Source organism: Phaeodactylibacter luteus (assembly GCF_007993045.1).
Taxonomy (GTDB): Bacteria; Bacteroidota; Bacteroidia; order Chitinophagales; family Saprospiraceae; genus Phaeodactylibacter; species Phaeodactylibacter luteus.
Window position 1 is genome coordinate 1 of sequence record NZ_VOOR01000030.1, and the last position, 57,671, is coordinate 57,671.

The 57,671-nt window shown below is 54.7% G+C and carries 42 protein-coding genes (1 of these 42 running past the window's edge); 23 read left to right on the top strand and 19 right to left on the bottom strand.

Going from position 1 to position 57,671, the window contains the following annotated elements; translation table 11 throughout:
• Positions 1-211, bottom strand: a 211-nt coding sequence (locus tag FRY97_RS14010; protein ID WP_147168178.1) for a hypothetical protein, incomplete at its 3' end; no start/stop codon positions are given.
• Positions 212-382: 171 nt separating this feature from the next.
• Positions 383-640, bottom strand: coding sequence for an HTH domain-containing protein (locus FRY97_RS14015; RefSeq protein ID WP_147168179.1), 258 nt, complete (start codon positions 638-640; stop codon positions 383-385).
• A gap of 828 nt (positions 641-1,468) precedes the next feature.
• On the opposite strand from FRY97_RS14015, the gene thrS reads away from it, so the two are divergent.
• Together thrS and FRY97_RS14025 are read left to right on the top strand one after the other, a co-directional pair.
• Complete coding sequence (thrS, locus tag FRY97_RS14020; protein WP_147168180.1) at positions 1,469-3,394, top strand: threonine--tRNA ligase; 1,926 nt, start codon at positions 1,469-1,471, stop codon at positions 3,392-3,394.
• 347 nt (positions 3,395-3,741) lie between these two features.
• Positions 3,742-4,077, top strand: a complete 336-nt coding sequence (locus tag FRY97_RS14025; protein ID WP_147168181.1) for a T9SS type A sorting domain-containing protein — start codon at positions 3,742-3,744, stop codon at positions 4,075-4,077.
• Between the two features lie 93 nt (positions 4,078-4,170).
• Here FRY97_RS14025 and FRY97_RS14030 read toward each other — a convergent pair whose 3' ends face one another.
• Complete coding sequence (locus FRY97_RS14030) at positions 4,171-5,106, bottom strand: LpxD N-terminal domain-containing protein (protein WP_147168182.1); 936 nt, start codon at positions 5,104-5,106, stop codon at positions 4,171-4,173.
• Between the two features lie 179 nt (positions 5,107-5,285).
• Between FRY97_RS14030 and FRY97_RS14035 the strand changes: the two genes are divergently transcribed.
• Entirely contained in the window at positions 5,286-5,504 is a 219-nt protein-coding gene (locus FRY97_RS14035) for a cold-shock protein (protein ID WP_147168183.1), read from the top strand.
• Positions 5,505-5,687: 183 nt separating this feature from the next.
• On the opposite strand, the gene FRY97_RS14040 is transcribed toward FRY97_RS14035, so the two are convergent.
• From FRY97_RS14040 to serA, 3 genes are all read right to left on the bottom strand, one after another.
• Entirely contained in the window at positions 5,688-6,380 is a 693-nt protein-coding gene (locus FRY97_RS14040; protein WP_147168184.1) for an ABC transporter ATP-binding protein, read from the bottom strand.
• On the bottom strand, positions 6,380-7,846 hold the full coding sequence (locus FRY97_RS14045; protein ID WP_147168185.1) for a DUF5687 family protein: 1,467 nt from the start codon (positions 7,844-7,846) through the stop codon (positions 6,380-6,382). Before FRY97_RS14045 ends, FRY97_RS14040 begins: the two co-directional genes overlap by 1 nt.
• Before the next feature lie 102 nt (positions 7,847-7,948).
• A complete protein-coding gene (gene serA / locus FRY97_RS23330; protein WP_147168186.1) occupies positions 7,949-9,841 on the bottom strand; it encodes a phosphoglycerate dehydrogenase in 1,893 nt (630 codons plus the stop codon).
• 233 nt (positions 9,842-10,074) lie between these two features.
• Between serA and FRY97_RS14055 the strand changes: the two genes are divergently transcribed.
• The 8 genes from FRY97_RS14055 to FRY97_RS14090 all read left to right on the top strand — a co-directional run bounded on the left by FRY97_RS14055 (position 10,075) and on the right by FRY97_RS14090 (position 20,370).
• Positions 10,075-10,794, top strand: coding sequence for a DUF2202 domain-containing protein (locus FRY97_RS14055; protein ID WP_211356876.1), 720 nt, complete (start codon positions 10,075-10,077; stop codon positions 10,792-10,794).
• Between the two features lie 76 nt (positions 10,795-10,870).
• The gene (locus FRY97_RS14060; RefSeq protein WP_147168187.1) at positions 10,871-11,524 is read left to right on the top strand and encodes an RNA polymerase sigma factor; all 654 of its coding nucleotides are present in this window, start codon (positions 10,871-10,873) and stop codon (positions 11,522-11,524) included.
• 4 nt (positions 11,525-11,528) lie between these two features.
• The gene (locus FRY97_RS14065) at positions 11,529-12,251 is read left to right on the top strand and encodes a hypothetical protein (protein ID WP_147168188.1); all 723 of its coding nucleotides are present in this window, start codon (positions 11,529-11,531) and stop codon (positions 12,249-12,251) included.
• A gap of 109 nt (positions 12,252-12,360) precedes the next feature.
• Positions 12,361-16,521, top strand: coding sequence for a DEAD/DEAH box helicase (locus FRY97_RS14070; protein ID WP_147168189.1), 4,161 nt, complete (start codon positions 12,361-12,363; stop codon positions 16,519-16,521).
• Positions 16,522-16,607: 86 nt separating this feature from the next.
• Complete coding sequence (locus FRY97_RS14075; protein ID WP_147168190.1) at positions 16,608-17,915, top strand: aminopeptidase P N-terminal domain-containing protein; 1,308 nt, start codon at positions 16,608-16,610, stop codon at positions 17,913-17,915.
• An 18-nt stretch (positions 17,916-17,933) separates the two neighbouring features.
• Entirely contained in the window at positions 17,934-18,572 is a 639-nt protein-coding gene (locus FRY97_RS14080) for a LysE family translocator (protein WP_147168191.1), read from the top strand.
• A 359-nt stretch (positions 18,573-18,931) separates the two neighbouring features.
• On the top strand, positions 18,932-19,390 hold the full coding sequence (locus tag FRY97_RS14085; RefSeq protein WP_147168192.1) for a CBS domain-containing protein: 459 nt from the start codon (positions 18,932-18,934) through the stop codon (positions 19,388-19,390).
• Positions 19,391-19,545: 155 nt separating this feature from the next.
• Complete coding sequence (locus FRY97_RS14090) at positions 19,546-20,370, top strand: universal stress protein (RefSeq protein WP_170254650.1); 825 nt, start codon at positions 19,546-19,548, stop codon at positions 20,368-20,370.
• Positions 20,371-20,687: 317 nt separating this feature from the next.
• Here FRY97_RS14090 and FRY97_RS14095 read toward each other — a convergent pair whose 3' ends face one another.
• Together FRY97_RS14095 and FRY97_RS14100 are read right to left on the bottom strand one after the other, a co-directional pair.
• Entirely contained in the window at positions 20,688-21,842 is a 1,155-nt protein-coding gene (locus FRY97_RS14095; protein ID WP_147168194.1) for a helix-hairpin-helix domain-containing protein, read from the bottom strand.
• Complete coding sequence (locus tag FRY97_RS14100; protein WP_170254651.1) at positions 21,839-23,977, bottom strand: ComEC/Rec2 family competence protein; 2,139 nt, start codon at positions 23,975-23,977, stop codon at positions 21,839-21,841. Before FRY97_RS14100 ends, FRY97_RS14095 begins: the two co-directional genes overlap by 4 nt.
• Before the next feature lie 151 nt (positions 23,978-24,128).
• Between FRY97_RS14100 and FRY97_RS14105 the strand changes: the two genes are divergently transcribed.
• A complete protein-coding gene (locus tag FRY97_RS14105; RefSeq protein ID WP_170254652.1) occupies positions 24,129-24,968 on the top strand; it encodes a zinc-dependent peptidase in 840 nt (279 codons plus the stop codon).
• Here the strand turns inward: FRY97_RS14105 and FRY97_RS14110 are convergent.
• The 5 genes from FRY97_RS14110 to FRY97_RS14130 form a co-directional block, all read right to left on the bottom strand.
• Positions 24,965-26,038, bottom strand: coding sequence for a Crp/Fnr family transcriptional regulator (locus FRY97_RS14110; protein WP_147168197.1), 1,074 nt, complete (start codon positions 26,036-26,038; stop codon positions 24,965-24,967). The two genes, FRY97_RS14105 and FRY97_RS14110, sit on opposite strands and share 4 nt — an antisense overlap.
• A gap of 84 nt (positions 26,039-26,122) precedes the next feature.
• Positions 26,123-26,830 (bottom strand): hypothetical protein, encoded by a 708-nt coding sequence (locus FRY97_RS14115; RefSeq protein WP_147168198.1) that lies wholly within the window; start codon positions 26,828-26,830, stop codon positions 26,123-26,125.
• Positions 26,827-28,356 (bottom strand): COG3014 family protein, encoded by a 1,530-nt coding sequence (locus FRY97_RS14120; RefSeq protein WP_147168199.1) that lies wholly within the window; start codon positions 28,354-28,356, stop codon positions 26,827-26,829. The genes FRY97_RS14115 and FRY97_RS14120 overlap by 4 nt, the downstream gene beginning before the upstream one ends.
• Before the next feature lie 306 nt (positions 28,357-28,662).
• The gene (locus FRY97_RS14125; protein ID WP_147168200.1) at positions 28,663-29,244 is read right to left on the bottom strand and encodes a penicillin-binding protein activator LpoB; all 582 of its coding nucleotides are present in this window, start codon (positions 29,242-29,244) and stop codon (positions 28,663-28,665) included.
• Positions 29,245-29,426: 182 nt separating this feature from the next.
• Positions 29,427-29,738, bottom strand: a complete 312-nt coding sequence (locus FRY97_RS14130) for a hypothetical protein (RefSeq protein ID WP_147168201.1) — start codon at positions 29,736-29,738, stop codon at positions 29,427-29,429.
• A gap of 154 nt (positions 29,739-29,892) precedes the next feature.
• Between FRY97_RS14130 and FRY97_RS14135 the strand changes: the two genes are divergently transcribed.
• The 6 genes from FRY97_RS14135 to FRY97_RS14160 all read left to right on the top strand — a co-directional run bounded on the left by FRY97_RS14135 (position 29,893) and on the right by FRY97_RS14160 (position 38,282).
• Positions 29,893-31,119: a class I SAM-dependent rRNA methyltransferase gene (locus FRY97_RS14135; protein WP_147168202.1), complete on the top strand. Its 1,227-nt coding sequence runs from the start codon at positions 29,893-29,895 to the stop codon at positions 31,117-31,119.
• A 76-nt stretch (positions 31,120-31,195) separates the two neighbouring features.
• Positions 31,196-32,776 (top strand): amidase, encoded by a 1,581-nt coding sequence (locus tag FRY97_RS14140; RefSeq protein WP_147168203.1) that lies wholly within the window; start codon positions 31,196-31,198, stop codon positions 32,774-32,776.
• 120 nt (positions 32,777-32,896) lie between these two features.
• Positions 32,897-34,669, top strand: a complete 1,773-nt coding sequence (locus FRY97_RS14145; protein WP_147168204.1) for a M14 family zinc carboxypeptidase — start codon at positions 32,897-32,899, stop codon at positions 34,667-34,669.
• On the top strand, positions 34,669-36,117 hold the full coding sequence (locus FRY97_RS14150; protein ID WP_147168205.1) for a sodium:solute symporter family protein: 1,449 nt from the start codon (positions 34,669-34,671) through the stop codon (positions 36,115-36,117). The genes FRY97_RS14145 and FRY97_RS14150 overlap by 1 nt, the downstream gene beginning before the upstream one ends.
• 3 nt (positions 36,118-36,120) lie before the next feature.
• Positions 36,121-37,131 carry a DUF3089 domain-containing protein gene (locus FRY97_RS14155; RefSeq protein WP_147168206.1) on the top strand — a complete coding sequence of 337 codons (1,011 nt, stop codon included), beginning with the start codon at positions 36,121-36,123 and terminating at the stop codon, positions 37,129-37,131.
• Positions 37,132-37,610: 479 nt separating this feature from the next.
• Positions 37,611-38,282, top strand: coding sequence for a response regulator transcription factor (locus tag FRY97_RS14160; RefSeq protein WP_147168207.1), 672 nt, complete (start codon positions 37,611-37,613; stop codon positions 38,280-38,282).
• A gap of 311 nt (positions 38,283-38,593) precedes the next feature.
• On the opposite strand, the gene FRY97_RS14165 is transcribed toward FRY97_RS14160, so the two are convergent.
• The 3 genes from FRY97_RS14165 to FRY97_RS14175 form a co-directional block, all read right to left on the bottom strand.
• Complete coding sequence (locus FRY97_RS14165) at positions 38,594-41,830, bottom strand: sensor histidine kinase (RefSeq protein WP_147168208.1); 3,237 nt, start codon at positions 41,828-41,830, stop codon at positions 38,594-38,596.
• A 38-nt stretch (positions 41,831-41,868) separates the two neighbouring features.
• Complete coding sequence (locus tag FRY97_RS14170; RefSeq protein ID WP_147168209.1) at positions 41,869-42,420, bottom strand: DedA family protein; 552 nt, start codon at positions 42,418-42,420, stop codon at positions 41,869-41,871.
• A gap of 99 nt (positions 42,421-42,519) precedes the next feature.
• On the bottom strand, positions 42,520-42,729 hold the full coding sequence (locus tag FRY97_RS14175; protein ID WP_147168210.1) for a heavy-metal-associated domain-containing protein: 210 nt from the start codon (positions 42,727-42,729) through the stop codon (positions 42,520-42,522).
• 142 nt (positions 42,730-42,871) lie between these two features.
• Between FRY97_RS14175 and FRY97_RS14180 the strand changes: the two genes are divergently transcribed.
• The 3 genes from FRY97_RS14180 to FRY97_RS14190 all read left to right on the top strand — a co-directional run bounded on the left by FRY97_RS14180 (position 42,872) and on the right by FRY97_RS14190 (position 45,441).
• Positions 42,872-43,714: a tetratricopeptide repeat protein gene (locus FRY97_RS14180; protein WP_147168211.1), complete on the top strand. Its 843-nt coding sequence runs from the start codon at positions 42,872-42,874 to the stop codon at positions 43,712-43,714.
• A 233-nt stretch (positions 43,715-43,947) separates the two neighbouring features.
• Positions 43,948-44,607 (top strand): hypothetical protein, encoded by a 660-nt coding sequence (locus FRY97_RS14185; RefSeq protein ID WP_147168212.1) that lies wholly within the window; start codon positions 43,948-43,950, stop codon positions 44,605-44,607.
• A 57-nt stretch (positions 44,608-44,664) separates the two neighbouring features.
• A complete protein-coding gene (locus tag FRY97_RS14190) occupies positions 44,665-45,441 on the top strand; it encodes a hypothetical protein (protein ID WP_147168213.1) in 777 nt (258 codons plus the stop codon).
• A 296-nt stretch (positions 45,442-45,737) separates the two neighbouring features.
• On the opposite strand, the gene FRY97_RS14200 is transcribed toward FRY97_RS14190, so the two are convergent.
• On the bottom strand, positions 45,738-46,874 hold the full coding sequence (locus tag FRY97_RS14200) for a VWA domain-containing protein (RefSeq protein WP_147168215.1): 1,137 nt from the start codon (positions 46,872-46,874) through the stop codon (positions 45,738-45,740).
• Between the two features lie 177 nt (positions 46,875-47,051).
• Between FRY97_RS14200 and FRY97_RS14205 the strand changes: the two genes are divergently transcribed.
• Positions 47,052-47,939 carry a bile acid:sodium symporter family protein gene (locus FRY97_RS14205; RefSeq protein ID WP_147168216.1) on the top strand — a complete coding sequence of 296 codons (888 nt, stop codon included), beginning with the start codon at positions 47,052-47,054 and terminating at the stop codon, positions 47,937-47,939.
• Positions 47,940-48,300: 361 nt separating this feature from the next.
• Here the strand turns inward: FRY97_RS14205 and FRY97_RS14210 are convergent, their stop codons facing one another.
• A complete protein-coding gene (locus FRY97_RS14210; protein WP_170254653.1) occupies positions 48,301-48,675 on the bottom strand; it encodes an Hpt domain-containing protein in 375 nt (124 codons plus the stop codon).
• A 465-nt stretch (positions 48,676-49,140) separates the two neighbouring features.
• Entirely contained in the window at positions 49,141-50,496 is a 1,356-nt protein-coding gene (locus tag FRY97_RS14215) for a sigma-54-dependent transcriptional regulator (RefSeq protein WP_147168218.1), read from the bottom strand.
• A 412-nt stretch (positions 50,497-50,908) separates the two neighbouring features.
• On the opposite strand from FRY97_RS14215, the gene FRY97_RS14220 reads away from it, so the two are divergent.
• Positions 50,909-57,671: the 5' portion of a T9SS type A sorting domain-containing protein gene (locus FRY97_RS14220; protein ID WP_147168219.1), read on the top strand. Its footprint extends 59 nt past the window's final position; 6,763 of the gene's 6,822 nt are visible here — the first part of the coding sequence; its start codon is at positions 50,909-50,911; its stop codon lies off the right edge, out of view.

Genomic DNA, 57,671 nt, shown 5'->3' on the forward strand with positions numbered 1-57,671 from the left:
GATTGATTTGCTCAAACATATTCATAAAATGAAAAACCGGGCCAATATGCCAACGTTTGTAGATAAAGGTCATTTGCCCATCGACATTTATCGCTGCAAACCCCTCTGCGTCTGACAGGCCGCTGCCAAGATCAATTGCAAATTTTTCTTGTGCCTGTATAGCTGAGGCTCCATATAGCAGCAGTATCCAAAAGAATAAGTGCTTAATCATGTTTCTTCATTTGAAAAGTGAGCCCACCGCCTGTATCGTGGGTAAAATCAGGAGCATTGGCTATAGACGTGCTCTATAATCGTATAAATTTAAACTGCCTTTGTGCAAAAATTTTGCACTCTGCCGTTTTTACATCATTTTTTTTGAATTTTTTAACAAAAGCCTACTAAATCACTCCTCTGACCCCGCTTCACCCGGATAAAGCAGCCCGTGCAGGTCTCCCGGCAATGGCGTTTCATAATAATAGGAGCGGCGTTGGTCACAGTAGCTGACCTTTGCCCCCAGTTCTCTCAGCGTTTTCAGGTAGTTGTAGATGGTACGGCGGCTGCAGCCAAAGCGGGCGGCGAGCTGATCGGAGCAGCCTGTGGCTTTGCGCTGGATCAGGCGATCAAGGCGGTCTAAGTGTTGAAGTTGAGCGATGAGTTTCATATTAGGGGTTTTAGGTAGTGCTGCGGAATGTACTTGGGGCTGTACTTTTGCAGCCACAAAAGCTAACTGCGGAGCTGCCGCAACGAACAGCGCCTGATGGAAGCCTGAACGGTTGATCCAAGGCTGCACAGGCCAACAGGACAGCAGCCGCCATCTTATTGAACATTGCTCAATTTAGGGCATTTTCACCTCCCAGACAAGGCCACGAGCCCTGCCCTGATTTGGCCAGTGGATGGATCTGTAAATTTTGACAGTTAAAGGCTACGAACCAGAGAAGGCTTAAGCGTGGAAATACGCTCTTAATCCGGTCTAGTCGCACTAGGGCTCCGGTGGGCACCAACCGTAATGCCGCAAACTTCAGTGCCATGATGATGCCGGCCTAGCGCTGCGGAGGGGTATAAGAGCTTCTTGGGGTTTTACCCTTTGGGCTGCTCTTGCCAAATTTTGTCCTGCTCTTCGTTGTTCTTCGGTCACGTAGCTAAGGCTATGTTCCCTCAGAACGCCTCGATCAGGGCAAAATTTGGCTACGTTCGCTCCAAAAGCAAAATCCCAAAAAGCTCTAAGCCCGTTAGGGCCGAGCGGGCAGCGAGCCCCGGAGCATAGCGGCACCTGCCGTTGGGCAGGGGCAGGCCCCATCTTGAGGCGAGGGCATCACTGCGCATATTTAGGGTATACCACAGCTCGAGGCGCATTTGTTCAGATTCGGGCTGCCTGCCTGCCTAAACCTCGGCAAAAAGGATTAATTTTGCGGTCTTTCCAGGAGAACCCTGGGCACAGGAACCAAATTTATTGCCCAATCGTAGGGAGCAATAGCAAAACCTTTCAACCATGATCAACATCACTTTCCCAGATGGGAACGTACGGCAGTACGAAGCAGGCGTGACCGCTATGGACATTGCTAAATCCATAAGCCACGGGCTGGCCAAAAAAGTCCTCTCCGCCAAAGTCAACGGCGATGTGTGGGACGCTACCCGCCCTATCTCCTCAGACGCTACGGTACAGCTGCTCACCTGGGACGACAAAGACGGGAAAGCTACTTTTTGGCACTCCTCTGCCCACCTTATGGCGGAAGCCCTCGAAGCCCTCTACCCCGGAGTGAAATTTGGCACAGGCCCTGCAACAGACGGCGGCTTCTACTATGATGTCGACCCCGGGCAGCATACCATCTCTAGTGACGACTTCCCCAAAATTGAGCAGAAGATGCTAGAGCTGGCCCGCCATAAAAATACTTTTGACCGCAAAGACATCTCTTTAGACGAGGCCGTCCGCTTTTTTGAGGAAAAAGGCGATGAATACAAACTCGAGCTCCTCGAAAAGCGCAGGGCAGAGCAGGCGGACATCACCCTCTATCAGCAGGGCGGCTTCATCGACCTGTGCCGTGGGCCCCACGTGCCTGATACCAGCTACATCAAGGCCATCAAAATCACTAAAGTGGCAGGGGCATACTGGCAGGGGGACGAAAACCGGCAGCAGATGACCCGGGTGTACGGCATCACTTTCCCCAAGCAGAAGGAACTGGCCGAGTACGAAAAAATGATGGAGGAAGCCCGGCAGCGCGACCACCGCAAGCTCGGTGCTGAGCTGGAGCTCTTCATGTTCTCTGACCGCGTGGGCCAGGGCTTGCCGATGTGGCTGCCCAAGGGCAACCAACTGCGCGACCGGCTGATGAACTTCCTGCGTGTGGAACAGGAAAAACGCGGCTATCAGCTCGTCACTACCCCACATATCGGCAAGAAGGACCTCTATATCACTTCTGGCCACTGGGCCAAATACGGGGAGGACAGTTTCCACCCCATCACTACGCCAAAGGAAGGGGAGGAGTTCTTGCTCAAGCCTATGAACTGCCCGCACCACTGTGAGATATATGGCCACCGGCCTCACTCTTACAAAGAGCTGCCTCTGCGCATTGCCGAGTTCGGTACCGTATATCGGTATGAACAGAGCGGGGAGCTGCATGGCCTGTCTAGGGTCCGGGGCTTTACTCAAGACGACGCCCACATCTTCTGCATGCCGGAACAGCTCAAGGAGGAGTTCCTCAGTGTGCTTGACCTCACCAAAACGGTCCTTGCGCGCATGGGGTTTGAAAACTTCACCGCTCAGATCTCTCTGCGCGACCCGGACAACCCGGACAAGTACATCGGCTCCGATGAAAATTGGCGCAATGCAGAACAGGCCATCATTGAGGCTACAAAAGAAGCAGGCCTGACTACAGTGACCGAGCTCGGGGAAGCAGCCTTCTACGGGCCCAAACTCGACTTTATGGTCAAAGATGCACTTGGCCGTTCTTGGCAGCTGGGCACTATTCAGGTAGACTACAACTTGCCCGAGCGCTTTGGGCTGGAGTATATCGGGGCCGACAATCAGCCGCACCGCCCTGTCATGATCCACCGTGCGCCTTTCGGCTCTATGGAGCGCTTCATCAGCATCCTCATTGAGCATACCGGAGGCAAGTTCCCGCTATGGCTGGCACCGGAGCAGTTCGCTATCCTTCCTATCTCTGACCGCTTCAACGATTATGCTAAAGGGGTTCAGCAGCAGCTCGCAGAGCTCGATATCCGAGGTTTTGTGGATGAGCGTGGAGAAAAAGTAGGCCGGAAAATCCGCGACGCTGAAGTCCGTAAAGTGCCGTTTATGCTGATCGTGGGCGAGCAGGAGATGGAGGGGCAGCAGGTCGCTGTGCGCAAACAAGGAGAGGGCGACCTCGGCGCTATGTCTGTACCTGAATTTGCCAGCTTCTTCAAAGCGCAACTGTAATAAGGGCTGCGGACAGAATAAAGCCGGGCACTGCCCCAATGGGTGCGCTGCCCGGCTTTTTGCAGCCGTTCCTACATTATCCAGGATATATCCGCCTGTGGCCGAACCCTTTAGGCGCCGTCTGAGTTCTTATAAATGGATGTGTTTGCCGCCATCTCTGCCAAAGTTTCAGCCCGGGTTTGGCACGCCTTTTGCTCTCAACACATAGTAAAAATTAACATACTACTTGTGTTTCCGGTAGATTCCCCTTGTTTTAAGGAGGACATTGAAAACCTGATTGCCCATTTATTCGTAAACCCCATACTAGCCAGCCAAACAGCCGGCACTACATTGCAGAATCCCAATATATGAAGCACATTATACTCCTGTTATCCCTTCTCATCTGCAGCCTCAGCGTGCTCCCGGCTCAAACGAGCTTCCGGGGCAGCCCGCCAGCCACTGCAGCAAAAGTAGACCTCAAAGTCTACCCCAACCCTGCAATAGATTACATCAGCGTAAGCGATAACGAAGCCGTCCGTCAGGTTGTTGTCTTCAGCCTTGTCGGCCAGCCCGTAAAATCCTTCAAGCCTTCTTTCAAGGAAGAGAAATTTTACGTGGGCGACTTGCCTAAGGGGATGTACCTCGTACAATTGAAAAACCAGAACGGCAAAGTCATTACCACACAACGCCTGCACAAACAGTGATCAACCTTCTAGCCGGCGGCTCAAAAAGGCGCAGCGGCTTTGCTGCTGCGCCTTTTTGAGCTACCGCTAAAGCTTATTCACCACCCGCGCCTCCTACTTCTCATAATAATTGGCATAAAACTCTGGCAAATGCCGCAACGCTGCCAGCTCACGGTAAGCCGTGCGGGCCTCCTTGGCCGGATAGCCAAAATAAACCTTCCCTCCTTCCAAGCTCTTAGACACGCCCGACTTGGCCAAGACCACCGCTTTCGCCCCTATCGTCAGGTTCTGTGCAATGCCCACCTGCCCATAAAGCACCACCTCATCTTCTACCACCGTGTTCCCGCCTATACCGACCTGAGCGGCAAACAGGCAGTTTTGGCCAATGGCCACATCGTGCCCGATGTGCACCTGACAATCGAGCTTAGTGCCCGCACCGATCACGGTATCTCCAGATACCCCCTTATTGATGGTACAGGCAGCTCCTACCCGCACCCGGTCTTCCAAGATCACCCGGCCGCCAGAACGCCAAGGCTGATAGCCCTCCGCTGTGCGCTTGAAGTAAAAAGCATCCGAGCCAATAACGCTCCCAGACTGCACTTCCACCCCTTCACCTATCAGCGTGTGCTCCGCTATCGTTACATTAGACTGTATGTAAGCCCCTGCGCCTATCTTTACATAATGCCCAATGATGACATTGGGCTCTAAAATAGCGGTAGGGTGCACCTCAGCAGTAGGGCTTATGGCCACTGACTGTGGTGCAAAAGGGCGGTGCTGCAGTACAATCTGATTGTAAGCCTCGAAAGGGTCTTCGCACAAGATCAGCGCTTTGCCCGGTGGGCAGGCCGCACGCTCATTGAGCAGTATGATGCTCGCTGCGGAGCCTAGCGCCTTGCCAAAGTACTTTTTGACATCCACAAAGGTGATGTCCCCAGGCTGTACTTGATGGATTTCATTGATGCCAGTGGCTTCCAGTCCTGTGCCCCCAAGCACAGTCCCGCCAATTTGCCGGGCAAGGTCTTCCACAGGGATTGGGCTTTCAAATTTCATAGCCGGTATTGTGATGGTGTATGCCGCAAAAATACCAATCTTAAGCAAGCGGCCAGGGGAAATAACACGATTTTTCCAACCCTCTTCCTCCCACCGCTGTTCTAACCCCTGAAAACAAGCCCTGCCCCAACACCACAATGGGGGAGCTGCAGTCCGTCTAAACCCAAAACCTGCCTCCTATGCCCAAGGGGATTGTACAGTTTTATATGCCCGAAAAGGGCTACGGCTACATCCGGGTGCCTGCTACCCGAGAGGAATTCTACGTGCACCGGCGCTACCTGCAACAGCCCATCGAAAAAGGGATGGCCGTCACCTTTGAGGTCCGCTCCGGCAAGCAAGGGCTGTACGCCGCCGAAGTCAAGGCCGCAGGGCCGCCCCGATACCACGAAAAAGCTTAGGGCCTAATGCCCAGCAAGATGGGGGCCTGCCCCTGCCGCAAGGACGGGGCTCGCCCAACGGCAGGTGCCGCTATGCTCCGGGGCTCGCTGCCCGCTCGGCCCTACCGGGCTTGCCACCCCTGCGCAGCGCTAGGCCGGCACCTCTTTTGCCCAATGGCAGCCGGCTCTCGCAGTACAGCCAACCTACTGTGCAAAATAAGCCTCCAGCTCTTGTAGTGCCCGCTCCGGCGCATCTTTGATGTCGCGCACCACCTGCCCCCTCTCCAAGAGCACAATTCGCTCACAGACCTCCGTAACGTGAGCGAGGTCGTGGCTTGAGATCAGTACGGTAAGGCCGGCTGGCAAGTTGCGGATCAACTGCTTCAGGCGGATCTGAGAGCTCGGGTCCAAGTTCGCAAAAGGCTCGTCCAAAATGAGCACCTCGGGCCGGCCCAACAAGGCTGCAGCTATGCCCACCTTTTTCTTATTGCCCTTAGACATATTGCGGATGTACTTCCCGCTGTCCAGGATTTCCCCGTTAAAGAACTCAGCGAATGGCGCCAGAAAAGCCGATACATCAGAAGCATTCATCCCATAAAGCTCCCCTACAAAATGGAAGTACTCCTCGGGCGTCAGGTGCCCGATCAGGAAGCTGTCGTCAATGAAAGCCCCAGTATATGCTTTCCAAGCGTCGTGCCCAGCCACAGCCTCGCCTTTGGAGCGGACCTCGCCCGTATCTGCCCGGATCAGATCGAGCAGCAGGCTGAACAAGGTCGTCTTCCCCGCCCCGTTGTTGCCTACCAGCCCAAATCGCTCCCCGGCCGGGATGTCCAAATGCTCCAGCTGTAAAACCACCTGCTGCCCATAACGCTTGCTCAGGTTCTCGATTTGTATCATCAGGTATCTTGTTTAAAATGATCTGCTAAAATATATTTCCGGCTCGCCAGCTGCTGCGCTATACGCGCCATTAAAGGCGGCTGCAGCAGTATGCCTGCCAGCCCCAGCGCCCCGAGCACTGCTAGGCCCCAGCCCCAGCCCAATACCCACTGCAGCAGCAAATGAAGGACAACCGGCAGGAAAAAGGCAGGCAGGACCAGCAGGAACTGCGAAGCCCCTACCCCTTCCCAATTCATAAACGCCCCTTTCTCCGGGTCTACTGCCCGGGTATTGTACGTGCTCAGGTAGAGGATGATATAAGCTGTTAGCCCTAAGTTGACTAAAAAAGCCACGAGCACCAGAGGCAGCATCCGCCAGTCTACCAGCCCATACAGCAGGCACAATGCAAAAGTGACCGTATTGAACAGGACAAACAGGTAGTACTTGCCCTGTAGGTAGGCTTGCCAGGAAACCTTGCGCGACATCAGCAGGCCGAAGAAACTGCTCTCCCAGGCAATCAGGAACTGCCCATAAGTAGCCATAGGGAAACAGGTGGCCATGAGGATGAACAAGAAGGCCATGCTCATGCTCCCCTTGTCCAAGTACTCTACCGCAAAAAATGGGTAGAACAAAATCGCGATAGACATGAGGAGCATCGTCCGTGGCCGCCGGTTGCGCAGGATGTTCATCAGCTCCATTTCCAGGAACTGCCCTGCCGGGCCGAGCCGGCGCAGGGCAGCAATGCCCGTACTGCTTTCCACCCGCTCCCGCCTGGCCTCTACCGTATCGAGGTAAGCATTCTTGCGTAATGCGGAGTACGTAAGCCCATAAGACAAAGCGAGAAGCCCTACTGTGCCCAACAGTGCTGCCGGCTGCTCTGCCAAGAGAGAGAAGTAGGCTTCAAAATAGCCCGAAACCGGCAGCACCTCTTTAAAATCCAGCCAGGCGAGGCTAGCCAGCAGCAGCAGCCCCACCAAAATGTACAACGGGCTGATGCTGAACTGCCGCTTCAGGTAGAAGGCCAGATAGTTGTTGGACAGTGCGAGCATCATCACCCCGGCTGACCATGCCAAAGCCGGCCCAGCACCGGGCAAAGTTTTGTACGCAAAGGGCAGCACAAAAACCAGGGGGAAGAGGTTGAACACATTGAGCGCAGACCGCCCCAGCAGGTAGTGGAACAGGCGGCTGCGGGGCAGCGGCAACAATAAATAAGGTTTAATGTCTAGCACGGGGAAGCTCTGCATCAGGAAGCGCATGAGCAGACCGCCCGCCCAAGAGTAGAACAAAAGGCGGTTGAGCAGCCGGAAGGGGTCTTCATCCGGCATAGCTTCCGCCAAAATCACATCTAGGAAATACCCTAGGGCGAGGAAGTTCAGCAGCAAATAGAGGGCAAACAGCCCTAGTATGATGTTGATCGCCAGCCCTCGCTCCCAAAACGGAGACCGCAGCTGTGCCTTCCACCCCTGTAACCATAAAGACCGTATCATAAGCAGTTCCATTAATTTTTGACCTGCTTAAGATACGGCCTTTGCCTATTCTAAGTGTATGCACTCGATACAGCGCCCTGGTTTTTCGACTGAGCCCCGGGCCTAATACAACACCCGGAACCAAATGGTAGGCTCGATCAGCTTGAGCTCCTCGAGCAGCTCATCGTCATACGCCCGGTCTACATCTGTGATGACATAACCAATCTGCTCGTTGGTCTTCAGGTACTGACTGACGATGTTGATGTTGTGCTTGGCCAAAATCTGATTGATGCCCGCCAGCACATTCGGCACATTGCTGTGGATGTGGAGCAGGCGGTGGGCGCTCTGCACCGGCGGCAGCTGTACGTTCGGGAAGTTGACACTGCCCGTGGTGCTTCCGGTGTTGATATACTGTATGATCTTCCGTGGCACAAACTCGCCGATGTTCTCCTGAGCCTCTGCTGTAGAACCGCCGATGTGAGGGGTCAGGATGGTGTTGGGCAGCCCCATTAGGGCAGACTCGAAGGGCTCGTTGTTGCTCTTGGGCTCTTTGGGGAATACGTCCACCGCACAACCTTTCAGCTTTCCGGAAAGGATGGCTTCGCGCAGGGCGTCCACATCTACGACTTTGCCCCGGGCGAGGTTGATGAATATCGCCCCGTCCTTCATCATCGCAAATTCACGTGCACCGAAGATGCCGTTGTTCTCCGGCCGGCCGTCCATGTGCATAGAGAGGATATCCACCGTGCCCAACAGCTCCTCCAAGGTCTCGCATTTGGTAGCATTGCCAAGGGCCAGCTTGTCCTCAAGGTCATAGTAGTACACATCCAGCCCTACGGCCTCGGCCAGCACAGAGAGCTGCGAGCCAATGTTGCCATAGCCCATGATGCCCAGCTTTTTGCCCCTCACTTCATGTGCGCCAGTGGCCGACTTTTCCCACTTGCCATTGTGCATAGCCCGGGCTTTATCCGGCAAGTTGCGCACCAGCATGATGATTTCAGCAATGGCCAGCTCTACCACCGAGCGCGTATTGCTGTAAGGCGCGTTGAAAACGGCTACTCCATGCCGGCTGCACGCTTCCAGGTCAATTTGGTTGGTGCCAATACAAAAGGCCCCGATATTGATCAGGCGCTTGGCGCTCTGAATGACTTTTTCGGTCACCTTTGTCTTCGAGCGGATGCCTAATATGTTGACGTCAACAATTTTTTCGCACAGCTCTTCTTCAGTCAAGGCAGTGGTCAGGTACTCAACCTGATAGCCTTCCTTCTCGAAGATGTCGACCGCCTGCGGGTGTACACCCTCCAGCAAAAGCACTTTGATGCGGTTTTTCGGATAAGATAGAGATCTGCTCATTTTCAATTCGTATAAGATTTCATCGAGATTGGGGGCGATATGGTCGGCTTCCGCCTTCACTTTTTCGCGCTCAACATTCTCTGTGAAAAGGTAAAACTTGTTAGCATAGCCCGCTTTGCGGATTTCAAGGTCATTGGCGCCATCGCCGATCACGTACACGTCGCCTTTCAGGTCCAGCTGCTTGATGACTTCCGATTTGCCCCCACTGCGGGAGAGGGGGTTGTCCCGGTTGAAGCCACAGACATAGCCCTCCTCATCGTACAGGAACTCATTGGCAATGACGCGCTCGGGGTCCAGCCCATAGTGGGCCACCACAGGGCGGATAAAATCTGTGAAGCCATTGGAAACGATGTAGGTCGCTGCGCTTAGGGATGCGAAATACTCCTGATTGCGCAGAAAGGAACGGGAGATCTGCCCCTTCAGCACCTCGCCAAGCTTTTGGATATCATCGCGGTGGGCGCGCAGCAGCTCCAGGCGCTGTTCTAGGGAAGCCCGGAAATCGAGCGTGCCATCCATGCCCAAATCGGTAATCTCCTGAATGCGCCTCAAGACCTGCTCCCGGCTGCTATCGCCTTCCAGCACAATCTCTGCCAGCACGTCCAAGGCTTCCACCCGGGTAAATGTGCTGTCAAAATCAATGATAAGATTCAGCGTATTGCTCATGCGCACAAAGCTAATACCTGTGAGGCAGGGTTTACGTTACCGGGCTCACCAAACCGGGTTAAATTTTTATTAAGTCTACGATTTGTAAGGCCCTGCTAACTTTTTTTGAAAAAATAGCCGCCAAAATGAAAGAATACCCGCCCGGCTGCGTAGCACAGAGCAAAAGTATCCAATTTCATGGCGGCGGCAACGCCCCGCCTCAACAGAAGCCCCGGCTTCCCAAAACAACAACCATGAAAGCGCGAATCTCACAATGGGCTTTTTTAGCAGCCCTCCTTATCCCCGCCAGTTTGTTATTTACACAGTGCAGCACAGACCCCTCTGGCAGCGATATGTCAGACATCAATATCACTGCTAGCGGCACATCTTGTAGCAACCTGAACAGCACCCCTGTTACAGTGCCCCTGACGGAAGACGAGGCTGATGCTCTGATCTTTATGCGGGAAGAAGAAAAACTGGCCCGCGACATTTACCTCGCCTTGTCCGACAAGTGGGGCGTGCCTATATTTGCCAACATCGCTGCTTCCGAACAGCGCCATATGGATGCTGTCGGCTGCATGATCAGCCGCTACCAATTGGTGGACCCCATTACAGATGACACCCCCGGCATCTTCAATAACGAAGTGCTTGCAGCCCTTTACCCTGCCCTGCTCAGCCAAGGGCTCGAAAGTTATGAACAGGCGCTTCAGGTAGGCGCTACTATTGAAGACCTTGACATCAACGACTTGAACAAAGAATTAGCATCCGCACAGCATACGGAAGTCATTGCTACCTTTGAAAACCTGGCCCGCGGCTCTCGCAACCACTTGCGGTCTTTTGTCGGCGAACTGGAAAAGCTCGGGGCCAATTATACGCCACAGTATATCAGCTCAGAAGAGTTTGAGGCCATTATCAGCAGCCCAATGGAAACAGGCACGGCTGGAGGCAAAGGGCAAGGACATGGCCATGGTTAAACCTGTTTGCGGTTCAATAGCGAGGCTGCTACTTTAGGTTCAGCCTCGCTATATCCCTTATCTTTACAAAAACAGCATGCGCCAAACAGCAGGGCTGCCCTACTTTGCATCCTGCAAGCGCTCAATATGCCTGGCCAATAGTATGGTGGTACCGGAAAAAATATGCGCTCCCCTTACCGATCAGCAGATCATCTGCAAGGCACGAGAAGAAGCCGACTTCTTCTCGTGCTTGTTTTCCCGTTATGAGGGAGCGCTGTTGCGGTACATTCACCGCCTGACAGCTGTGGAGCACGCTCAAGCAGAAGATATACTACAGGAAGCCTTCATACAAATCTGGCGCAACATCAACGCCTATGATGAAGAGATGAAGTTCAGCAGTTGGGCCTACCGCATTGTGCACAACAAGGCGATCTCCAGCTGGCGGAAAAGCCGCTCGTTTGGAAAGAATAAACAACTCCCCCTGGCAGCGCTCCAAGAAAGTACGGCCTTTTTGCAAGAAGAGCTACAGGTCTCCGCCCCAAACACTGAAACGGAACAAGCACTGCAGATGGCACTGGCCGAGCTATCGGAAAAATACCGATCCGTTATCACGCTGTACTACCTTGAAGAGAAAAACTACCAAGAAATATCTGATATCCTCCGCCTACCGGAAGGCACTGTCGCTACCCGGCTGAACCGGGCCCGGCAAAAGCTCCGCTTGGCACTGCAAGCCAGCCGGCACAACACATAGCATCATGAGCAAAAATGCCCAACAACTAATGCAAACCCTACAGGAACGCGCAATAACTCCAAGGCCGGCCTGGCAGTTCAGGCTGTTACGTACATTTAAGTGGGCCATCTTCTCTCTTATCGTGCTGGGCGGGGGGCTTTCCTTCGCCGTCATCCTGTTTGCCGTACAGCAAACGGGGTTTGAGCTTTTGGAACATGCTCAGCATAGCACATTGGAGCTCACCCTTGCCATACTGCCTTTCACTTGGCTCCTTTTCCTTGCCCTATCGCTCACCCTGGGCATGTACAACCTTAGGTACACAGATAGAGGGTATAAATTTGGCCTGCCGCAGCTAGCATTCTACAATTGTGCGCTGAGCTTAGTGCTCGGCACCTTCTTTTTCTTGTTTGGCGGGGGGAAGCGCTTGGAAAATGCGTTTGCTGTGCATGTTTCCCTTTATGAAAGCATAGAAGAGCAGAAAACGCAGTTGTGGAGTATGCCAGAAGCCGGCTACCTAGGTGGCACCATAGAGCAGGCCACACCAGATACCATTTGGCTGTCTGGCTTCGATGGCCAGCGCTGGGTAGTGCCCTGCCAAGGGGCGGATGTAGCCGAACGGGCACAAAAATCTCCTGGGGAGAAGATAAAAATCATAGGCCAACAGGCCGGGCAACAGCTGTTCCAAGCAACTGCTATACGCCCTTGGGGCCAAGCCGGCAGCCGCCCTAGCCCCAAGCTGAGGGAATAATGCCCCCTGGCTTCCACTTTTTTAATTACGATTCTTCAACACCCGATCCTTTTTTACTCGCCCTGCAGGTGTTATTTTTGCAAAATTCGACACACCACAACACCAAACTGTGCCTGCACCATCCTACCAAGAACGCCAAGAAGCCATATCAGATATCCCGCACGATGCCTATTGGGTCATAGGCACCTTAGCGGTCTATGGCTACCCGCTCTCCAGCTACACCGTAGAGAAGGTGCTCACGCAGCTCAATATCCGCTGTGAAAGCCCCACTGGCTTTACCTACATCCACATACGCGAGCAGCTCCTGTGGCTACAGCGCAATGCCTTCATCGCATTTTACAATACCGAGCCTGTCGTCCGCATAGAATGGCGGGAAGCCATTGCCCGCCACTTTGTCACTCAGCTCGGCCCCAACCACAAACGCTTCTTCCGGGCGCTGAACAAGCACCTGCCCAACTTCCTGCTCAAGCGCTCTTATCTCAGCTACTCCTCTAGCAGCCAAGAGCTAGAACGCCGCATCCAACAAATGCGGCTGGCTTTTTTTGAAGGGAAGTACGCTGCTTTTCAAGAGCAAAAAGATGACCTGATCAGCGCAGCCTATTACTCCAACGAATTGTCCATACAGGTAGAAGAAGCCCTGCTCAGTTTGTTCTTCCCCTTCGACGAGGCTTTCCTCGAGCGCTGCCCCTTGGAAATCCGCGCAGAAGCCATTGGGCATTACCTCCAGCAGCCTCACCTTTGGGGCCACAGCTTGGCCCGCCCCTTGGGCAGGTTTTACCGAAAAACTTACCTGCAGCTCCCTACGGGGCTCTCCCTCGACGACGAAGCGTACGCTCAGCTCCTCATTTGGCAGGGCACCCCTTCTGATGAGCTGTCCCAAAGCTTCAACCTCGAAGGGAAGCTTACTTGGCAAGGGCTGCATGCTATCCGTATGCTCCAATACGGTGAATGGGCCGCAGCAGTTGAGGCCTTCCTTGCCCTAAACCGTAGGACGACGAATGATGGCTTTTCCCACATCACCGGCATCTTTGCCTGGCTCTGCCTGCTCCATACTGGCGAAACAGATGCCCTGCCGGCCCCTGAACACATAGAGCGGCTGGCAGAAGGGGGCCGCTACAAGGGGGCCGCCTACGCTATGGCACAGCTGTGCCGTTTCTTAGTACAGGGCGAAACGCAGCCGGTGCCGGATGACCTGCCCTTGTCTTACTATGCAGATTCCTCACCCCTCGACCTGCTGTTCATCCTTTGGGCGGCTTATTGGACAGACGCCCCCAGCCCGCTTGAGCCCGGACAGCTGGAGCGCCTCAATAAACGCCTCGTGCACTGGGAGCAGACCGGCCTGCCTTGGATAGCAGGGGAAATGGCCAACTTGCTCTACCATGTTGCCCCTGAACACCCCAACCGGGAGGCATGGGCACTACAGGCTGAAACCTTGGCCAGCAAGTACGGTTTCCGCTACCTCCTTGGGCTATTCCAAAAACAGCCCCAATGGCGGAAAGTGCTGCAAACATTGGAAAGTATCGCCCAAGATAGCTTGCCGGGCGCCCCAAAACCCGTCGGCAGTACCCGCCTCGTCTGGTTCGTCAACTTTGAAGAGGAACACCTTCAGCCCAAAGAGCAGAAGCGCAGCAAAAGGGGAGGATGGTCTGCCGGCCGAAAGGTAGACTTGGCCGATATCGAACAAGAACGGGTGGACAGCCTTACCTCCGCCGATAAGAAAGTGCTTCAGGCTGTTGATGCGGAGTACTTCCGGTCTTACTACTATTCCTTCACGCCCAGCCTCCACTTTGCCCATGCCTTGTACCTCTTGGCCGGCCACCCTTATGTCTTCTTGGATATGAAGGGCGATATCCCTATCGAACTGGTACGCAGTACACCAGAGCTGCTGATCACCGAAGAGCCCGAAGGGCTGAAGGTCATCTTCCGGCCCTCCCACGCACAAGGGGAATATGTCTATGAAAAAGAAACGCCCACGCGCTACCGCGTTTACAACCTGAGCGATGCAGAGGTCAAAGCTGCCCGCTCAGTCGGCAAGGGCGCAATCCTCCCCCCCGACGCCCGTCCTCGCCTCGAGGCGATCACTCAAGTGCTCAAGCAGAGCCTGCACGTACAATCTCCAGCCGACCTGCTCAATGAGGAGCTGCCCCTTAGGCAGGGAGACCCTACGCCCTGCCTCCATCTCCTGCCTTTCGGAGAAGGGTACAAGCTGGAATTTTATGTCAAGCCTTTGGCTGGCGAGCCCCATTATTTCAAGCCCGGAGAAGGGGCCGGCACACGTACCTTGCTCACGCAGTCGGGCAAAGTGGCCTGCCAACGTGCCCTTGAAGAGGAGGCCGCTCAAGCCCAGGCCGTTATCATGGCTTGCCCTTCGCTGGCCGCCCACCCTGCCGAACACTACGAGTGGCAGATTGAAGATGTAGAGGCTTGCCTGCATATTCTGCTGGAGCTCCACCCCCTGAGGCAGGAAGGGCTCATTACCTTAGAGCACCCCAAAGGCGAAAAAGTACGGCTGGCCGGCATCTCAGGTATGAGCCAACTGACGATGCGCATTGAAAAAGAACGCGATTGGTTTGCTGTAGATGGCAGCCTGCAGGTACATGAATCTGAAGTCATGGCTTTCCAACAGCTGCTGCAGCACGTGCGGCAGAGCGACTCTCCGTTCGTAGCCCTGAAAAACGGTGACTTTGTAGCCCTGACCGAAGCCTTCCGGGACCGCTTGCGCGAAATGGACGCCATGCTCAATCAGCGTGGAAAAAAACTAGAGCTCAATCCTTTGGCTGGGCTAAGGCTGGACGAGATTGCCGGAGAAATGGCTGAGCTTGATGCTGACCGCAGCTGGGCAGAAGCCATGCAGCGCATCCAACAAGCACAACGGATACGGCCCAGAGTGCCTTCCCAATTTGATGCCAAGCTGCGCAGCTACCAAAAAGACGGTTTCCGCTGGATGATGAGGCTGGCGGAATGGGGCGTAGGCGGCTGCCTGGCCGATGACATGGGCCTGGGCAAAACCGTGCAGGCCCTGGCTATGCTGACGGCCCGCCGGGAAGAAGGCCCTGCCCTCGTCATCGCTCCAGCCTCTGTGACGCGCAACTGGGTGAGGGAAACCAACAAGTTTGCTCCTACCCTGACCCCCTACCTCCTCGGTAGCAGCAAAGAAGCACCTCTGATACAAAGCGTGGGGCCCGGAGACCTCCTCATGGTCAGCTACGGGCTGCTGCCTTTTGTGGAGGCAGAACTCCTGGATAAAACCTTCGGGACGATTGTACTGGACGAGGCACAGGCTATCAAAAATGCTTCCACCAAGCGGTCTCAGATCACCATGGAGCTGCAAGGCAAATTCCGGCTGGCCACGACCGGCACACCGATAGAGAACCACCTCGGCGAACTGTGGAACCTGTTCCGCTTCCTGAACCCGGGCCTGTTGGGTTCCCAAAAACAGTTCAACGAAAAATATGCCAACCCGATTGGGCGGGGGGATGAAGCAAGGCGGGAGCAATTGCGCCGCCTGATACAGCCTTTCATCCTGAGGCGCCGTAAAAAAGAAGTGCTTACCGAACTGCCTGCCAAAACAGAAGTTGTGCTCAACGTCAGCCTCTCAGAAGCAGAGATGGCCTTTTATGAAGCCCTGCGCCGCAATGCCCTCGATGCGATTGCCGCCGCAGACGATCAGTCGAAGCGCTTTGCTGTGCTCGCACAACTGACCAAGCTCCGGCAGGCAGCATGCCACCCCCGGCTGGCAGAAGCGGACAGCAGGCTGGGCAGCTCTAAACTAGAGCTCGTAGGCGACACCATACTCGAGCTCTTGGAAAACGGCCATAAGGCGCTTATTTTTAGCCAGTTTGTCAAACACCTCCGCATTGTGGAGCAGTGGGTGAAAAACCAGGGCATCTCCTATCAGTACCTCGATGGGCAAACACCTGGCAAAAAGCGGGAAGCGGCCGTACAGGCTTTCCAAAACGGAGAGGGCGATGTTTTCCTCATCAGCCTAAAAGCAGGCGGCACGGGGCTCAACCTCACCGAAGCAGACTATGTGCTCCACCTCGACCCCTGGTGGAACCCCGCCGTAGAAGATCAGGCCAGCGACCGCGCACACCGGATTGGGCAGCAGCGCCCTGTCACCGTCTACCGGTTTGTGAGCGAAGCGACCATAGAAGAAAAAATTGTACAACTGCACGCAGAAAAACGGGAGCTAGCCGATCAGCTGCTCTCTGGCACGGACGTGAGCGCCAAGCTATCTGTCAATGAAATGCTTGAGCTGCTCAAGGCCTGATGCATGGATTTATTCCAAACTGAGGGGAATGTTTCCTACCTCAGGCATTTTTTTGCAACTTGGCGTTAGACCTTACCACATGAACTATGAAATACGAAGCCATCAACCCCGAGCTTTTTCAATACAACCGGCAGCGCTTTATGCGCAAGATGCAACCGGAATCTATCGCCATCTTCCAGTCCAATGACCTTATGCCACGTAGCGGGGACACTTTTTTCCCTTTCCGGCAAAACAGCAGCCTTTTCTACCTCAGCGGGCTAGACCAAGAAGAAACTGTTGTCGTGCTTTTTCCGGATTGCATCAAGGAGGGGTTCCAGGAAGTGGCTTTCATCCGGCGTACAGACGAGGCGACTGCTATATGGGAGGGCGAGAAACTGACCCGGGAAAAAGCTAAGGAGATATCTGGGATAGACCGGGTTTATTGGCTAGATGAAATGGGCCCGATACTGCATGAGCTGATCCTCTTGTCCAAGCGCATTTACCTCAACCTCAATGAGCACGACCGCTTCCAAAGCGAGGTGCCCAGCCGCGACCTGCGCATGGCTCGTCAGCTGCAGGAGCGCTACCCCTTGCACAAGTACCACCGGGCACAGCCTATCTTGCGTAAGCTCGCCATGATAAAATCCCCAGCTGAGGTAGGGCTGATCCAACAATCTGTAGATATCACGGGCAAAGCTTTTGAACGGGTGCTCCGTTTTGTGAAGCCAGGGGTGATGGAGTATGAAGTGGAAGCCGAAATCATTTATGAGTTCACCCGCAATGGCGCCAACGGCCATGCCTATGAGCCTATCGTAGCCAGTGGGAAAAATACTTGTGTGCTCCACTATGTACAGAACAATCAGCCTTGCAAAGCCGGCGACCTGCTCTTGCTGGATTTCGGCGCGGAGTATGCCAACTATGCAGCCGACCTTAGCCGCACCATCCCCGTAAGCGGGCAGTTTTCTGAGCGGCAGCTAAAGGTTTACAATGCCGTTTTGCGGTGTATGCGCGGCGCTGTACAGCTCCTCCTGCCCGGCACCACGCTTGAAGAATACCACCGGGAAGTGGGCCGCATGGTTGAACAGGAGCTGCTGGGGCTGGGGCTCTTGGACAAAACAGACCTTAAAAACCAAAACAGCCGTTACCCGGCCTACAAGCGTTTCTTCATGCATGGCACTTCCCATCACCTGGGCATGGATGTGCACGACCTCTCCAACCGCTACGACCCCATTCAGGCGGGCATGGTGTTTACCTGCGAGCCTGGTATTTATATCCGGGAAGAAAACCTGGGCATCCGGCTGGAGAACAATATCCTTGTCACTGACAACGGGCCGGTAGACCTCACCGCAGGCATCCCCGTAGAAGCGGAGGCGATAGAAGAGCTCATGCAGCCCGGTGTCTTGAGCCGTACCTGACCTTAACCCGCCCTAATCATGAACTTAATACTGGAAGGGGTAAAGGTGGGGATGATACTGTGCTTCCTCATTGGGCCCATATTTTTTGCCATCGTGCAAGCCGGCGTGGAAGAAGGTTTCCGCGCAGGTGCTATGCTTGGGCTAGGCATTTGGGTTAGCGATTTCCTCTTTATCCTTTCTGTATACCTCGGCCTGGCTTATATCAGCCAAGTGGTCTCGGGCCCCAACTTCACCCTCTACCTCGGCATAGGCGGCAGCATAACGCTTGCCGCATTCGGTGCAGGCGCTCTGCTCACTGCGCCTAGGACAGGAGCGCTGCCGGAATGGTCCCGGCAGACCCTGCGGACCTCCTCCTACCACAGCTTGTGGCTCAAAGGCTTCCTCATCAATACCGTCAACCCTTTCACCTTCTTTTTCTGGATTGGCGTGGCCAGCTCTATGGTCGTGGAAGAAGGGCTGGCACCCCTAGATGCCCGCTTCTTCTTCGGCGGGGTACTGGGCACCATCATCGTTACCGATGTATTGAAAATCGTGCTCGCCAAGCGCATCCGCCAATGGCTGCGGCCAGTGCATTTGCTGTGGCTGCGCCGCATTTCAGGCGGCGCGCTCATCTTATTTGCCATCGTCTTGCTGGGGCGTACCTTATGGTCGCTTTGACCAAGCGCCAAAATGCAGCAGGCCTTAGCGCTATGATGGCAACGGCCTAGCGCTGCGAAGGGGTTTAAGCCCGATAGGGCCGAGCGGACAGCGAGCCCCGAAGCATAGCGGCACCTGCCGTTAGGCAGGGGCAGGCCCCATGCCAATGCACCAAACGTAGCTTCCGCTAGAATGGGCGTTACAAGCCTGTAAATGGGAAGGTTGGGCTGGCCCTCGCCTCAAGCCGGCTTTTGACAAAAATCAGCCGCTGCTACTGACGATAATCACCTCAAGGCCCTTCAGGCTGCTGCAACTTTGGAATACCAAAAAGGCTTAAAGATCAGAGCCTTGTCGCATTAATCACGCCAAAATTCTAAATTATGAACATCCTGGATCCGGTCAAAAGCATCATGACAACCAACCTCCTAACCGTTACCACAGGCGATAAGCTGACTGCGGTCAAGGAAATCTTTGACAACCACCGCGTGCACCACATCCCTGTGGTCCGCTACAAGGAGCTGGTCGGCATCATCAGCAAAACCGATTTCCTGCATTTCCTGCGCGGCTTCAACCGCAACGCAGAAGATGAATTTGTCAATGAAGCCCGCATGAGAGCCTATAAGGTAGAGGATATCATGACAAAAGGCATTGCCAAACTGGCACCGGAAGACCGGATCAATGTCGCGCTTGAGATTTTCCTGGAAAACCGCTTCCACGCCATCCCTGTCGTCAATGCCGCAGGAGAGCTGGAAGGCTTACTGACTACCTTCGACATCATCAAAACGCTGGCCCAGACGCCGGTTTCACCTGAGGATATCCTAGAGAGCCGTAAGCATTAAAGACCTTCTTCAATATGTGCTCCCGGGGCAGTGGGCCAGTGCCGGTTGAACTGCCCGGCCAATTGTGCCCTGCTGCCCCGGTATTCTTTTTAACCAGGCAACGGCACCCTTGCTTCCCGATGAGGCGGTGCCATTCCTGCAAGAAAGCCCCAATCATGAAAAAGATACTCGTCCCCACCGACTTCTCTGAGGTAGCTGCCAATGCCTACCGCTTTGCACAGGTCTTGAGCGAGCGCGTAGGGGCTCACACCGAACTCCTACACGCTTACCATCCTTCATTTGACTACGCCAACCCCTACTTGGATGTACCGGCCGTAGAGTTTGAACAAATCAAACAAGAACTCCTGCAGCAGTTTGCAGAAGCCTATACCGATGCACAAGGGGGAGTGGCTGTGCTGCCCAAGACCCGGCTCAACATTGGGTTTGCCGCAGAGGAGATTGTCCGGCTTTCAGAAGGCTATGACCTGATCGTCATGGGCACTACTGGCCAGGGCAACCTGCTAGAACGGGCCTTCGGCAGTGTCTCTACCCATGTAGCGCGTTTTGCCAAATGCCCGGTGCTCCTCGTGCCTCGGCAGTGCAAATGCCAGAGCATAGAACAGGTTGTTTTTGCCAGCAGCCACCCGGAAGCGGACGCTGCCCTGCTTGAGCCCGTGCTTGATATCGCAGGGGGCGATGTGAAAGATGTACACTTTGTGCATGTGGAAAAACAAGCCCACCTGCCTTACCACATCGGAGAGGCCATGCATGAAAAAGCCTCCTACGCGGGCCACCCGAACTTGGGCATACACGCTATCGAAATTGAGTGCCCCGATGTACAGGAGGGGGTCATCCAATACGCCGACGAGGCCGGCGCGGATATGATTGTCACGGGTACCGTGCAGCGCAGCTTTTTAGACCGCCTTTTCCACAAGAGCGTGACCCGCCAAATGGCGTTCCACACGGAAGTGCCCTTGTTGGTCATGAAGCTCGATGCTTGAGCCAATATCATACATCGTGCGCTAGCTCATGTATAAGGCCTAAAGGGGCGCCAGCCAGATTGCCGTTTTTTTTTGGAGGGGCCTGCCCCTGCCCGATGGCAGGTGCCGCTATGCTACGGGGCTCGCTGTCCGCTCGGCCCTAACGGGCTCTTAAACCCCTTCGCAGCGCTAGGCCGATGCCAGCCTAAAGCCCGGATAGCATAAATGCCTGCCTGAAGTGAAGGCTGGGCGGAGCTACTGCCAGAAACTGTAGCGGATCACTGCACCGCGATTGCGGGCTTTTCACAGGTATTTAGTGCACTTCAGGCTGATGAGGGCTACCGTTTCTCGAAGTCCCAGTAAGGGGCCATCTTCTGCTTCGTTTCTAGCGGCAGTGCCAATATTTTCTCCACATCCTCTCCCGACTGGAAAGGGCCGTGCTGACTGCGGTAAGCCACGATAGCATTGGCTTCCTTCCAGCCTAGGTAGGGGTGTCGCTGTAGAGCTGCTGCATCGGCTGTATTGATACTGACCTTCCGGTAAATGGCAGAATGCTTTAGCAAAGGGCGGATTTGTTCAAATGTGGAATCTGGCAGCCCGTAGGTTTCTTTTATTTGAGCTATGCTGGAAAAACCACCTAGTTTTTCCCGGAAACCGCAAATCCGGCGGGCGTAGGCAGGGCCTATCCCTGGCAGGGCTTGCCAAGCTTCCGGCCCGTCCTTGTTGATGTCTACGCCCATTGGGGCCGCATCGGGCTGTGCCTTAGCGCTTTTGGCAGCACCCCCTTCGCCCTCTGAAGGCCTTGGCGCAATACGCACCCAAGGCAATAGCCGCTCCTTGTCCTCAGCTTCTAGCCCGTACAATTTCCCCAAATCTTCTGGAGAACGGAATTGGCCGCCTTTGCTGCGGTAGTTGACCAGCGTTTTAACCGCCCTCGGTGGCAGGCCCAGCAGATTGAGGCTGTCTTCTGGCAGCGTATTGGGATCGAATGGGAAAAGGGCCGGCTCAGGGCTTGTGGCGGCAATCTGCTCCGGCACTTTGCCTCGGGCAGGCGGCGTATGAATTGAGATATAAGGCTGGAGGCGCAGATAATCCTCTTCCGATAAGGTATACAGCTTTTTCAGCTCCTCGGCATGGCCAAATGGGCCGACTTTTTCCCTGTAATTGATAAGGGTATAAGCAGTGCGCCTTGGCAAGCCCAAGAGCAATAGGCTATCCAAAGGCAGGGTATTGGGGTCGAAGTAAAATAATTTGGCAGAAGGGGGCCGGCCAACTTCCGCTTCAATTTGGGGCGGCGCCTCAGCGTCCTGCAGGTTTTGCCGGAAGGCGTTGACTTCATCCTGAAACTGCCTAAGGCTTTCCGCCGAGCTCCGGCTGCTATTCTGGAAGGCAGAGGGGGCCAATAGCACAACGATGACCACCCCGGCAAGCAGCCCGGCGCCTACCCGTTCGGTTTTTGAAAAGTAGAGGGATTCGGTTAGCCATTTTTTCATATCTCGGGGGTATTGAAGTGGGCTTCGACAAGCAGCTCAGGCTGCCAGGTTATGGTAGCAGCCCCGCTCTCGGAGGTGTACAAAAAAGGGACCTGGGCTTTTTTTGCAGCCGCTGCCCATTCCCGGGCAGCCCAAGGCGGGTTGCTGCCATCAGCTATGATATAGCGGGGCTTGCACTGATTGATCAATTCCCTTAGGTCTACTTTAGGGTTATGGCTGAGCAGGACCAGGTCTGTGGCAGGCATTGGCCCCGCCTGGCTGGAAGGAAGCGTTTCGGGGGAACAGAGCAGCAGGCGCAGCCCGTTGAAGAACCAGAAACCGTCTTGGCCCCAGACGAAAGGGGGAACGTCGGCCCCTTGGGCAGGCAGAAAGCTTCCCATAGGCTCAGCCGACCGGGCCAGCCGGTGCCCTTCCACAGCAAACCCCAGTTTAGATAGCTCGAGCTGGCTATCATAAATAGGCCAGGCTTCTGCCCCCCTGAAGTAATCCATGGCGCTATGCCTGTATATCTGATAGACCACTAGCGCTTCCTGCCCGGACGCCTCATACAACCGGTGCGCGCGTAGCGCGGAGGCCAGGAGCAGCGCCACGAGCGCAGCCATCGCCCAATGTGCTCGGCGCGAACGGGCGGCGGCAATACCCAACAGCAGGGCCAGGTAGAGCAGGGCAGCCCCGGCTGCACTCAAATGTATACCTCCCATAAGGCCGCCGGGCAGGCCCTGAACGAGGAAAACGCCTGAATTGGCCAGCCAGATCAGCCCGTAGAGCATTTTGCCAACCCCTGTGCCCAGCAAGGGGATGCTCTGCACCAGCAGCAACAGCAGGCCGCCCCCGAGGATAAAGCCAGCGGCTATGACGACGATGATGCCAGATAAGATAAAGTATACAGGAAACTGATGGAAGTAGTATAAACTCAGGGGGAGTGTGCCCAGCTGTGCCGCCAGGGCAACGGCCGTAAGCTGCCAAAGGTAGTCGCCAGCCCTATTTTTGATCAACCACAGCCGGTATATCCGGGGCTGGAAATACACGATGCCGAGCACTGCCAGATAAGAAAGTTGGAACCCTACCTGGCTGATGAGATTAGGGTTGGCGCAGAGCAGTACAAAAGCAGAGGCTGCCAGTGTGTTGTATACACTTGAAGACCTGCGGGAGGCCTGCCCAACGGCTAGGAAGCTGAACATAGTCGCTGCCCTTAGGACAGACGGAGACGCGCCTGTAATCAAGGCAAAAGCCCAAATGCCGGCTATCACCAGCCCAGTCCGGGTTATTTCCCACTTGCGCCCGCTGAGGGGTATGCGTTTGAGCAGAAAAAAGAGCAGTAACTGTACAAGCCCGACATGCAAGCCGGAAACCGCTAGTACATGCATGGCACCGGTATCAGCATATGCATTTTTGACTTCATCGGTCAGTGCGGCTTTATGCCCCAGGATGAGTGCAGCGCCTACCGCCATTTCGTTGGGGGTAGGCAAGTGGTGCCGAAGCGTGGAAAGGGCCATATCCTGCCATTGGGCAGTGAGGGTAAGCAAGGTTTTCTGGTGGCCGAGCCACAGCCATTGCCCCTCCCCGATGAAGGCCTGATGGTAAATGCCTTGCCCCTCAAGGTAAGCCCGGTAGTCAAACTGATCGGGGTTGGCAGGCGGATTGGGCCGCCGGAGCTCGGTTTGGAAAAGCAGGAGGTCGCCAGGCCGGAGGCCTCGCGAGGCCGCATCGATATCGAGGTAAGCAAGGATGCCGCCCTCAGCTTGGCGGAGCAAGGTATCGGTTTGGGGTTGCACCCCTTGACATTGAAGCTGTAGGCGGAGCTTGCGGCCGGTATCTTCAATCCGCTGAATGCGCCCGACGACCGTGGCAGATTGGGCAGCGGAGCCATAATGCAACAAGTGGCTGGGCTGGTACTTGGGCTGCTGGGCTATCGCCAGAAGGAAGCCCAAGGCAGAGAAGGAAGCTATGACAGCAACCCCTGGCCAGATACGCTGATGGAACGGGGTTTTGCGGGTATTCATCCAAGCGAGGGCCGCAAGGCTTAGCGCCCCGGCTCCGGCAACCGCATACACGTTGATATCCCAACGGCTAAGGCCGATGCCGGCTAGCAGTGCCAGTAATAGGCGGAGCATAGGTATTTCTCGCCAATTCATAGGGTTCGGGGTGTGTAATACTTGCGGGGCAGCCCCTAATGTTGACCTTAAATTAACCATTTTCAGGAAAACCTGGAAGCGTAATGTAACCGATTTGCGCTACAGGGCATTATTAAAGCGTTATTTTAGCTTCACAAATGATGTTTTCAATATGCCTGCTCGTATCCTTGCTGCCCCATTTATCATCGGCGCCCTGTTGTTTTTGTTCCTTACCTGGGAAGTAGATGGGAGGTACAGCTGGTGGATCATCCCTTGGGTAATTGCGCTGGCCGTGGTGTTCACCCTGAGCCCACAGATCAATTGGTGGTGGTATCAGCGTTACCCGCCAGATCTAAACACCGGCTTGCGGAAGATGCTGGAGCGCTTTTCGCCTTATTACCAGCGGTTGAGCAAGGAAGAGCAGCTGCGCTTCCGACAGCGCATGGCTTTGTACCAAGAGGCCAATGACTTTATGGGGAAGGGCATAGAGGACGTGCCTGCCGATCTGAAAGCGGTGGCTGCGGCTTGTGCGGTACAGCTTACATTCGGCAAGGAAGACTTCTTGTTGAGCCCTTTTGAGCACATCATCTTTTTCCCTCAGCCTTTCCCTTCTCCTCAATATCCAGAAAATTACCATGCTTCAGAGATTTATGAGGAAGACGGCGCAGTGCTTTTTTCTGCAGAACAATTGATGAAAGGTTTTCTGGAGCCCGGAGCCTACTACAATATTGGGCTGCACGAGTATGCCAAAGCGTTTGAGCGGGTTGATGCTCAGCAAGAATTCCCACCTTTGGGCGAAGGCCACTGGGAAGAACTGGAGCAAATCAGTGGGTTTTCCTACCCGGCCATACAGCAGTGGATCAATCTTGACCCTATACCGCTCCGCCCGGTGAGCATTACGCTTTTTTTTACTTTCCCCGACCGTTTCCGGGAGGTATGCCCAAAATTGTACGCTGCTTATGCCCGTATTTTCAACCAATCGCCTGCAGTAGGGGAGGTGCTCAACGCTTAACTCATCATTTTGTTGGTGACCAAGACACGCTGTGCCAGTACACGGGCGAGGTTGCGCCAGAGCAGCGCCCGGTCTGACTCCAGCTGCAGCTGATCGATAGCAGACTCCCGGAACAAAACCACTTCCGTATCTGGGCTGGCTGCTACAAGCTGTGCCGTGCGGCGGGTATTGAGCACAAAAGCGATCTCTCCCAAAATGTCACCTTCCCCGAGCATGACAATAGGCTGCCCGCCTATGAGCACCCGGACGAGCCCGTTGCGCACATAGCCAAAGGATTTGCCGCCATCGTTCTCTGCGAGCACCACTTCGCCTTCCCGGCAATTGATGATGAGGGCGTCTCGCAGCAAGGTTTCCCGGCCTTGGTCGCTCAGCCCGTCGGTAATCAGGTGGTGCTGTTTGAACTCTTGGTCGTTTTCAGGATAAAATGCGGCTCCGGTCTGCAGCTCTTTATTTTCCCGGACGAGGTTGTAGTACCATTCACAGATGGCCTGGTAGCGCTCAAAGCGGATGCCCCTCAGCATAGGCATAAGTGGAGAATTGATGATGGAGAGGTAGTCCATGTCGGGCAGGCAGATCATAGGGATGCGGAAGTCGCCATGAGCCCCTTTTTGCAACGGCCCGATCGGCCGCATGCCCAGCCGCTTGTGAATGGAATAATGGCCGGGGTCGGAAGACATCAGCAGTGCAAGCCCGCCCGCCTTGAGCACCTCTACAAAGCAGTGGCTCAGCAGCACAGGTATGGCTGGGGTGTTGAGGTAAGTGTTGTGGAATGAAAAATGAGAAAGCACGGCCAGCTGGGGAAGGTCGTGCCGCCGTACATGAGAGAAGGCTGTCTCCGGGCCAGCAAGGCTAGGGGCTGCGTTCCGCAGCAGCACGCAGGCGACCACTTCGCCAGAGCGGGTATCTTGGCAGGCCACAAGCTGCCCCTTTTCAAGGGTGTCGTGGAGCTGCCCGTGGCTAGGCAACAGCCGTATACAAGCTTCCCGGTCCTGCGTTTCGGTTACAAAAAACGCCCGGTATTTGCCTATCCAAAGGTCCCATTCTAATGCTATGCTGTCTATTAAGCCCATGCGCTGAAGATAGGGACTTCATACAGGATGAGGAAGCCCGGGCACCGAATAATTACAATGCCCGGGCCAGGTGTAGCGGGAGGTTTAAAATTTCAGCCCTACGCTAAGCTGCAGGAAGTGGGCATCGAGGTCGAGCGCGCCCAGGCTGTTCTCTTGGAAGCGGTAGCCCAAGGAAGCGGTATAGGCAAAATTGCTGTTGACGGATTTCTGTACGCCTCCGCCTAAGCCTAGCATCAGGCCGCCGTCTGCATTATCATCGAGGAAGCCCAGCCCATAGCCTGCGTTGCCAAAAAAGAAAGGGGCCCACTCGGTCAATGAAGGGTAAAGGCGCACATCGGCATAAAGAGGGACTAGTTCGTACCCATCGTGCCACTCGATGCCAAGGCCTGCTCCGAGGCTTACTTTACGGCTGATGTGGTAGCCATTGATGGTATGTATGGCAAAGTACCCGCCGTCGTTGTCCACACCCCCTTCGGCGCCCAACGTGCCAATGCCAAAGCCATAGCCGAGGGTAGTGATATTGGTGAAGCCAGTACCGTCGTGCACCATGATTTTATTGCTCAAATTCTCGTGGCGGAAAGACTCTCGGCCCACCCGGCGCACCTCATCTACAGAAAAGGTATAGACATCGCTCTCGGTTGTCATAATTTGTATGCCGTCGGCATCTAGCGGTTTGATGATCGAGCCCTTGATGACTCTTCCGTCTTTGAGGTAGACGACGTCCATTTTGTCTTGTGCGAAGCCGGCAAGGGCCATCAGGCACATTGTGAGTGTGAGCAGAATTTTTTTCATGGCTGTATAGGTTTGGTTGTAGGATGGGCAGACGGAGACAGTGCATGCAGGCCCGGTGTAGCCAGGCTGCTGACCTGCAGCCTTCCGTTACCGTTAAGGCGCAGGTTGGCCTCTTCCATCCGTTGGTTGTATTGATTAAAAAACGTTATGCTAATGTTGTTGAAGCCCTTTTTGAGGGGTATCCGCTGATAGTGGATTTGAGCGGGGAGCGACTGCCAGGAGCGGATATCTGCCCGTTCGGTTGCTGCGTTGACGATGCTCATGGCCCCACTCAGGACAATGCCGAGGGTTTCATCATATTCTTCCTCCTTTTCTTCGCTTTTTTTCTTTTCCGCCCCATCTTCTCCGTCCGCTTCTTCGCTGTCCTGTTTTTTGGTTTTGATGGTGCGCAGGCCTGCTTCAACAGCCTTTTTTGCCGCCAGGCGCAGCAGGGCACTGCCAAGCTCCCGCACGAATCGGTCGCGCAGAGACTGCTCGGCTATGACGTTGAAGTCTTCTACCGGCTCCATCTTGCTCAGCCCCCCGTGGTATTTGACCTGAGCCCACTGCAAGGGCGTGTTGCGGCGCTGAAAATAAGGCAAGGCTACGCTGATGTTGCTCAGCCCCGCAAAACCGTTGAACTCGTCGTAGACCTCCTGTCCATAGTCATATTCCAGCCCGCTCTTTTGATTGACAAAGCGCACTTGATGGGCATCGCCCTGCCGGAAAATATTAAAACCAATAATCTGCTCTTCTTTGATTGGCCCCTGCCCGTTTTCCCAAAACAGGACGAGGCTGCCGCCTTCCCCTTCCTGCTCTCGGCAGCGGGGCTTAAGGGCTTTGCGGTAGCGCTCTGCCTCCCCTTTAAAGCCATTGGCCTCCGCCATCCGGATGAGGTCGCACTTCAGTTGTTCGGGCATTGGAGTGCCCATATAAGGCCCAAGCTTCCCATCTTGCAGGAATAGGTTGGCAGCATTGCGGTAAGCAATAAAAGCATTGTTCCACTCTCCGTTCATTTCGTAGCTAAGGCCCATCATGAGGTGGCCCAGGACATCGTCCCGGTATTTGAGCGGTTTGTCTGGCACCGCATCGTTGAGCGCCTGCAACCGGATATTCATACGGCGGGCTTCCACGCGTGCCCCTTCCAGGTTGTTGAGCTGAAGGTAGTTGAGGCTCTTTTGGTAGTGTACAGCCACATTCTCAAAATACTCCGTCTGATAGGGCAGTACCCTAGGATTGCTGACTACTGCCAAGCCCTGCGCACCGACAGAAGCCCGGCGGTCTTCGATGAGAAGGTCAGCCTGATTGAGGTGCTCATTGCTCTGTTGCAAATCGCCCTGCAAGCGGGCAAGGGCCCCTAGCTCGAGGTAGTACAAGACCTGGTTGCGGTCCTTTTTATAAAACTTCTTTTTTTCAATCAGGCGGGAGGCGCCCTCAAGGTCAGCCTGCCCAAGCATGTCATGGTACAACCCTCTATACTTTTCAAAAGAGCTGCAAGAAGACAAGCTCAGGAGCAGCGCCAAGAGCCATAGGTAGGAGTGCTTCATCGGGGTGCGGGTTAGTCAGCGGAGGTGAGTGCGCACCGTACGCGGAGCGGCGTACGGTGCACTGAGCAAAAACAGTAGGCGGCAGCAGGAAGGCAGCCATCGCCAATGCTTTTAGAGCGTGTTGGGACTTTAGCAATCGGTCTATCCCGCTAGACAGCGGGACACTTTTTCGCTTATACTTCGCCCCGAAAATCCTTCCCGCTTTTGTGCATCAAAAGCGGGACTTGGCTAAACTCCGGTTTTCGGGTCTCGTCTAATCAAAAAATTACTAGTTTTCGACTAGAAGGCCAAAATCCCAACACGCTCTTAGTTTTTGACGAACTTTTTGATTTTCTTATCGCCAATCCAGACTACTTCATTGGTCTCCATGTGAGTGAGGGTCATATCGATCTGGTAGTAAATGACTTTCTCCCTTTTGTAGGCATCCATAATGGAATTGATGGAGCCCTGCAGCATGTAATCGGCTCCGACTTCGAGGCCCCATTTTTTCATGGTAGATTGAGAGGCATTGGTTTGTTGGTCGGCCCTTTCCCGGCGCACCTGTTCCCTCTTGGCACCGCCTTGCACCAGCCTTACCCTTCCACTTTTGACAAAAGCTTTTTCCAGCTCTTTGGTAAAGACCTCCGACTCGATATGTTCATGGGATTTGTTTTCGACCATGCCTACGATGACGACAGGCTCTTCGCCGTTGTTTTCACGGGTGTGCCTGCCGAGCCATGGCTGCCCCATAATTTCAGTGACGAGCTCTGCAGCGGTAAGGCGGGCGTCTGTATCGTTCCAGCGCCCGCTCAGGTCTACGGTAGTATCGGTATCGATGCGCTGAATTTTGCGGTTGCAGGAGGTGCCCAGCAGCAGGGCGAGGAACAATAATGGGAAAAGAGGCTTCATGTGAGTATTTTTATGGTTTTCCGGCCAGCTCCGGCTGGCAAAAGTGAGTAGTTGAAAAAGAGGGGTGCAGCCCCGTGGCCCAAGGTTTGAGGTATGCTGTCAACGTTTTTAAGCGCAGGGAGGCAGAAAAAGGGAAAGCCAGCAACTACAGGCCTTGGGCTGATGGGCCGCATAGCAGTATTTTACCAGCCCCAGTAGTAATAGCCATAGGGGCCCATCGGCTGTAAGAACCTACGGTTGCGTACCCGCTCCAGGCGCAGTTCCTGCCGGAATTCCCGGCGCTGCTGCCTGCGCATCTCTTTGATGAGCATAGGGTCATAAGCTTCGTAGGTCTGATCTGAGGTAGCGCCCATAGATTGTGCGTGGCCGCTCCCAGTTTGCCCGGCGTAGGCCTGATACGCTTCTTTGGCACGCGGGTTTTGGCCGGCCGCTTGTGCGTGTACGGCTGTAGCTAGTGCAAGTAGGGCAAGGATGGAAAACAGGTGCTTTTTCATAATCGAACGTTTTATAAGTTCAAATATAGGCGTAATCTCCATGTGATGCCGGCTTTTAACGGGGGGTTAACGCCATAAGCTGGGCTTTAATAATTGGTTAACGGTTCTTTTCGTACAATGAGCCTGGCGGCTGTAAAGTTTGTAATTTTCGGCTATGAATCTCATAAGACCACTCCCCTCTCCACCAGTCAAGCGGCTGGCCATACAAGTGAAGCCTGCGGCCGAGCGTGCCCTTAGGCAGGGCCACCCTTGGATATTTGAAGAAGCTATTACCCGCCAACAAGCCGAAGGGGAAGCCGGTAGCCTGGCCGTAGTTTTTGACCGCAAGAAAGACAAATTCCTGGCCGTGGGGCTGTACGACCCGTATTCCCCCATCCGGATAAAGGTGCTGCAGGCTGGGCGGCCTGCCCACATCGGCCAAAGCTTTTTCGCTGCTCGGATAGCGGAGGCGTACGCCCGGAGGAGGCCCCTGCTTGAAACCGACACCGACAGCTACCGCCTGATCTATGGGGAGAACGACGGGCTGCCTGGCCTGGTAGCCGATGTATATGGGCAAGTGCTGGTGCTCAAGCTTTACAGCCTGATATGGCTGCCCTACCTGCCGTCGGTCCTTCCCGCCCTCCTTCAATCGAGCGGCTCCGCCACAGCCGTCCTCCGCCTGAGCCGCAACCTCCAATCCCGCCCGGCCCTCCTACATGGCCTATCCGACGGACAAGTCCTCACAGGTGCCCTGCCCGAAGAAGAAATCATCTTCCGCGAGCATGGGCTGCGCTTCTCGGCCAATGTAGTCAAGGGGCATAAAACAGGCTATTTCCTCGACCACCGCCACAACCGCAAACGCATCGGGGAGCTGTCAAAGGGCAAGCGGGTGCTTGATGTCTTCGCTTATGCCGGGGGGTTCTCCGTACATGCCCTGGCCGGGGGCGCCTCCGAAGTGGTTAGCTTGGACATCAGTGCTCAAGCCCTCGGAATGGCCCGTAAAAATGCGGCCCTCAACGGGCTTTCTGGCCGGCATCATACCTTAGCCGGTGATGCCTTCCAGGCTATGCGGCAGCTTTGCCAAGACGGCGAGGTATTCGACATCGTTATTGTAGACCCCCCTTCTTTTGCCAAACAGGCTACTGAGCACAGCCGGGCGATTGAGGCCTATCAGCAGCTGGCTGAACTGGCGGCTGCGCTGGTAGCGGAAGGCGGGCTCCTGCTATTGGCTTCCTGTTCCAGCCGGGTGCCTGCCGAGGACTTCTTTGAGGCCATATCCGCTGCCCTGGGCCAGTTGCCCCGGCATTTCCGCGAAGTAGCCCGGACCTTTCACGATGTAGACCACCCCATCGGTTTCCCGCAGGGGGCCTACCTCAAAGCGGTATACCTTGAGGCGACATAACAACAAAGCGGCAGGTTCGGGGGTTACCCCGTTGCAGCAGCTGCGCTTACTGCCAAGTTTAATAAAACCACCAACTATGCGATACCTACCTTTTCTTTTTCTCCTTGCGATTGTAAGCTTGGGCAGCTGTGCGCAGCCTGAAGCGGAGGAGGCTCTATCCGGCAGCATAGCCGAGGAAAGCCTTTTAGAAATATCCATACCCGAGCTGGGGAAACAGTACCGGGATGGCAGCCTGACGGTGCTGCAGGCCGTGCAGTATTACCTAGCTCGTATTGAAGCAATAGACCAAAATGGGCCAGGGCTACGGGCTGTCCTGGCGGTCAACCCCGAGGCAGAAGACATCGCCCGGGCGCTCGATGCAGAGCTGAAATCCGGCAAAGACCGTGGCCCGCTACATGGCGTGCCAGTACTGCTAAAGGACAATATTGATACAGGCGACAAGCAGCCTACTACAGCAGGCAGCCGCGCCTTATTGGGCAATTTTGCAGCCGAAGATGCCCCCATCGTGGCGCGGTTGCGCGAGGCAGGGGCCATAATCCTCGGCAAAACCAACCTAAGCGAATGGGCTAATTTCCGCAGTACCCACTCTAGCAGCGGATGGAGCGGAGCTGGTGGGCAGACCCATAACCCCTACCATTTGTCATGCAACCCCTGTGGCTCGAGCTCCGGCTCTGGCGTAGCCGTTTCGGCCAACCTCTGCGCTTTTGCGATTGGGACAGAGACCAATGGCTCCATCGTCTGCCCGTCCTCTGCCAACGGTATCGTAGGCATAAAGCCGACAGTGGGGCTGCTGAGCCGAACAGGCATCATTCCAATTTCTTTCACCCAGGATACTCCTGGCCCTATGGCCCGGACAGTAACGGATGCAGCGATCGCACTGGGCGCTATGGTAGGCGAAGACCCTAAGGACCCCAAAACGGAGGGCAGTAGTGCGTTTGCAAAAAAAGATTACACCCCTTTCCTGGACAGCACCGCGCTGAAAGGCAAGCGCCTAGGCTATTATACGGCGGTAAAAGGCCAGCACTACAAGGTAGATGCCGTTATGGGGCAAGCCATAGCCCAGCTGAAGGAGCAAGGGGCAGAGGTAGTTGAAATAAACGCCCGCGTCCCTTCGAAGGCAGGCGGGCTAAGCTATCAGATCATGCTATACGAGTTTAAGGATGGGCTGAACGCTTACCTTGGCAAGCTTGGCGAAGATGCCCCGGTGCAGGACATCGATGCGCTCATCGCTTTCAATAAGGCAGATGGGGTAGAGCTTCAGCATTTCCATCAGGATATTCTGGAGCAGGCTGCTGCTATGGGCGGCTTGGAAAGCGAGGGCTATACTACTGCCCTAGAAGAGATGCTGCGCCTGTCGAGAGAAGAGGGTATAGATAAAATCATGGAGGAGCATCAGTTGGATGCCCTGATCGCGCCGACGGGCGGCCCGGCCTGGAAAACAGACCACGCCAATGGAGACCACTACACCTTAGGCAGTTCTTCGCCTGCTGCGCGGGCCGGCTACCCCAATATCACGGTGCCCATGGGTATGGTAGATGGGCTCCCAGTTGGCATTTCGTTTTTTGGGCGGGCCTGGAGCGAGCCGCTGTTGATTGGGCTGGCGTATGATTTTGAACAAGCTGCACAAGCAAGAGCCGTGCCCACGTTTGAGCCCTAAGGGCAGCATAAGGGCTAGCCCCCCCTGTGTGCCAGGCTGAAATGATTATTTTGCGAGCTTTGGCCCCTGTGGCTGGCTTTTAAGCTATCAGGGGCTGCTTTCACCCTATACACCCTGAAGATGAGATACTGTTTTACGCTTTTAGCACTGTTGGCTGCCGGCTACTTGTGTGCACAAGGGCAAAGCGCCCTCTCCCTCCCTTTTGAAGCCGACAGCAATACGACAGCGGCTTATCAGGAGGCGATACGTTTTTACGAGGATTTGGCCGTTGCTTACCCCGAGCTGCGCCTGCAGGCGCATGGCCAGACAGATGCCGGCTATCCGCTCCACTTGGCTGTGGTAGCCAAAGACGGAGCGTGGACGCCAGAACAAGCCCGGGCACAGGGCAAGATGGTCCTTTTTGTGAATAATGCCATCCACCCCGGTGAGCCTTGTGGGGTAGAGGCCACTATGCTGCTGTTGCGCAACCTGCTTCAGGGCCCCGATAAAAATGCTGTGCTCGAACGGCTCACCCTGGTTGCTATCCCCTTTTACAATATCGGGGGCGGCCTCAACCGGGGGGCGCACAGCCGTGCCAATCAAAACGGGCCTGCTGCTTATGGCTTTCGCGGCAACGCTAAAAACTTGGACCTAAACCGGGATTTTATTAAGTGTGACTCCCGCAATGCCCAGACCTTCAACCAATTATTTGCGTACTGGCAGCCCGATGTATTTGTAGACAACCATACTTCCAATGGGGCCGACTACCCCTATACCATGACCCTCATCCCCACTCAAAGCGACAAGCTGCACCCCAGCCTGGCGGGCTACCTTGATGAGCAGCTTGTGCCTCAGCTTTTTGCAGGCATGCAGGCTGACGGATGGGAGATGACGCCTTATGTATACGCCCGTACTACGCCGGACGAAGGGATCGCGGCCTTCCTTGACCTGCCGCGTTACTCCACAGGCTACGCCGCTCTGCACAATACGATTGGCTTTATGCCCGAAGCACATATGCTGAAGCCTTTCCGAGACCGGGTAGCGAGCACCTATGCTTTTATGGACAACCTCATCCGGATCATGTTGCAGGACCAGGCCGATATTCAGCATGCCCGGTCGGAGGCCATAGCTGATGTGGCCTCCCGTGATAGTTTTGCCCTCAACTGGGCATTAGACCCCGCCCGCTCTATGCCATTGCTGTTTAAGGGGTACGAGGCCAAATACAAAACGAGCGAGGTATCAGGCTTGCCGCGGCTCTATTACGACCGCACAGCCCCTTACGAAAAGGAAATCCCCCACTTTCGGTTTTACAATACCGTGAGCAAAGTAAGCCGGCCGGCAGCTTATGTTATCCCGCAGGCATACCAAGATGTTATCGACCGGTTGCGCTGGAACGGCGTGGAGCTGTACCGGCTAACGGAAGATGTAGTGTTGGACTGTGAGCAATACCGCATTGCCGGCTACAAAACAGTGAACGCGCCATACGAGGGCCACTATCTGCACCGGGAGGTGGAAGTAGAACGGCTGCAACAGCCTTGGGCTTACCGAAAAGGCGACTATGTGGTGCTGGCCAATCAAGCAGCCAACCGCTACATTGTGGAAACCTTGGAGCCCCAAGGGGCAGACTCCTTCTTCGCGTGGAATTTTTTTGACGGCATTCTGATGCAGAAGGAGCATTTTTCTGCCTATGTGTTTGAAGATAAAGCTGCTGCCATGCTAGCAGAAGACCCGTTGCTCAGGCAGGCTTTAGAAGAAAAAAGGGCAACAGATACCACCTTCGCCCAATCTGAACGGGCACAGCTCAACTTTGTTTACGAGCGTTCCCCCCACTATGAACCCACCTTCCGGCTTTATCCTGTGGCAAGGTTGAATACTGCAGAGGGGCTTCCGCTGGAGAAAAGCAGCGCAGAGTAATGCTGCCCGGGTTTGTAGTGGCCTACCTTGGCGCCACCCTGCTCATTGGCTGGTGGGCATCCCGGCGGGTGAAGAGTACACGCGACTTTGTCGTTGCAGGGCGCAACCTGCCAATGGTTGTGGCAGCCTCCGCCCTTTTCGCTACTTGGTTTGGCTCGGAGACCATATTAGGGGCAAGCGCGGAGTTTGTCGAGCACGGGCTGATCGGTGTGATAGAGGACCCTTTTGGCGCAGCTCTGTGCCTTTTTTTAGTTGGTGCATTGTATGCCCGCCCTCTGTACCGCTTGCAGGTACTTACCTTTAACGACTTTTTCCGCATCCGGTTCAGCCGTAGGGCAGAGCTTATCTCTGCGGTGTTCATGATACCGTCCTATTTTGGCTGGGTTGCAGCACAGCTGGTCGCTATGGCCATTTTGCTCAACGCCATCGCTGGGCTCACCTTGCTGCAAGGCATTGGTTTGTGCACGCTGATCGTGGTCTGTTATACCTATATTGGAGGGATGTGGGCGGTGTCGGTGACAGATTTTGTGCAAGCTATAATGATTGTAGCAGGCTTGTTGCTGCTGGCGTATCAGCTAGGGGCAGCAGCTGGCGGCCCAGCCCGGGTATTGGCCAGTGTGCCGGATGGGTTTTACCGGTTTTGGCCGAAAGGCGGCTGGCACAGCACCTTGCACTATATTGCGGCCTGGATAACGATAGGGCTGGGCTCCATCCCCCAGCAAGATGTATTTCAGCGAGTGATGGCAGCCCGGTCTGCACCTACGGCAGTACGCGCATCCTATCTTTCTGCCGTCCTTTATCTGACGATAGGCTTGATCCCTTTATTTATCGGGCTTTGTGCACGGTTGTTGTACCCGGAGGCCAGTACCCTTGAAGACAAGCAGTTGGTTTTGCCCTCCGTAGTGCTAGCCCACAGCAGTTTGTGGCTACAGGTATTGTTTTTTGGGGCACTGTTGTCGGCCATTCTGAGTACGACTTCAGGTGGCATGTTAGCGCCTGCAACAGTGATAGGGGAAAACTTGATAAAACCCTACTACCCGGGCATGAGCGACCGCCGGCTCTTGTACGCGATGCGGCTTTCGGTTGTAGGGGTTGCCCTTTGCTCAGCTGCATTGGCTGCAACAAGCCAGAACATCTACGAGCTGGTGGGCCAATCTTCTGCCCTGAGCCTGGTCAGCTTATTTGTCCCTCTGACAGCAGGCCTGTATTGGAAGAGGGCATCAAATGTAGGGGCACTCAGCGCTATCGTATTCGGCATGCTCACTTGGCTGTTCTGCGAATGGCAAGCTACCGCAGTGCCCAGCCTTATATATGGCGGCCTGGCGAGCACGGCTGCTATGATGGCTGGCAGCTGGTTTTTCCCAGACCGCAGTTTCGTTGCTTACCAATTAGCTGTTGGCGAGGCCAACTCCGTGGCGGGGCGGGCGTTAAACAATCAAAAGACCTAGGTTATGAGAGGGCATGTCTACTTTTTCCTCGCCATGGTGCTGTTGAGCGCTGGCTGTGCCAAACGCTTCAGCAGCCCCTTTGTGCAGCGCATGGTGCCGCCTGCACCTGACTACAGCCAAAGCCAGAGCTGGGCTGCCCTGCCATGGACGGACGATGCTGCCGACAACTGCCCGGATGGGCTCGAAGACAGACAGTCAGAGGCGCCGGCCGATGTCTTCTACATCCATCCTACCACCTATACTGGGCGTACGGCCGATGGGCGCTGGAACGGAGATGTGCAGGATGTGCAGCTCCGGCAAAAGACTTCAGAGCGCCCTATCCGCTTTCAGGCCAGTATTTTCAATGCTGCAGGCCGGGTATTTGCGCCTTTTTACCGCCAAGCCCATTTGCAGGCCTATTTTACGGAAGATACAGTCAGTGCGCGCCGGGCCTTTGCGCTAGCGTATGAAGACGTAGCCCGGTCATTTGAGTACTACCTGGAGTATTACAACGAAGGGCGGCCCATCATTATCGCTGCCCATAGCCAAGGGGCCACGCATGGTGAGCGCCTATTGAAAAACTTCTTTGATGGCAAGCCCCTGCAACAGCAGCTGATTGCGGCTTACCTGGTGGGCATGCCCATCAGAAGGACAGCCTTCGAAGTGCTGCAGCCTTGTGTAGATGAGCAGCAGACGGGCTGCTATGTAAGCTGGCGCACCTTCCGGAAAGGGGCTGCCCCAAGGCAGCAGGACACTACGGTTGTGGTGGTCAACCCTTTGACCTGGACTATGGGGGACACCCTGGCTCCGGCCTCAGCCAACCGGGGAGCTGTGCTCCGGCCGTTTGAAAAGGTACGCCCCGGGAATGTCAGCGCACAAGTACATGGGCCAGTTCTGTGGAGCAGCAAGCCTTCCTTTCCCGGCAGTTTCCTGCTCCGCCGCAAGAACTACCACATTGGAGATTACAATCTTTTCTATCTGGATGTCCGGGAAAATGCGGTGGTACGGTCCCGCGCTTTTTTCCAGCGGCGTTGAAGAAATCGTAAAAATGCGTAACTTTGATTTTCAGGCCAGCCAAAGGCAGAACAGTGCCCTGTCCTGACTACTGCATGTAAAGAGCTGTTATCAAGCTCATTTTCATTCCCCTTTATCAGCTGAAAGCTTAAGTTCATCCTCCAATGCCCACACCTCTACAAAACGGAGGTATGTGGCAATTGAGGCTTATTGTTCGTTGCTCCTTGTTTTGATAAATACGATTGGTGTGGACAAAGGCTGCTCTGGTTTACGAGCAGGGCAGCCGGTATTTGAACAGGATTGAAATACCTATTCAGGCCAACGCTTTGCGGATGAGCGCCCAAGCCGGGCGTTTAGGGCAAGCTCCTGAGCAATGACCACTAGCGCCTTAAAAGCTTGAACCTGCCAACCGGCTGTATAGCCGTATCTACCGGGGTTCGTACACGTTAGTGTTTGCAGCTTAATAATTGCCTCCCGCCGAAGCGTGATAAACACAAACTATGACAACATTAAACACCATTCAAGTTGCCGTGATCGATGATCATGAGGCTTTATTGGAGCAAATGTGCCGCACGCTCAAAGCGGAAGGGATCAACTGTGTACTTACCGCTCCAAGTGTGCCCTCTTTTTTTGAAAAATATGTGATGCTACAGCCCCAGCTCGACGTAATACTGCTCGATCTCGACCTGGGCGGCGTAGTGGACATATCCCACATACAGCAGTTGAAGCAGATGACCAGCGCGCCCAAAATTGTTATCGTGACTGGCTACAATGATGCCAGCCTTCTGGCGGAAGCCATCCGCATGGGGGCAGATGGCTACTTCGTCAAGCGCCCATCTCCCCAGCCTACTTTGCCAGAAGTAATCCGCCTGACCCACAAAGGCGGTGCTTACCTCGAGCCAGGAATTGCCTCACAGGTGTTGCAACAGCTGCGCTCACAGACTTCGATCGTCTCTATAGACCTGGCATCAATAGCCAGGCAATTGGGGCTGACGTTCTCCAAACGAGAGATAGAAGTATTGCACGGGCTTCTAGAAGAGCTCACCTACCAAGAAATAGGCGATAGCAATCATATATCCATCAACACGGTAAGGCATTATGTAAAGTCGCTTTACCAAAAGCTAGGGGTCAACAGCAGGGAGGAGCTCACCCTAAAATTACAGGGGTTTTAGATAATACTGGGATTTCGCCCTTCGGGCTGTATTTGCCAACGCCCATCCTGCCGTCATTTATGGTGGGCAAGCTGTTCCGCACAAAGTTCAAATAGGTTCGCTCCAAAAGTAGATCCTTAACCCGGACATAACCCAGATTTTCGTTTTTGGGGCCTGCTCCTGCCAGCGGGCAGGAGCCGCTATGCTACGGGGCTCGCTATCCGCTCGGCCCTATCGGGCTTGCCACCCCTTCGCAGCGCTAGTCCGATCCCATCCTATAGCCGATACAGCCTGAACGCTTTCGGCATTTCACATTACGCCCCAACATAGCTTTAAAAAGGCGCTTCTCTTTTGGTGGTGGAGGGCAGCCACAGGGTGACACTTACGCCCTTTCCTTCAAAGCTATCGATATGGAGGGCGCCACCTTGCCTACTGATGAGCTCATGAGCAAAGGTGAGCCCAAGGCCAGTGCCCGGCTCTCCCAATGTACCTGGCTGGGAGAAGTTTTTGCCCGGCTGCCGTATGGCTGCCAGCTCCTGTTCAGAGAGCCCTTTTCCTGAGTTGAAAATACGGATGGCACTGCGGCTTTGCTCCACGAAGTAGCTTATTTCAATTTTGCCTTTCACCGGCGTGAATTTCAGGGCATTGACCAAGATGTTCTGAAGCGCAATGGCCAGGCTGGGAAGATCGGCCGTGATCACAAGAGGCTTGGCAGGAGGCGGTTCTATTTTCAGCACAATCTGCTTAGCCTTAGCTGCCCCCTTGAGGATGGGCAGCAGCTGTGCTGCAAACTCAGGCAGGTCAACTGTCGAAGCGGCTGGCACGCCTTGTTTGCCGTGGCTGAGGTAATCGGTTTTCAAATCTTCCAAAGTACTGAAGAGAAGAAGGGTGCTTTGCTGTATGTGCTGTGCGAGCTTAGCAGCTCCCTCCCACTGGCCCGATTCGAGCGTTTTCACCAAGTGCGCGGTGGCTTGGTCGATCAGGAAGAGGTTGCCCCTGACCTCATGCCCAAGAATAGACATCATGCGGTCTTTTTCTTGGTTGAGCACCTGCAGGGCTTGGTTTTGTGAGAGTATGGTCTGTTGTTTAAGCTGGATTTCCGCAGTGCGCCGGGCCACTTCTTGCAGCAACATCTGCCGTTGTTTGCTCATGTGCTTTATCCTCAGCCTGGAAAAGCCATAGCCGAGCCCGGTCAGGGCAAGCGGCACGGCTATCCAAAACCAGATCATGAGGTAGAATGGTTTCCTGACCCGTACCGGTATGGCTAGGTGGCTGCTCTCAAACCAGGTTTCATTGAGCCGCCCTCTGACTTGCAGCGTATAGCTGCCATAGGGCAAGCCGCTGAGCACCACCTTGGGCCCGGCAATCGGCTGCCAGTCTTCAGATAGCCCTTCAAGGCGGTAGTCGTACTGGTAGGAGGTTTTTGGCAAATAGCTGGCCATACTGAAAGTGACGTGAGCGGCAGTTGAGGTACCATTGGAAAGCTCAATTTCGCCTGAGGAAACAAAGTCGGCTGTCGCATCCGTTATTTCCCCCCGGGCGTCGGGCCTGCCCAAAAAAGCAACAGACAGCTTTACTTCGCTTGAGGTAGGGAGAAAAGGGTATTCCCCAGGCTGGAAACTGCATGCACCATTGACGCCCCCTAAGAAAAGCTGGCCGTCTTGGGCTTTATAGGAGGAGGCAAAGTTGAACTCGTCTGCAGGCAGCCCGCTGACTTTTGAAAAGCTGCCTTTGTCCATATTGGTTGTAGACAGCCAGCCTAAGCCCAAGTTGGTAGGGAGCCAAAGCCTGCCCTGTTGGTCTTCATAAACGGCGTAGATGGTATTGTCCGGCAAGCCTGTTTTCTCTCGGGTATAAGCCGTTGTTTTGCTTTGCTGAGGCAGCCAAAGCAACAGCCCTTCTTCCTTAGTAGAAACCCAACAGCTGTCGGGCGAGCTCCAAAAGCTATGATTGACAGTGGCATGGATAGCTGGCTGGCTGCCGGTCTTGGGCTGCCCATCGATTGTGGCAGCGTATAGCCCTTTGGTAGTCCCTATCCACAAGGCACCTTGGAATTCTGAGATATGGCGCACTTGTTCGTTGTGCAGTTGGAAGGCCTCGTTGATAGCCGTACAGGGGCGCAGTTCACCGCATTGGGGGTCATAATAGTGCAGCCCATTGTGCGCGCCTGCCCAAATGGTGCCATTGGAGCTCTTGAAAAGGGAAAGGCAGGCAATGGGGCCTTGGCTTGTCGCCGGCATGTCGTATTGGCGGAGCAGCCGGAGCTTTTGGTCGAAGACCAAGATTTTCTCATAATGCCCGCCCACCCATATTTCGCCATCCTTCCCCCTACAGGTGCTGAGGAAAGGGGCATCGAGGCTGTCGGGAAAAGGGCTTGGGCTGATGCCTTGGGTGGCCATATTGCCGGTGTAAGAGCTCGCAATCAGCTCCCCGTCCGGCAGTTCCAAAAAAGCCCGCATGCTTTTGCCCAAGGTCGTTTTGTAAATGGTGAACGGGCTGGGCTGCACCAACAGCACATTGACCCGCGAATGGAAGTTGGCGTAGGCGACGCCATAGCCATCAAAAAAGATCTCCCCCTTGTGGGCGGTAGGCAGTATGTCATGTTGTTGGCCAGGAAAAAACGTTTTCCAGGAAAAGGCCTGCTCGCCTTTTGCTGTATAAACGAGCCAGTCATCTGGAGTGATGAGGTGGAGGCCGCCATTGGGTGAAATACCAAGCTTTATACCTTGGTGCACAGGGATTACAGCCCCTGAACCCAGCTGCAATGCATGAGATAGGCCGCCGCCTGCTTTGGCGATCAGCTGATGTACGTTTTCGCCCATGTAGGTGATGCTGTATGGAAATTGCACTGCGAGCTGCCCGCCAGGCAGAGGCTGCAGGGCAATAGCAGGGCAAGGGACAGGGATAGAATCAAGCGTATGGCCGTCAGGGCCCAGCCTCAGCAGTGCTGTTTTAGATTGTACCCAGAAGGACCGGCCAGGGCCAGGCACTACAATAGAGCGATTGCTTTGCCCAAATTGCCCATTCAGAATTTGCCGGAAGCCCTCTTCGGAGCTATAAGCATGAACCTCACCATTGCTTAGCAGCAGGTAAATGATATGCTCGCGTGCATACAGGTGGCGGATCTCTGCCGCCGTATGCCCCAGTTTAGGTGCGAGAAGGCTGTCGAAATCAACAACCTGCCCAGTTTGGGGCGAGTAGAGAAAGATTTCAGTTTGGCTATAAGAGCGCTGTGCCCCTGCAATCGTTTTATAGACGAACCGGCCCGCCCAAATCCGCCCGGCACCGTCTTCTGCAAGTATACCGTTAATTTGTGCGGGGTCCTGTTTAGGCGGCAGGGAAATGGGCTGAAAGCGGTCACCGTTGTAGCGGTTCAGTGCTGCATCTGTATAAATCCAAAGGCTGCCATTTTGGGCAAGCAGGCTTTGCTGAGGGTAAGCCCCATACAACCCGTCTTTGTAGCTCAAGGAATGCTGTATGCTATAGTGTGTCTGTGCCGACAGTGCCAGATAGCCTAAAGCTGAGGTAAGGAGGGCTAGTAGCAGCCTAATGTAGCGGGAGCCTTTCATTTTTATAGCTTAAGCAGAAGCAAACCCGGCAAGAGCTGCTACTTTGGCCGATTGGGCCTATTGATGAGCAAGGCTATGCCCAGAAGGCTCAAAGCCAATATCCCAGCGGTCAGGGCTGGGTGCCCCCACGCCTGCTGCCAAAGCACAGCAAGCGTGTCTGAAAAAAAATAGCCCACATTGCCCACAACGATGACCCATAGGGAAGTACTGATGAAACTGAGTAGGGCAAAGCGCTGTAAAGGGATGCGCACTATGCCAAACAAGGTAGGCAAAACGACCCTAAACCCATACATGAACCGGTAGCCCAGAAGGAGAAGCGTGCCCCGTTCTTCTACCATACCGGCCATTTGTGCAAAACGTGGCGCCAGCTTGGGGCGGCGCTCAAGGGCGGCCCTGCCGCCCTTCCTTCCGCTGAGGTAGAGCGACCAATCAACGGCTTGGGCGCCCAAGAAAACAGCTGCAAGGACGTAGTAAAAGTTGAGGTGGCCGCTACGTGTGGCTTGTACTGCAGTGACAAAAGCGACTTCGCCTTCTACCACAGCCCCCAGAAAAGCGCCTAAATATCCGATGGATTCCATTCCTTCAGGCATAACCAATTGATTTGTAGTGCAAAGGTGGCCATATTTACAGCCCTTTGCCAGTTTTGGGCGTTAAGTTTTAGTTATGCGGGGGAAGGTCGTCGTTGAAGCCTAGAGAGGGGTGATATCAAAACCCGCATCTTCTACAGCCTCTACGATAGCTTCCGGCCGGAGCTGCGCCCCTTTTACGGTCAGGGTCTTGTCCGGGCTGCTGGTGTCGACTTCCCATTGCTCTACCTCCTCCACATCGTTGAGGAAGCCCGTCACGGCACGGACACAGTTGCCGCAGTTGATGTTGGTCTTGAAAGTCAGTTGATCCATAAATCCGGTTGTTTGTGTAAGTGCTTCAATACATGGAGAACACCCGCTCTGCAGGCTTGGTTTTGCTTTTTGCCAGCGTAAGTTTTGCTTTTATGCCCGAAAGTTTTGACCTTCAGGCTGCTTATTACCAAACTGTTTTCTAATGGATGCCCCTTCCCCCGAAGCCCGCTACTATTTTGACGAAGCCATCCGTTATGAGGAGGCCGGGGATTTTTATCATGCGGTCAAATTGTACAAACGCACTATACGGGAAGCACCGGGCTGGGCGGCGCCCTGCCTTCGGCTCGGGCATTTCTATAAGTACCGGCAGGAGTGGAAGCCGAGCCTCTACTACAGCAAAAAAGGGATTGCAGCAGATGCTGGCAACCAACAAGCCTGGTGGGATGTGGGCATAGCTGCCACAGCCCTTGGCAAAGGCAAACTGGCCCGCCGCGTGTGGGATAAGTTTGGCGGAAGCGCCCGGTTGCAAGGGCTTGTTTCTGCAAGGATCAAGCAAGGCCGCAGCTGGGAGATTGTCGGGGTACAGCGCAGGGGGCCTGCTTCCGGGGTGGTACGGAGCGTGCCCCATCCTAAGAGCCAACGACGCTATGGCGACCTCATCTTGCTGGACAATATTGTGCAGGGGCATCATATTTCAGGAGCGTACCGCCTGCCGGTATACGAAGAGCTGGGCTTGCTCAAACGCTCACATTTTGTGGCTTTTTCCTGTCAATTATTGCTGGCTTCCACAGAAGATGTTAATTTACTGCACCAACTGTGCGCAGATAAGCTGCTGGGCTTTGAAGTGTGGGGCAATGCTTCCCGTACGCTGAGCTGGGCCTCTCCGGAGGGACAGGCTACTTTTTATCATCAGCCGCTAACCGAGCAACCGCCTGCTTTGCTGGTTGCTATAGCGGCACGCAGGGAGTCACAAGCCCAACGTGTACTACAGGATTGGTCTGTGATCACACTTAAGTCCTTTGACGGTTTTCAAGCGCACCACTAAGAATACACTTGGATCTCGTTATTATTGTAAATCAATGTTTTATAAACCTGGCTTCCTCACTAGATTTCCATTTAGCCCGCTAAGCTCAAATTTAGTGACTCCGCCAGGGCCCTGCCGGCCACCCCGGCACTACAGGTGGGTATAAATCCTTCATTTTCGGATAAAAGCTACTCCCAACAAGCGCTAAAAATTAACCTTGCCGGGCCTTCTTGCCCGGCTTATTGGAAAACCTTATGATTAAAATGCTTTCTGTGCTTTTCGGCACCCTTATGATGACGCTTCTGGCGTTCTCCTGCTCTCCTTCATCGAGCCAGGCACAACAACAGGGGGCGCCCCCTGCTGCAGCCAAGCCTTCCCCTGCTGACCCCGATTTTCAGATGGTGGCAGGTGAAAGGGCTGGAGCAGTATTCCCGCGCAGTACGCTGGCCAGCTTGAGGGAAACCTATGGTGCGGAGAACGTGATCGAGCAAACGGTGTACGTAGGCGAGGGCGAGGAGCGGGAAGGGCTGGCCTTATTCCCCGGGACCCCCAATGAACTGGAGATCGGGCTGCTCAATGGCCACCCGGAGTTCGTAAGGGCTTCGAAAACAGAAGGGCAGTGGTCGGCTGCAGGTATTAAGCCGGGCATGCCCCTTGCTGCGCTTGAGGCGCTCAATGGAGGCCCCTTCATGCTGTTTGGTTTTGAGTGGGACTACGGCGGCACTGTGATCAGCTGGGAAGGGGGCAATATACCAGCTGGTGTAATGGCCCGATTGGAGCACAGCAGTACGGGCGCCCTGCCTTCCGAGCTGTCTGGCAACAAGGAAATCCTTTCTCACCACCCCATGCTCAAAGAAATAGCGCCCACGGTACAGTCTGTGACGGTCCTTTTCAACCTGAGCCCGCTGCAATAGGGGCGGGGCTGCAGTTGCAATTTCTCACCACAATTGATAAAACCCTAATTTTCCATTATGATGACAGACCAACAACAACGACGCTTACAGGAGGTCATAGACCAAGGCTATTCTTTTGAAATCGGGCACCACATAGGCCGGGGCTTTGACTTTTTCAAGCGCAACATGGGCAGTTTTATCGGTTACATCGTAGTAGCCGGCCTGATTACTATAGTAGCCAGCCTGATCCCTTTTTTAGGGCAGCTGCTTGTCAGCCTGATCTTAACCCCTGCACTATTGTTAGGCGGCTATCTGGCAGCCCACCGCTCAGCGGAGGGCGAGCGCCTGGCTTTCGGCGATTTTTTCAAGGGCTTTGATTTTATCAGCCCGCTTATTCTGGCCACCTTGGCCAGCAACCTAATTATGGTGGCCAGCTTGATCCCATTCTTTCTTGTTGTCGGATCGGGAATTTTTGAATTTTACAGCATGGCTAGTGACCCGATTGGCATGGAGGCGGAGCTGCCGGACTTCCCTTGGTGGTCTTTTATCTTGGCACTGCCAGCCGTCTATTTCAGCGTGGCTTATAGTTGGGCTACCATGTTTATTGGCTTTTATGGGATGAGCTTTTGGGACGCCTTGGAGATGAGCCGGAAAATCATCACCAAGCGGTGGTTCCTTTACTTTGTATTTACGGTCATCCTAGGCTTTATGGTAGCCTTTAGCTTTTTGCTGTTGCTGGTAGGCGCCCTATTCGCCCTGCCCGTTCTGATTTGTGCACAGTACAGTGTGTTTGCAGAAGTGACGCAGCTCAATGCTAGCCAGGAGCAAGACATAACCGATCACTTGGTGGGCTAGGTTTTCCCAAAAAGGGATAAAGAGAAATATGGGGGCGCTGGCAAAGCTGGGGCCCCTATTGTTTTTCAAGGCTTGATAGGTGTAAAACAAAATGCCGCAGGCTTTCAAGCTTTTCGGGCTATAGCCCCAGGCATTGGCCTAGCGCTGCGCAGGGGTGGCCGAAGGCCAGACCCGACGCCTGTAGGGCGAGGGGCCGAGCGGACAGCGAGCCCCGTAGCATAGCGGCACCTGCCCTTCTGGCAGGGGCAGGCCCCTCTTCAGAGTAGGGGGCAGGCCTAAAGACGGCAATCTGATTTTCAACCCGCAAGGTGGATGCCCTTCTGTGCTGCCCATTCTGGTATCGGCTGCCCGCTCAGTGCTGCGGCCATGAGAGGAGGGAACTGCTCTGGCGTGCAGGCGAAACTGGGGATGCCCAAGGCAGCGAACTTTTCAGCCATGCCTTTGCTGAACGCGGGAGCGCCCTGATCATTGAGGGCAAGAAGCGCCACAAGGGTGGCGCCGTCCGATTTGAGCTGTGCTGCCCTGCGCAGGAGGTCTGCTTCCCGCCCGCCTTCGTACAAGTCTGAGATCAGTACGATGACGGTGTCCCGGGGCTGCCGTATGAGCTGTTGGGCATAGGCTATGGCCCGTGCGATATCGGTGCCGCCGCCCAACTGTGTGGCAAAGAGCAGGTCTACGGGGTCTTGGAGGTAGCTGCTCAGGTCTGCCACGCTAGTGTCGAAAGCGACGAAGTGAGTACGTATACTGCCGATGCTGGCCATGATGCAGCTTAGGATGCCGGCGTACACCACAGAGCTGGCCATAGACCCGCTTTGGTCAGAAAGGATGATGACCTCTTTGAGCTGATGGCGTTTGCGGCCGTAGCCCTGCAGCTGTTCCGGTATGATGGTTTTGTACTCGGGCTGGTAGTGCTTCAGGTTCGACAGGATGGTCCGGTTCCAATTGATTTCCTGCAGGCGTGGGCGCGGGTTGCGCGTAGCGCGGTTGAGGCTGCCCCTGATAGCCTGCTTGAGCGGGAACTCCAAGCGCTTTTCGAGCTGCTCGGCCACTTTCCTGACCACCATTCGCGCTGTGGATTTTGTTTTATCAGGGATGGCTTTGCTAAGGCTGAGCAGTGTGATGGCCAGCTCCACATCGGGCTCGAGGGTTTCGAGGAGCTCCGGCTCCATGAGCATACGCTCAAGGCCAAGACGGTGGAGGGCGTCCCGCTGCATGAGCTGTACCACAGGGGTAGGGAAATAAGTACGGATATCGCCAAGCCAGCGGTTGATATTGGGAGACGAGCTGCCAAGCCCACCGCTGCGGTCGCTATCGTAAAGCGCTTCCAAGACTTTGTCCATGCCACGGGCATCCCCTTTGAGCGGCACCCCGTTTTCGGGGTCTGCCTGCTTGCCGAGTATAAGGCGCCACCTTTCTATCCGTTCCTTATCCATGCGCTGAGGTTGAGAGGCCCCAATCATCAGCTGATGAGGCATTGTGTATCCGCAGAGTGTTAATTTTGGGGTATATCACCGAAAAACGGTAGCCCGGCTTGGGGGCTAACAAAGCCTTGTGCATTTTTGGCCTGCCAGGTGATATGCCGGGTTAAACATAACGATAGCCACCTATATATGCAAACTGTTGACCTGCTCATCCCAATTGTACTGGCACTGACCATGTTTGGCGTAGGCACTTCCTTGGATGTGGCCGACTTCAAGGCCATTTTTGCGCAGCCCCGCACGATAGCGCTCGGGCTAGTGCTGCAGATGGCTTTCCTCCCTGCTGTTGCTTTGGGGGCAGCGCTGTCCTTGCCCATTAGCCCAGCTTGGAAAATGGGGCTTTTTATCCTTGCCCTCTGCCCAGGCGGGGCTACTTCCAACTTTATTTCTTACCTGTTGGACCTGAAAACAGCCCTTTCGATAGCACTGACCTCCATCAACAGCCTGCTCATCCTTATCACCATCCCTCTCGGGGTGGAGCTTGGCAGCCGTTTGTTCCTGGAGGGGGGCACTGCCGTTAGCTTGTCCGTTGGGGATACCCTGGCCAATGTTTTGATGATGGTCTTGCTGCCGGTAGGGGCTGGCCTTTCCGTCAACCATTTTTTCAAGCGCATGACCACTCAGCTCAGGCAGCCCATCAAGGTGATCAGTACACTCCTGCTGGCAGCGGTGTTTGGCATTAAGTTTTTTGGAGGGCAGCAGAGCGGTGGCAGCGGGATACAGTGGGCAGACATTCAGGTCTTGGGGCCCGTCATGCTGGCTTTCCATGGGCTCACTATGGGCGGGAGCTATTGGCTGGCCGGCCGCCTGCGGACAGCGCCCCTCAATGGCGTCACTATTGCGATTGAAGTAGGGCTGCAGAATACCACCCTGGCACTGTTGGTCACTACTGTGATGCTGGGCAGCAATGAAATGGGAGAGCCGACACTGGTATATGCCATTTTCTCATTTTTCACCACCCTGCTTTTCGGCTACCTGGCTAAACGTTCGGCCGTGCGATCTTCCCAAAAACCACGGTAGTTCCCAAAATGGGAATAAAGATGTATAAAAATATTCATAATAATCAGGTAATCAGTTTTTTATGTTTTTGGCACAGGTTGTGCAATGGGATAGATGTTGGCAAACGTGCCACACGCCAAAGCTGTAAGATGACAACAAGCCCGCAAAACGCGGCTCACGAGATATATTGGTTTTTACAGCCTATTCAAGAAACAGGATAATGGGTTTTTAGGTGTTAGTCGGGAGAGTCCGGTCAATGGAATGATTCTTTACTGTTCAACTACACAAAGCTTAGCCACTTAGGTGAAGCCTTAATGAGAACGTTAACTTCCTTAAGGAAGACATCAGTAAGAAGATTTTCTTGGCATAGGCTCTCCCTTTTTTATTGCAGAATGCCAGATTGCTGTATAGCGCCTATGGTCTCTTTTGTCCGCTCCTCTAAGGCTCTGGCCAGCGCTCGGATTTTACCGACCGCCCGCTCCTCTGGCTTTTTCGCTTCTTCCTCTGTTTGCAGTGCCAATTGGAGTGCTGCTTCTGCTTTCAGTAGCTTCAGGCTTGACTTGAGCTTGTGTGCGGCTTGGTACATTGCGGCGTAATCTTCCTGTTCAATAGCTGCATTCAGGTAGCGCAAGGTCTGCGGCGTTTCTTGCAAGAACAAAGCCAAGATCTCTCTGATCATATCGGTGTCGCCGCCTACTAGTTCAGCCAAATCTTCGAGGTTGAACAACACATTTTTCTTGTGTTCAAAATCAGACATTTTAGGTTTATTTGCGCCCTTTTTAGGGGGCCAGGTTATATTGCCGTTGCAGTTTGCGGGCAGAGGTTTCAGCCGCTTTGCCGCTGGCATAGCTAAGTTATTAGTCAATAGGGCTGTTTCCGTACTGTCCCGAAAACCACCGCATACTTCAAGCTGAAATCCGCTACGGAGTACACGGAGTTTCACCCGAGAACCACAGTATTCTCCAAGGCACAAACCTCATTGTCGTTTTTCCACTGCCCCCTCCGTAAGGATAGGGGCCTGCCCCTGCCAGCGGGCAGGTGCCGCTATGCTCCGGGGCTCGCTATCCGCTCGGCCCCTCGCCCTACAGGCGTCGGGTCTGGCCTTCGGCCACCCCTGCGCAGCGCTAGGCCAATGCCAGGCTAACGCCCGGAAAGCATAACCACCTGCGACATTTTGGTTCACGCCCATTCTCCAAGCTTAAGCAGATTGTGCCCGACAGCTTTAAATCTGCTCCTTCTCTTCCTTCAACATCCGGTAGATGGTCGATTTCCCAATGTCGAGCTTGTCAGCCACCAATAAAACATCCTGATCGTACTTGTTCAGGAAATGCTGTATGATGCGCTTTTTGTATTCCTCTAGGGTAAGCTCTTTGGTCAGGAAGGCCTCCTCTTTTCTGATGCTCCGGAACTGAATATCCTCAGCGTTGATTTCATCCTCGCTCGCCATGACTGCAGCGAGCTCCATGATGGCCTTCAGCTCCCTGACGTTGCCTGGGAAATTGTAGCCCAATAATTTATTTTTAGCCTCTTTGGCCAGCTTCAGCGGGGGCAGGTGGTTTTGCTCCAGGAAGCTTTTCAAAAAGAAATGAGCCAAGAGTATGATATCGTGCCCGCGCTCCCTCAGAGGGGGCAGCTCTATGGTCAGCCCTAAAAGGCGGTAGTACAAGTCTTCCCTGAACCTCCCCTCTTTGACCTCCTGCGCGAGGTCACGGTGAGTTGCAATGATGATGCGCGCATCAAAAGGGATAGGCTCCTCCCCGCCTACTCGCGTGACCTCGCGCTCCTGAATAGCCCTGAGCAGTTTGGCCTGTAAGTTGAGGTCTACTTCCGCTATTTCGTCCAGGAAAAGCGTGCCGCCGTCCGAAAGCTCAAACTGCCCTTTCTTCCGGGCTATGGCTCCGGTGAAGGCGCCTTTCTCGTACCCAAAAAGCTCGCTTTCGAGGAGGTCTTTGGGGATCGCCCCCATATTCACCGCTACGAAAGGGGCATTCCTGCGTGGCGAATTGTAATGAATGCTTTTGGCGATCACTTCTTTGCCCGTGCCCGTTTCTCCATAAACAGAGACGGTGATGTTGGTCCGTACTGCTTTTTCCAGCAACCGGAAAACCCTTTGCATAGCTGGGCTGCCCCCGATCACGGAGCGGGTGAAATCGTACTTTGCCACCACCTCCTGCCGGAGCTGGTCCACTTCCTCTTCGAGGTCCAGCTTATTTTTGATATTCTGTATATGGCTTTCCAGCCGGGCGCGGAAATCTTTTTCCTTGGTAATGTAATCATAGGCCCCTTTGCGTGCCACCAAGTCTACAGCGATGTCAATATCCCGTTGGCCGGAAAGGATGACCACGTTGATGTGCTCGTCAAAAGCCTTGATGCGCATGAGCACCTCCTCCCCGGTCATATCTGGCAGGGAGTAATCCAAGGAAACGAAGTGGGGGCGGAGGTTGAGGTTATCGAGGCATTCCTGCCCTGTCGCAAAAGTATGGACTTCGTGGTCGGGGTTGAGCTCTAGGAAGTACCGGACCATCCGCTGATAGGTCGGGTCGTCTTCCACGATAAAAATTCTGAATGCAGTATTCATGGGTTGTGCACGACATTGTCCGCACTGTAGTAGATGTTAGACAAAGGTTATCCACGTACAGTTGGTGAGATGTAGTCAGGGGCAGCCCCCCGGGGTTTAGTTGAGATAGTACATCAGGTGCAATAAATACCTAGCCCTGATCAGCTTCAAATATACAGCTTCCCACCTTGAAATCATAGCGATAGCGCGTTTGGCCGCATGCAAGGCCAGCCCTTGGCCGAGTTTGGCACAGTTGTTGGAGTATACCTTTTGAAAATGTCCCTGCCGCTCTATAGCGGCAATACAGCCGGGGTGCCCCCCACAAGTCCCCGGGCCGGAATCATAAACCATCACTCCCAACCGATGAGGTGCAAAGGTGCAGGTACGCCCTGCCTTTGCCCCTACACCGTATTGCAAAAAAAATTAATTAACCATGCACACGCAATCCGACATCAGAACAACAACAGGCAGGTGGGGCCTCCTGCTCAGCACCATTTGGGCACTGCTGGCTTTAGGCCATGCCGAGCTGTTCGGGCAATGTGCCCAGCCTACCCTCTATCCGGCTACTTACAATTGTGACGGCTCGGTTACTGTGCGATGGTCGCCTTCTGCCGACGCAATATCCTACACGCTCGACCTCGAAGACATGAGCAATCCAGCCGTGGACGCGGTCAACATTACCGACACCATGGTCACAATTGCGCCAGGCTCCTTGCTGCCGGGTACAGACTACCCCTTCGCCCTTACCGCTAACTGCGGCAACAGCCTGGTCTCTTCTGTGCGGGATACCGTAATGGGCAGCCTAATACAAGACCTGCCGCCGGTACTGACGGTCTCCAACATTATGGGCACAAGCTGCCCCGATAGCTTTGATGGGCAATTTGACGTTACCGTAACGGATGCCGGTTGTGGGGCTTCCTATATTGTAGCTGTGGATGGCCAGGCGCAGACGGTGGCAGGCGGTGCCACAGCTACATTCTCCAGCTTGGGCGTAGGGGCATACAATATATCTTTAGCATTATCAACGGCCGGTGCTTGCCAGTACCGATCCGATTGTGTGGAAGCGGTTGCGGCTTCCGCCGAAATAGTATCCACCGATGCCACCCCTCCCACTATCGATGTGTTTACCAACCTGGCGGTAGCCCCGCCGGCTATGCAGTCCATCACACCGCCGGAAGGCGAATGTGGGTATCAGTTTGTTTGGCTGGTATTTACCGATGACAACTGCGCACCCCCCGCACTAGAGGTGAACGTAGCTACTTTTAGCGAAAATGCATCGGTATTTCCGGGAGGGAACGCCAACCTGACCTTTACAGGGAGCAATTACGTGCTCGAAGGGCATGCCGCGGTAGGGACCAATGTCATAGACTTGATCGCGACAGATGCCGATGGCAACCGTACGGATATCACTTATACCATAGAAGTGGTGGACAACCGGCCGCCTGTCATTCAAGGCCCGGTGGACATGCTGGTAGAAACCCCATCTTGCGACAATGATGTGCCCGTCAATTGGACGGTCTTCGCTATTGACAACTGTGATGCAGATCCACAACTGACACAGACGCAGGGCCCGGCATCCGGCTCTTACCTCACACCAGGCACCTATACCGTAGCCTATGAGGCTGCCGACGACTACGGCAATACAGCTACTTATGAGTTCGACCTCACCGTGGCACAGGGCGATAGCCCCGCGCCCGTAGTCGACATCAGTGGCAATACCAGTTTTAACATCCCATCTTGTGATTCTGAGGCTTTTGCCCTCTTTGCCGGTACGATCATCGATTGCAATATTTCGCCTACAGCCAACGTAGCCCAGGATATCAGCATTTCCGGTGCGCCCCTGTCTGTAGGGTATGTCAATGTACAAAGCGGCTTCGCTTACTTTGAGTGCTCAGGCGTGCTCACGCCCGGAGTTTACGGGCTGACCATCGATTACAAAGGGGTTACTGTTCAGAATGCCCTGATTGAAGTAACCCAAGAAGCGGATCAAGCCCCGGTGGTACAACTGCCCGGCAACCTTACCTATACGCTACCCGTTTGCCAGAGCGAGCTCCATGTCAATGCCAATATTTTAGTCTCCGATGATTGTGATCAGCCCGTAGACCCCGACCGCCTCACGGTGGCCTTCAATGGGCAGGAGATCCAACCCAACGGTACAGGCTCCGGAGCGGGCTTCTTTAGCTACACCCTCCTGCTCACCCCAGCTCTTGTAGGCAACGCCGAGCTATCTGCGACCTACACGGATGCTGCTGGGCAGGCTACTACGGTATCTGCAGATTTGGCTATCAATGCGGTCCGTGACGAGGAAGCTCCTGCCATCAGTTTCCCCAACCTCGATATTGTCCGCCACCTCAATGCTTGCGCAGACCCGGTACAGGAAATTTGTTTCCAGGCTTATGCCCAAGACAATTGCGATGGCAGCGTGCCGGTCTTGCTCCAAGTACAGCACGAAAACGGCAGCCTTTACCCTGTGACCAATACAGTAGGGAACACCTATTGTACGACCTTGCCCGTTGGTTCATTTGATGTGCTGGCCCGTGCCTCTGACAATCAAGGCAACCTCTCGGTTGGCGAGTTTGGCATTCAGATCACCCAAGATACCATGACGACGGTCAATCTGGCCTGCAACGATCAGATCAATGTCGTATTGGATGGCAATTGCAACCGGGCTATTACGCCCGATATGCTGCTGGAAGGCACTTTTGGCTGCCTGACGGCCGCAGACTTCCTCATCACCATCAACGATGAGCTGCCGGAAAATGGCCGCTTGGTCGATGGGCACGGCTTGTTCGAATACCATATCGCTCTGGTGCCTGGCACCAATGCCGGCCCGGGCTTCCTGCCCTGCTGGGGCAACATCCGCGCAACGGACAACCGTGCACCGGAAGTAGAAGCTCCTGCCAATACCAGCACTGGCCTTGTTGGCGGCTCAGGCGCTGTGATGACTGGGCTGTTCGGAGCAGAGAGCGCTGCATTTAACCCCTCTTTGCACGCCTGCCTCTCCGCAGATTTCCCCGGCAATGCTGTACGCCCGTATGAAGTTTACCCTTTTGAAGTGACTGCCGATGGCTATTATACCTTCCTGCTAGAGCCGGGTTTGGCTACAGGCGGGGTTGGTATGGCCCTCGTTCAGGGCGAAACCCTCAATATGAACCTACTTTGTGCCAGTGTCATGGCCCAGGCAGGCCCTGCCGATACCACAGTGCTGGCTTCTGGAGCCCGGGCCACTCAGCTTACCCTCCCGCTGGAAAGCGGCAAGGCATACCATCTGCTGGTCATTGGAGAACAGGCAGGGGCATCTGGACATTTCAGCTCCCATGTCTTAAGCCACGGGGGCGGCCAAATATCCACTACAGGCAACGGGGCAGAGGCACAAGCCTGGGCGCCAGAGGCAGTGGCTTTCGAAGTCCCCCTCTTTTGTACCGATCTGGATGCCCTCATAGATAACCCTGAAAGCCTTGACCTCACCGGAGCTCCACTGATTATTGACAATTGTGAGGAAGTAAGTATAGCCTTTGAAGATCAGGTAGCAGAGGGCAACGATTGTTCCAACACCACAATCACCCGCACCTTTGAAATTACGGATATGGCAGGCAATCAGGCTACTGCTGTACAAGCCATTACGCTTAGCCCATCGGATGATCTTGGGCTGGTGAATAGGCCCCCGAATAATATAGAAATCTCTTGTGACGAAGTTGTGGAAACCCTGCCAAATGGCTACCCTACACCTTTGGTGACCGGCTACCCTTTCATCAATACGGTATCAGGGATAGTGACGCTGCAGCAGGCGCAATGCAACTTGGCTGCCACTTATCAGGATGGCCCGCGCATCGACGTCTGCTCCGGCACGTACAAGTTCACACGCACCTGGCAAGTATTTGACTGGTGCACGCCTGGAGCGCAGGTTGCCTTTCAACAGTGGGTCAAGGTCGGCGACTTTTCGCCGCCCGCTATCAGTGCCCCTGAGATAGATTACAACAACGATGGGCAAGCTGATACGCCAGTCTTTTCTGCCAGCCCTTTCAGCTGTGCAGCCACCTTCAGCGCCCCCCTCCCGGTAGTAGGGGAAACCTGCTCTGATTTCACCGTTTTCACGGAAGTGATGGTAGCACAGTCAGACAGCCTTTTCGACCTGAACGGGCAGTTCACAGGCATTAATACAGACACGGTCGTTGTCAAAACCATTCCTGCCAATGCGAGCAGCCGTATTGTTTCCTCCCTGCCCCTAGGCCATTATTTCTTCCGCTACCGGGTAGATGACGACTGCGGCAATTCGGCGACTGCGCTCTTCCCTTTTGAGGTGGTAGACGATGTTGCTCCCGTTGCGGTATGCGACCAAGGCTTAGTGGTGAGCATAGGCGGCAATAATTTCGGCCGGCTATTTGCTGCAGATGTAGACAATGGATCTTCTGATAACTGCGGGATTGAAAATATCGCGATCCGCAGGGATAACTTCAACAGCGAGACAGGAGAATGCGGCAGCCAATGGTCCAATTTTGGCCCCTATGTAGACTTTCACTGTTGTGACGTAGGCGAGCCCGTCATGGTAGAGATACGCGTAGTGGATGAAGCAGGCCATGCGAACACCTGCATGGTGCAAATTGTAGCAGAAGAAAAAATCAAACCGACCTGCGTGGCGCCCGAAAACAAAGCCATTGATTGTACCAGCCTGCCATTTGGGTTCGACCCCGAAAACCAAGCTCAACTGCAAGCCTTGTTCGGTTTGCCCTCTGCTCAGGACAACTGTGGCGCTAAGGCTTCGGAGCTGCAGCCAACGGCCAATATCGCCTGTGACACTGGATTTATCATCCGGCGGTTCGAAGCGGTGGACAATTATGGCAACATCAGTGAGAATACCTGCCAGCAGACAGTGACCATCAATGCAGTGCACAATTACGAAATCCGCTTCCCAGCAGACAGCGAAGCCGTTTGTGGCGTTGCGCAGGCAGACACCGTCACAACCAACAACATCGGCTGCGATGTGCTGGCGGTGAGCTTTGAAGACGAAATATTTGAGCCGGCCAATGGAGAATGTTACCGCATCTACCGTACTTGGCGCGTCATCAACTGGTGCCAGTACGATGGCATCAGCGAGCCCTTCTTGGTCAGCCGGGATACCGATTGCGACACCCAAATGGGCGAAGAGCCTGTCTATGTCTTGCACCGCCCTGACGGGTTCACCTACATCGACCGGGATACGGACGAGACAGAGGGCAATAACAACCCGCTGGCCAGCGAAAACCTCTGCCAAGGTTTTGATGACTATTGGCAAAGGGCTGATTACAACGGTGGTTTTTACCAGTACACTCAGGTCATTGCTGTAAACGATGAAGGGGCGCCAACCATTTCCGCCCAGCCAGCCAGCCCATTCTGTAGCCTAGACAACGAGTCTTGCGAAGGGCAGGTCAATGTGGCGTTCTCTGTATCAGACGACTGCATTGCAGCAGGCAGCAGCGTAGTGGAAGTGCGGGTTTTTTACGATGCTTTCAATGACGGCTTGATCGACACAGAGCTGACTATGACCGGTGCCATAGCTGGCACTTACCCTGATTTCACCATCACGGGAGCTTTCCCGGTGGGGGCGCACCGGTTTGAGGTGAGGGCAAGCGATGGCTGCGGAAATACTGCAGTGGAGAATATCCCCTTTGAAGTAGAAGACTGCGTCGTCCCCTCCGTGCCCTGCCTCAATGGGCTGGTGGTAGAGCTCAGCCCATTTGACAGCAATGGCGATGGCGTGCCAGACGCTGGCATGGGGCAGATCTTTGCTCAAACGTTTGTGGTAGGGATGGTCGATGATTGTTCTGGGCCAGTATCCTTTTCCATCAACCGCCTGGGCGAACAGCCTTCTCCAAACCATGCTTCCCTCCTGTTCAACTGCCAAGATACAGGGCTGGTGGAAGTAGAAATCCATGCTTATGACCTGGCCGGCAACAGCAACAACTGTGAGACCTTCCTGTTTGTGCAGGACAACCTTGGGCTATGTGACGATGGCTTTGGTGCCCCCACAGCAGCGGCGGCAGGGGCCATCACCACAGAAGCCGGGGCGCACGTTGAGGAGGTGGAAGTCAATCTGAGCGGTCAGAATGGCGGGTGGCTCGTAACTGGCGCAGATGGCAGCTTTGCTTTCGAAGGGCTGGTGCCAGGGCAGGATTATACCCTCACGCCACAGCGCGATGGGGATGACCTCAACGGCGTATCCACCTTTGACCTTCTGCTCATCCACAAGCACATCTTGGGCGTACAGCCGTTCAGCACCCCTTATCAGCGCATTGCAGCGGATGTCAATAACTCGGGCGGCATTACTACGCTTGACCTGATCACCTTGCGCAAGCTCATCCTTGGCAACGACCTAGAACTGTCGAACAACAGCAGTTGGCGTTTTGTAGAAGCAGATTATGTATTCCCCAACCCCGCTGACCCTTGGCAGGAGGTGTTCCCCGAAGTATACAACATCAATGACATTCCGGCATCCGGTATTGGCGGTGCCAACTTTGTAGCTATCAAAATAGGGGATGTCTCAGGGGATGTACAGGCCAACAACCTCTTGGGGCTGGAACAGCGCAGTACCGCCGGGCTTTTTGCCCTCGAAGTGCAAGATCAGCTGTTGGAGCGCGGGGCCGTTTATACCCTGCCCGTTTATGCCACAGATTTGGCAACGGTAAGTGGCTTCCAGGGCACGCTCTCCTTTGTGCGGGCTAAGGCCGAGCTGCTCGATATTCAGCCAGGGCGCCTAAGCCTTGACCACCTGGGCACTGCTTTCCTCGGCCAGGGCATGCTCACGATGAGCTGGAATGAGGAAAACACAAGCTGGGCCGCTTCCTCAGAGGAGGGCGTACTGTTTGAGCTCACCTTCCGCGCCCGGGAAGATATATGGACAAGCGAACTGCTGAGGGTCAGCTCGAGGGTGACACTGGCTGAGGCTTATGCAAAAGCCGGCGGGCTGCTCGATCTTGACCTCCGCTTCTCTGGCCAGACAGCCCCTCAATCCGCAGGGCGCTTTGAGCTGCACCAAAACCAGCCCAACCCATTCCGGGACGAGACGCAGATCAACTTCGAGCTGCCTGAGCCTGGGCCTGTACAGCTCATTATCAGCGACGTAGCCGGCAGGGTAGTCAAAGTGCTCGAACAAGATGGGCAGCAGGGTATGAATACGCTGACCCTCAGCTACATGGGGCTTCCTGCAGGCGTACTCCAAT

Coding starts and splice junctions, on each gene's coding strand:
- FRY97_RS14015 (WP_147168179.1), bottom strand. CDS start 640: ATGAAACTCATCGCTCAACTTCAACACTTAGACCGCCTTGATCGCCTG.
- thrS (WP_147168180.1), top strand. CDS start 1,469: ATGATCAACATCACTTTCCCAGATGGGAACGTACGGCAGTACGAAGCA.
- FRY97_RS14025 (WP_147168181.1), top strand. CDS start 3,742: ATGAAGCACATTATACTCCTGTTATCCCTTCTCATCTGCAGCCTCAGC.
- FRY97_RS14030 (WP_147168182.1), bottom strand. CDS start 5,106: ATGAAATTTGAAAGCCCAATCCCTGTGGAAGACCTTGCCCGGCAAATT.
- FRY97_RS14035 (WP_147168183.1), top strand. CDS start 5,286: ATGCCCAAGGGGATTGTACAGTTTTATATGCCCGAAAAGGGCTACGGC.
- FRY97_RS14040 (WP_147168184.1), bottom strand. CDS start 6,380: ATGATACAAATCGAGAACCTGAGCAAGCGTTATGGGCAGCAGGTGGTT.
- FRY97_RS14045 (WP_147168185.1), bottom strand. CDS start 7,846: ATGATACGGTCTTTATGGTTACAGGGGTGGAAGGCACAGCTGCGGTCT.
- serA (WP_147168186.1), bottom strand. CDS start 9,841: ATGAGCAATACGCTGAATCTTATCATTGATTTTGACAGCACATTTACC.
- FRY97_RS14055 (WP_211356876.1), top strand. CDS start 10,075: ATGAAAGCGCGAATCTCACAATGGGCTTTTTTAGCAGCCCTCCTTATC.
- FRY97_RS14060 (WP_147168187.1), top strand. CDS start 10,871: ATGCGCCAAACAGCAGGGCTGCCCTACTTTGCATCCTGCAAGCGCTCA.
- FRY97_RS14065 (WP_147168188.1), top strand. CDS start 11,529: ATGAGCAAAAATGCCCAACAACTAATGCAAACCCTACAGGAACGCGCA.
- FRY97_RS14075 (WP_147168190.1), top strand. CDS start 16,608: ATGAAATACGAAGCCATCAACCCCGAGCTTTTTCAATACAACCGGCAG.
- FRY97_RS14080 (WP_147168191.1), top strand. CDS start 17,934: ATGAACTTAATACTGGAAGGGGTAAAGGTGGGGATGATACTGTGCTTC.
- FRY97_RS14085 (WP_147168192.1), top strand. CDS start 18,932: ATGAACATCCTGGATCCGGTCAAAAGCATCATGACAACCAACCTCCTA.
- FRY97_RS14090 (WP_170254650.1), top strand. CDS start 19,546: ATGAAAAAGATACTCGTCCCCACCGACTTCTCTGAGGTAGCTGCCAAT.
- FRY97_RS14095 (WP_147168194.1), bottom strand. CDS start 21,842: ATGAAAAAATGGCTAACCGAATCCCTCTACTTTTCAAAAACCGAACGG.
- FRY97_RS14100 (WP_170254651.1), bottom strand. CDS start 23,977: ATGAATTGGCGAGAAATACCTATGCTCCGCCTATTACTGGCACTGCTA.
- FRY97_RS14105 (WP_170254652.1), top strand. CDS start 24,129: ATGCCTGCTCGTATCCTTGCTGCCCCATTTATCATCGGCGCCCTGTTG.
- FRY97_RS14110 (WP_147168197.1), bottom strand. CDS start 26,038: ATGGGCTTAATAGACAGCATAGCATTAGAATGGGACCTTTGGATAGGC.
- FRY97_RS14115 (WP_147168198.1), bottom strand. CDS start 26,830: ATGAAAAAAATTCTGCTCACACTCACAATGTGCCTGATGGCCCTTGCC.
- FRY97_RS14120 (WP_147168199.1), bottom strand. CDS start 28,356: ATGAAGCACTCCTACCTATGGCTCTTGGCGCTGCTCCTGAGCTTGTCT.
- FRY97_RS14125 (WP_147168200.1), bottom strand. CDS start 29,244: ATGAAGCCTCTTTTCCCATTATTGTTCCTCGCCCTGCTGCTGGGCACC.
- FRY97_RS14130 (WP_147168201.1), bottom strand. CDS start 29,738: ATGAAAAAGCACCTGTTTTCCATCCTTGCCCTACTTGCACTAGCTACA.
- FRY97_RS14135 (WP_147168202.1), top strand. CDS start 29,893: ATGAATCTCATAAGACCACTCCCCTCTCCACCAGTCAAGCGGCTGGCC.
- FRY97_RS14140 (WP_147168203.1), top strand. CDS start 31,196: ATGCGATACCTACCTTTTCTTTTTCTCCTTGCGATTGTAAGCTTGGGC.
- FRY97_RS14145 (WP_147168204.1), top strand. CDS start 32,897: ATGAGATACTGTTTTACGCTTTTAGCACTGTTGGCTGCCGGCTACTTG.
- FRY97_RS14150 (WP_147168205.1), top strand. CDS start 34,669: ATGCTGCCCGGGTTTGTAGTGGCCTACCTTGGCGCCACCCTGCTCATT.
- FRY97_RS14155 (WP_147168206.1), top strand. CDS start 36,121: ATGAGAGGGCATGTCTACTTTTTCCTCGCCATGGTGCTGTTGAGCGCT.
- FRY97_RS14160 (WP_147168207.1), top strand. CDS start 37,611: ATGACAACATTAAACACCATTCAAGTTGCCGTGATCGATGATCATGAG.
- FRY97_RS14165 (WP_147168208.1), bottom strand. CDS start 41,830: ATGAAAGGCTCCCGCTACATTAGGCTGCTACTAGCCCTCCTTACCTCA.
- FRY97_RS14170 (WP_147168209.1), bottom strand. CDS start 42,420: ATGCCTGAAGGAATGGAATCCATCGGATATTTAGGCGCTTTTCTGGGG.
- FRY97_RS14175 (WP_147168210.1), bottom strand. CDS start 42,729: ATGGATCAACTGACTTTCAAGACCAACATCAACTGCGGCAACTGTGTC.
- FRY97_RS14180 (WP_147168211.1), top strand. CDS start 42,872: ATGGATGCCCCTTCCCCCGAAGCCCGCTACTATTTTGACGAAGCCATC.
- FRY97_RS14185 (WP_147168212.1), top strand. CDS start 43,948: ATGATTAAAATGCTTTCTGTGCTTTTCGGCACCCTTATGATGACGCTT.
- FRY97_RS14190 (WP_147168213.1), top strand. CDS start 44,665: ATGATGACAGACCAACAACAACGACGCTTACAGGAGGTCATAGACCAA.
- FRY97_RS14200 (WP_147168215.1), bottom strand. CDS start 46,874: ATGGATAAGGAACGGATAGAAAGGTGGCGCCTTATACTCGGCAAGCAG.
- FRY97_RS14205 (WP_147168216.1), top strand. CDS start 47,052: ATGCAAACTGTTGACCTGCTCATCCCAATTGTACTGGCACTGACCATG.
- FRY97_RS14210 (WP_170254653.1), bottom strand. CDS start 48,675: ATGTCTGATTTTGAACACAAGAAAAATGTGTTGTTCAACCTCGAAGAT.
- FRY97_RS14215 (WP_147168218.1), bottom strand. CDS start 50,496: ATGAATACTGCATTCAGAATTTTTATCGTGGAAGACGACCCGACCTAT.